Origin of the sequence: Paenarthrobacter sp. NPDC089675, assembly GCF_044749185.1 — a bacterium.
Lineage (GTDB): Bacteria > Actinomycetota > Actinomycetes > Actinomycetales > Micrococcaceae > Arthrobacter.
On sequence record NZ_JBIVHM010000001.1, the window covers coordinates 630,619 to 686,565 of the forward strand.

56 protein-coding genes, 5 tRNA genes and 1 other RNA gene (2 of these 62 cut by a window edge) are annotated in these 55,947 nt (G+C 62.7%); 36 read left to right on the plus strand and 26 right to left on the minus strand.

The window, feature by feature from the left end:
- The 3 genes from dprA to ACIPY2_RS02975 form a co-directional block, all read left to right on the plus strand.
- Window positions 1–742 carry the 3' portion of a DNA-processing protein DprA gene (gene dprA / locus ACIPY2_RS02965; RefSeq protein ID WP_400265102.1) on the plus strand. It extends 443 nt beyond the left edge of the window, so 742 of the gene's 1,185 nt are visible here — the last part of the coding sequence; the start codon falls outside the window, past its left edge; it ends in the stop codon at window positions 740–742.
- Between the two features lie 60 nt (window positions 743–802).
- Entirely contained in the window at window positions 803–1,729 is a 927-nt protein-coding gene (locus ACIPY2_RS02970) for a tyrosine recombinase XerC (protein WP_400264875.1), read from the plus strand.
- Window positions 1,730–1,979: 250 nt separating this feature from the next.
- Complete coding sequence (locus ACIPY2_RS02975) at window positions 1,980–2,483, plus strand: DUF3145 domain-containing protein (RefSeq protein WP_400264876.1); 504 nt, start codon at window positions 1,980–1,982, stop codon at window positions 2,481–2,483.
- 87 nt (window positions 2,484–2,570) lie between these two features.
- Here the strand turns inward: ACIPY2_RS02975 and ACIPY2_RS02980 are convergent, their stop codons facing one another.
- The 6 genes from ACIPY2_RS02980 to aceE all read right to left on the minus strand — a co-directional run bounded on the left by ACIPY2_RS02980 (window position 2,571) and on the right by aceE (window position 10,566).
- Window positions 2,571–3,806, minus strand: coding sequence for a beta-ketoacyl-[acyl-carrier-protein] synthase family protein (locus tag ACIPY2_RS02980; protein ID WP_400264877.1), 1,236 nt, complete (start codon window positions 3,804–3,806; stop codon window positions 2,571–2,573).
- Between the two features lie 130 nt (window positions 3,807–3,936).
- Complete coding sequence (locus ACIPY2_RS02985) at window positions 3,937–4,182, minus strand: acyl carrier protein (protein WP_347107703.1); 246 nt, start codon at window positions 4,180–4,182, stop codon at window positions 3,937–3,939.
- Between the two features lie 115 nt (window positions 4,183–4,297).
- Window positions 4,298–5,359: a beta-ketoacyl-ACP synthase III gene (locus ACIPY2_RS02990; RefSeq protein WP_400264878.1), complete on the minus strand. Its 1,062-nt coding sequence runs from the start codon at window positions 5,357–5,359 to the stop codon at window positions 4,298–4,300.
- On the minus strand, window positions 5,356–6,285 hold the full coding sequence (locus ACIPY2_RS02995; protein WP_400264879.1) for an ACP S-malonyltransferase: 930 nt from the start codon (window positions 6,283–6,285) through the stop codon (window positions 5,356–5,358). Before ACIPY2_RS02995 ends, ACIPY2_RS02990 begins: the two co-directional genes overlap by 4 nt.
- A gap of 88 nt (window positions 6,286–6,373) precedes the next feature.
- The gene (locus ACIPY2_RS03000; protein ID WP_400264880.1) at window positions 6,374–7,618 is read right to left on the minus strand and encodes a PucR family transcriptional regulator; all 1,245 of its coding nucleotides are present in this window, start codon (window positions 7,616–7,618) and stop codon (window positions 6,374–6,376) included.
- A 170-nt stretch (window positions 7,619–7,788) separates the two neighbouring features.
- On the minus strand, window positions 7,789–10,566 hold the full coding sequence (aceE, locus tag ACIPY2_RS03005; RefSeq protein ID WP_400265103.1) for a pyruvate dehydrogenase (acetyl-transferring), homodimeric type: 2,778 nt from the start codon (window positions 10,564–10,566) through the stop codon (window positions 7,789–7,791).
- 382 nt (window positions 10,567–10,948) lie between these two features.
- Here aceE and ACIPY2_RS03010 point away from each other — a divergent pair, with 382 nt between their 5' ends.
- From ACIPY2_RS03010 to ACIPY2_RS03040, 7 genes are all read left to right on the plus strand, one after another.
- Window positions 10,949–11,368, plus strand: a complete 420-nt coding sequence (locus ACIPY2_RS03010) for a DUF3052 domain-containing protein (protein WP_364157971.1) — start codon at window positions 10,949–10,951, stop codon at window positions 11,366–11,368.
- Window positions 11,365–11,877 (plus strand): peroxiredoxin, encoded by a 513-nt coding sequence (locus ACIPY2_RS03015; protein ID WP_400264881.1) that lies wholly within the window; start codon window positions 11,365–11,367, stop codon window positions 11,875–11,877. Before ACIPY2_RS03010 ends, ACIPY2_RS03015 begins: the two co-directional genes overlap by 4 nt.
- Entirely contained in the window at window positions 11,874–12,830 is a 957-nt protein-coding gene (locus ACIPY2_RS03020; RefSeq protein WP_400264882.1) for an NAD-dependent protein deacetylase, read from the plus strand. Before ACIPY2_RS03015 ends, ACIPY2_RS03020 begins: the two co-directional genes overlap by 4 nt.
- 78 nt (window positions 12,831–12,908) lie before the next feature.
- Window positions 12,909–12,984, plus strand: a tRNA-Val gene (locus tag ACIPY2_RS03025).
- Between the two features lie 126 nt (window positions 12,985–13,110).
- A complete protein-coding gene (locus ACIPY2_RS03030) occupies window positions 13,111–13,401 on the plus strand; it encodes a hypothetical protein (protein WP_400264883.1) in 291 nt (96 codons plus the stop codon).
- A gap of 228 nt (window positions 13,402–13,629) precedes the next feature.
- Complete coding sequence (locus tag ACIPY2_RS03035) at window positions 13,630–14,424, plus strand: IclR family transcriptional regulator (RefSeq protein ID WP_400264884.1); 795 nt, start codon at window positions 13,630–13,632, stop codon at window positions 14,422–14,424.
- A 131-nt stretch (window positions 14,425–14,555) separates the two neighbouring features.
- Window positions 14,556–15,914: an MFS transporter gene (locus ACIPY2_RS03040; RefSeq protein WP_400264885.1), complete on the plus strand. Its 1,359-nt coding sequence runs from the start codon at window positions 14,556–14,558 to the stop codon at window positions 15,912–15,914.
- A gap of 162 nt (window positions 15,915–16,076) precedes the next feature.
- Here the strand turns inward: ACIPY2_RS03040 and ACIPY2_RS03045 are convergent, their stop codons facing one another.
- Window positions 16,077–17,144: a D-2-hydroxyacid dehydrogenase gene (locus ACIPY2_RS03045; protein WP_400264886.1), complete on the minus strand. Its 1,068-nt coding sequence runs from the start codon at window positions 17,142–17,144 to the stop codon at window positions 16,077–16,079.
- Window positions 17,145–17,229: 85 nt separating this feature from the next.
- Between ACIPY2_RS03045 and ACIPY2_RS03050 the strand changes: the two genes are divergently transcribed.
- Genes ACIPY2_RS03050 through ACIPY2_RS03060 form a run of 3 tightly spaced genes read left to right on the plus strand, consistent with a single transcriptional unit; the run spans window position 17,230 to window position 20,014 of the window.
- A complete protein-coding gene (locus tag ACIPY2_RS03050; protein ID WP_400264887.1) occupies window positions 17,230–18,159 on the plus strand; it encodes an NAD(P)-dependent oxidoreductase in 930 nt (309 codons plus the stop codon).
- Between the two features lie 35 nt (window positions 18,160–18,194).
- The gene (locus tag ACIPY2_RS03055; protein WP_400264888.1) at window positions 18,195–18,965 is read left to right on the plus strand and encodes an SDR family oxidoreductase; all 771 of its coding nucleotides are present in this window, start codon (window positions 18,195–18,197) and stop codon (window positions 18,963–18,965) included.
- Complete coding sequence (locus ACIPY2_RS03060; RefSeq protein WP_400264889.1) at window positions 18,965–20,014, plus strand: L-idonate 5-dehydrogenase; 1,050 nt, start codon at window positions 18,965–18,967, stop codon at window positions 20,012–20,014. Before ACIPY2_RS03055 ends, ACIPY2_RS03060 begins: the two co-directional genes overlap by 1 nt.
- Here ACIPY2_RS03060 and ACIPY2_RS03065 read toward each other — a convergent pair.
- Window positions 20,011–20,739: a FadR/GntR family transcriptional regulator gene (locus ACIPY2_RS03065; protein ID WP_400264890.1), complete on the minus strand. Its 729-nt coding sequence runs from the start codon at window positions 20,737–20,739 to the stop codon at window positions 20,011–20,013. The genes ACIPY2_RS03060 and ACIPY2_RS03065 overlap by 4 nt on opposite strands.
- Before the next feature lie 177 nt (window positions 20,740–20,916).
- On the opposite strand from ACIPY2_RS03065, the gene gndA reads away from it, so the two are divergent.
- Window positions 20,917–22,353, plus strand: a complete 1,437-nt coding sequence (gene gndA / locus ACIPY2_RS03070; RefSeq protein WP_400264891.1) for an NADP-dependent phosphogluconate dehydrogenase — start codon at window positions 20,917–20,919, stop codon at window positions 22,351–22,353.
- 95 nt (window positions 22,354–22,448) lie between these two features.
- Window positions 22,449–23,282: an oxidoreductase gene (locus tag ACIPY2_RS03075; RefSeq protein WP_400264892.1), complete on the plus strand. Its 834-nt coding sequence runs from the start codon at window positions 22,449–22,451 to the stop codon at window positions 23,280–23,282.
- Here the strand turns inward: ACIPY2_RS03075 and epsC are convergent.
- The 3 genes from epsC to msrA form a co-directional block, all read right to left on the minus strand.
- A complete protein-coding gene (epsC, locus tag ACIPY2_RS03080) occupies window positions 23,279–23,863 on the minus strand; it encodes a serine O-acetyltransferase EpsC (RefSeq protein ID WP_400264893.1) in 585 nt (194 codons plus the stop codon). The two genes, ACIPY2_RS03075 and epsC, sit on opposite strands and share 4 nt — an antisense overlap.
- 39 nt (window positions 23,864–23,902) lie before the next feature.
- On the minus strand, window positions 23,903–24,838 hold the full coding sequence (gene cysK, locus ACIPY2_RS03085) for a cysteine synthase A (protein WP_400264894.1): 936 nt from the start codon (window positions 24,836–24,838) through the stop codon (window positions 23,903–23,905).
- 67 nt (window positions 24,839–24,905) lie between these two features.
- Complete coding sequence (msrA, locus tag ACIPY2_RS03090) at window positions 24,906–25,430, minus strand: peptide-methionine (S)-S-oxide reductase MsrA (protein WP_400264895.1); 525 nt, start codon at window positions 25,428–25,430, stop codon at window positions 24,906–24,908.
- A 131-nt stretch (window positions 25,431–25,561) separates the two neighbouring features.
- On the opposite strand from msrA, the gene ACIPY2_RS03095 reads away from it, so the two are divergent.
- Together ACIPY2_RS03095 and ACIPY2_RS03100 are read left to right on the plus strand one after the other, a co-directional pair.
- Complete coding sequence (locus ACIPY2_RS03095) at window positions 25,562–26,473, plus strand: Nif3-like dinuclear metal center hexameric protein (protein ID WP_400264896.1); 912 nt, start codon at window positions 25,562–25,564, stop codon at window positions 26,471–26,473.
- Window positions 26,474–26,548: 75 nt separating this feature from the next.
- On the plus strand, window positions 26,549–27,286 hold the full coding sequence (locus tag ACIPY2_RS03100; protein WP_400264897.1) for a zinc ribbon domain-containing protein: 738 nt from the start codon (window positions 26,549–26,551) through the stop codon (window positions 27,284–27,286).
- A gap of 6 nt (window positions 27,287–27,292) precedes the next feature.
- Here ACIPY2_RS03100 and ACIPY2_RS03105 read toward each other — a convergent pair whose 3' ends face one another.
- Window positions 27,293–28,057 carry a YaaA family protein gene (locus tag ACIPY2_RS03105; protein ID WP_400264898.1) on the minus strand — a complete coding sequence of 255 codons (765 nt, stop codon included), beginning with the start codon at window positions 28,055–28,057 and terminating at the stop codon, window positions 27,293–27,295.
- A gap of 57 nt (window positions 28,058–28,114) precedes the next feature.
- Here ACIPY2_RS03105 and rnpB point away from each other — a divergent pair.
- Window positions 28,115–28,503: RNase P RNA component class A (gene rnpB / locus ACIPY2_RS03110), an RNA gene on the plus strand.
- Between the two features lie 66 nt (window positions 28,504–28,569).
- Here the strand turns inward: rnpB and ACIPY2_RS03115 are convergent.
- Entirely contained in the window at window positions 28,570–29,658 is a 1,089-nt protein-coding gene (locus ACIPY2_RS03115; RefSeq protein ID WP_400264899.1) for a polysaccharide deacetylase family protein, read from the minus strand.
- 262 nt (window positions 29,659–29,920) lie between these two features.
- Here ACIPY2_RS03115 and ACIPY2_RS03120 point away from each other — a divergent pair, with 262 nt between their 5' ends.
- The 3 genes from ACIPY2_RS03120 to ACIPY2_RS03130 all read left to right on the plus strand — a co-directional run bounded on the left by ACIPY2_RS03120 (window position 29,921) and on the right by ACIPY2_RS03130 (window position 32,605).
- Window positions 29,921–31,408, plus strand: coding sequence for a glyceraldehyde-3-phosphate dehydrogenase (locus ACIPY2_RS03120; protein WP_400264900.1), 1,488 nt, complete (start codon window positions 29,921–29,923; stop codon window positions 31,406–31,408).
- A 69-nt stretch (window positions 31,409–31,477) separates the two neighbouring features.
- The gene (locus ACIPY2_RS03125) at window positions 31,478–31,687 is read left to right on the plus strand and encodes a hypothetical protein (RefSeq protein WP_400264901.1); all 210 of its coding nucleotides are present in this window, start codon (window positions 31,478–31,480) and stop codon (window positions 31,685–31,687) included.
- 117 nt (window positions 31,688–31,804) lie between these two features.
- Window positions 31,805–32,605 (plus strand): HNH endonuclease family protein, encoded by an 801-nt coding sequence (locus ACIPY2_RS03130; RefSeq protein ID WP_400264902.1) that lies wholly within the window; start codon window positions 31,805–31,807, stop codon window positions 32,603–32,605.
- On the opposite strand, the gene ACIPY2_RS03135 is transcribed toward ACIPY2_RS03130, so the two are convergent.
- The 4 genes from ACIPY2_RS03135 to orn form a co-directional block, all read right to left on the minus strand.
- Window positions 32,590–33,420, minus strand: a complete 831-nt coding sequence (locus tag ACIPY2_RS03135; RefSeq protein WP_400264903.1) for an acyltransferase domain-containing protein — start codon at window positions 33,418–33,420, stop codon at window positions 32,590–32,592. The genes ACIPY2_RS03130 and ACIPY2_RS03135 overlap by 16 nt on opposite strands.
- A 2-nt stretch (window positions 33,421–33,422) precedes the next feature.
- Window positions 33,423–33,995: a peptide deformylase gene (def, locus tag ACIPY2_RS03140; RefSeq protein WP_400264904.1), complete on the minus strand. Its 573-nt coding sequence runs from the start codon at window positions 33,993–33,995 to the stop codon at window positions 33,423–33,425.
- A gap of 133 nt (window positions 33,996–34,128) precedes the next feature.
- Window positions 34,129–34,204: transfer RNA gene (locus tag ACIPY2_RS03145), tRNA-His, on the minus strand.
- Window positions 34,205–34,334: 130 nt separating this feature from the next.
- Complete coding sequence (gene orn, locus ACIPY2_RS03150) at window positions 34,335–34,970, minus strand: oligoribonuclease (RefSeq protein WP_400264905.1); 636 nt, start codon at window positions 34,968–34,970, stop codon at window positions 34,335–34,337.
- 149 nt (window positions 34,971–35,119) lie between these two features.
- Between orn and mptB the strand changes: the two genes are divergently transcribed.
- Window positions 35,120–36,670, plus strand: coding sequence for a polyprenol phosphomannose-dependent alpha 1,6 mannosyltransferase MptB (mptB, locus tag ACIPY2_RS03155; RefSeq protein WP_400264906.1), 1,551 nt, complete (start codon window positions 35,120–35,122; stop codon window positions 36,668–36,670).
- Here the strand turns inward: mptB and ACIPY2_RS03160 are convergent.
- A complete protein-coding gene (locus ACIPY2_RS03160) occupies window positions 36,653–37,372 on the minus strand; it encodes a DNA alkylation repair protein (RefSeq protein WP_400264907.1) in 720 nt (239 codons plus the stop codon). The genes mptB and ACIPY2_RS03160 overlap by 18 nt on opposite strands.
- Window positions 37,373–37,507: 135 nt before the next feature.
- Window positions 37,508–38,119, minus strand: coding sequence for a single-stranded DNA-binding protein (locus ACIPY2_RS03165; protein ID WP_400264908.1), 612 nt, complete (start codon window positions 38,117–38,119; stop codon window positions 37,508–37,510).
- Between the two features lie 215 nt (window positions 38,120–38,334).
- Here ACIPY2_RS03165 and ACIPY2_RS03170 point away from each other — a divergent pair.
- Window positions 38,335–38,407 (plus strand) — tRNA-Arg (locus tag ACIPY2_RS03170).
- 44 nt (window positions 38,408–38,451) lie between these two features.
- Here the strand turns inward: ACIPY2_RS03170 and ACIPY2_RS03175 are convergent.
- Complete coding sequence (locus tag ACIPY2_RS03175; protein ID WP_400264909.1) at window positions 38,452–38,901, minus strand: SRPBCC domain-containing protein; 450 nt, start codon at window positions 38,899–38,901, stop codon at window positions 38,452–38,454.
- Window positions 38,902–38,946: 45 nt separating this feature from the next.
- Between ACIPY2_RS03175 and ACIPY2_RS03180 the strand changes: the two genes are divergently transcribed.
- On the plus strand, window positions 38,947–39,495 hold the full coding sequence (locus tag ACIPY2_RS03180) for a DUF6993 domain-containing protein (protein WP_400264910.1): 549 nt from the start codon (window positions 38,947–38,949) through the stop codon (window positions 39,493–39,495).
- A 57-nt stretch (window positions 39,496–39,552) separates the two neighbouring features.
- The gene (ettA, locus tag ACIPY2_RS03185) at window positions 39,553–41,235 is read left to right on the plus strand and encodes an energy-dependent translational throttle protein EttA (RefSeq protein WP_400264911.1); all 1,683 of its coding nucleotides are present in this window, start codon (window positions 39,553–39,555) and stop codon (window positions 41,233–41,235) included.
- A gap of 99 nt (window positions 41,236–41,334) precedes the next feature.
- On the opposite strand, the gene ACIPY2_RS03190 is transcribed toward ettA, so the two are convergent.
- Window positions 41,335–42,240, minus strand: a complete 906-nt coding sequence (locus ACIPY2_RS03190; RefSeq protein ID WP_400264912.1) for an acyl-CoA thioesterase — start codon at window positions 42,238–42,240, stop codon at window positions 41,335–41,337.
- Between the two features lie 63 nt (window positions 42,241–42,303).
- Between ACIPY2_RS03190 and ACIPY2_RS03195 the strand changes: the two genes are divergently transcribed.
- On the plus strand, window positions 42,304–42,975 hold the full coding sequence (locus ACIPY2_RS03195; protein WP_400264913.1) for a hypothetical protein: 672 nt from the start codon (window positions 42,304–42,306) through the stop codon (window positions 42,973–42,975).
- A 2-nt stretch (window positions 42,976–42,977) separates the two neighbouring features.
- Here ACIPY2_RS03195 and ACIPY2_RS03200 read toward each other — a convergent pair whose 3' ends face one another.
- A complete protein-coding gene (locus ACIPY2_RS03200) occupies window positions 42,978–43,445 on the minus strand; it encodes a globin (RefSeq protein ID WP_400265104.1) in 468 nt (155 codons plus the stop codon).
- A 1-nt stretch (window position 43,446) separates the two neighbouring features.
- Complete coding sequence (locus ACIPY2_RS03205) at window positions 43,447–44,145, minus strand: mechanosensitive ion channel family protein (protein WP_400264914.1); 699 nt, start codon at window positions 44,143–44,145, stop codon at window positions 43,447–43,449.
- Between the two features lie 87 nt (window positions 44,146–44,232).
- Here ACIPY2_RS03205 and ACIPY2_RS03210 point away from each other — a divergent pair, with 87 nt between their 5' ends.
- The gene (locus tag ACIPY2_RS03210; RefSeq protein ID WP_400264915.1) at window positions 44,233–45,228 is read left to right on the plus strand and encodes an NAD-dependent epimerase/dehydratase family protein; all 996 of its coding nucleotides are present in this window, start codon (window positions 44,233–44,235) and stop codon (window positions 45,226–45,228) included.
- Here the strand turns inward: ACIPY2_RS03210 and ACIPY2_RS03215 are convergent.
- Complete coding sequence (locus ACIPY2_RS03215; protein WP_400264916.1) at window positions 45,225–45,704, minus strand: OsmC family protein; 480 nt, start codon at window positions 45,702–45,704, stop codon at window positions 45,225–45,227. The two genes, ACIPY2_RS03210 and ACIPY2_RS03215, sit on opposite strands and share 4 nt — an antisense overlap.
- 51 nt (window positions 45,705–45,755) lie before the next feature.
- A complete protein-coding gene (gene pepN, locus ACIPY2_RS03220; protein WP_400264917.1) occupies window positions 45,756–48,314 on the minus strand; it encodes an aminopeptidase N in 2,559 nt (852 codons plus the stop codon).
- Between the two features lie 134 nt (window positions 48,315–48,448).
- Between pepN and ACIPY2_RS03225 the strand changes: the two genes are divergently transcribed.
- The 3 genes from ACIPY2_RS03225 to ACIPY2_RS03235 all read left to right on the plus strand — a co-directional run bounded on the left by ACIPY2_RS03225 (window position 48,449) and on the right by ACIPY2_RS03235 (window position 50,901).
- On the plus strand, window positions 48,449–49,459 hold the full coding sequence (locus ACIPY2_RS03225) for a hypothetical protein (protein ID WP_400264918.1): 1,011 nt from the start codon (window positions 48,449–48,451) through the stop codon (window positions 49,457–49,459).
- Between the two features lie 72 nt (window positions 49,460–49,531).
- Window positions 49,532–50,014 carry a ribose-5-phosphate isomerase gene (locus ACIPY2_RS03230; RefSeq protein ID WP_400264919.1) on the plus strand — a complete coding sequence of 161 codons (483 nt, stop codon included), beginning with the start codon at window positions 49,532–49,534 and terminating at the stop codon, window positions 50,012–50,014.
- Window positions 50,014–50,901, plus strand: coding sequence for an Fpg/Nei family DNA glycosylase (locus tag ACIPY2_RS03235; protein WP_400264920.1), 888 nt, complete (start codon window positions 50,014–50,016; stop codon window positions 50,899–50,901). Before ACIPY2_RS03230 ends, ACIPY2_RS03235 begins: the two co-directional genes overlap by 1 nt.
- Window positions 50,902–50,960: 59 nt before the next feature.
- Here the strand turns inward: ACIPY2_RS03235 and ACIPY2_RS03240 are convergent.
- Window positions 50,961–51,034 (minus strand) — tRNA-Gly (locus ACIPY2_RS03240).
- A 126-nt stretch (window positions 51,035–51,160) separates the two neighbouring features.
- Here ACIPY2_RS03240 and ACIPY2_RS03245 point away from each other — a divergent pair.
- From ACIPY2_RS03245 to ACIPY2_RS03270, 6 genes are all read left to right on the plus strand, one after another.
- Window positions 51,161–51,235: transfer RNA gene (locus ACIPY2_RS03245), tRNA-Pro, on the plus strand.
- Window positions 51,236–51,304: 69 nt separating this feature from the next.
- Complete coding sequence (tig, locus tag ACIPY2_RS03250) at window positions 51,305–52,681, plus strand: trigger factor (protein ID WP_400264921.1); 1,377 nt, start codon at window positions 51,305–51,307, stop codon at window positions 52,679–52,681.
- A gap of 219 nt (window positions 52,682–52,900) precedes the next feature.
- Window positions 52,901–53,512, plus strand: coding sequence for an ATP-dependent Clp protease proteolytic subunit (locus ACIPY2_RS03255; protein WP_400265105.1), 612 nt, complete (start codon window positions 52,901–52,903; stop codon window positions 53,510–53,512).
- A gap of 37 nt (window positions 53,513–53,549) precedes the next feature.
- On the plus strand, window positions 53,550–54,209 hold the full coding sequence (locus tag ACIPY2_RS03260; protein WP_400264922.1) for an ATP-dependent Clp protease proteolytic subunit: 660 nt from the start codon (window positions 53,550–53,552) through the stop codon (window positions 54,207–54,209).
- 182 nt (window positions 54,210–54,391) lie between these two features.
- Entirely contained in the window at window positions 54,392–55,681 is a 1,290-nt protein-coding gene (clpX, locus tag ACIPY2_RS03265; protein WP_400264923.1) for an ATP-dependent Clp protease ATP-binding subunit ClpX, read from the plus strand.
- An 81-nt stretch (window positions 55,682–55,762) separates the two neighbouring features.
- Window positions 55,763–55,947, plus strand: partial view of a DsbA family protein gene (locus ACIPY2_RS03270; protein ID WP_400264924.1) — the 5' portion only. Its footprint extends 445 nt past the window's final position; the window shows 185 of its 630 coding nt (coding positions 1–185); the start codon lies at window positions 55,763–55,765; its stop codon lies off the right edge, out of view.

The following is a 55,947-nucleotide window of genomic DNA, read 5'->3' on the forward strand; positions in this document are numbered from 1 at the left end:
TTACGGGTCCGCCGTTACGGGAGACCTTGCTTACGGACTGTCCCAGCGGGGATACACCATAGTCTCCGGCGGAGCGTACGGCATCGATGCGCATGCCCATCGCGGGGCCCTGAACGGGGCAGCAGCGTCGATGCCGACCATTGCCGTCATGGCCGGGGGAGTAGACCGCTTTTACCCCGCAGGAAACGAAGACCTCTTGCGGAGCGTTGCTACGCAAGGAGCAGTGATAGCAGAGGTCCCGCCTGGTTCGGCCCCCACAAGGTATCGATTCCTGCAGAGGAACCGGCTGATAGCGGCTTTGGCGTCGGTCACCGTGGTTGTCGAGGCGAGGTGGCGTTCGGGAGCACTCAACACCGCCCATCATGCTGAATCCCTGGGCAGGGTGGTAGCCGCGGTGCCGGGTTCCGTTCACAGCGCCAACTCGGCCGGTTGCCATCGACTTCTCCGTGACGGAGGTGCCGTTTGCGTAACGGACGTAGGTGAAATCGCCGAGTTGTCCGGACGGAGCGGGGAGGCGTTACCGCAGGACAAAGAAGTACACGATGGCCCGCACGACGGATTGTCGCTGGAAGACCTCATCCTCCTGGATGCGCTGCCGATTCGATCGGGAAGTTCAGTGGAAAAGCTTGCAGTGGTGGCCGGCTTAAGTCCGGACGCCGTGAGGGCGGGTCTCGGCCGACTCGGGCTGCTGGGCCTGGCCGCCTCCGAGGGTGGATCCTGGAAGAGGAAGAAAAACGGCTGATAGCCCCAAAGCGGTATGTCCATGCAGCATTGGTGGCGGTAATGCTGCCAAAGTTGAGGAGTGGACCACCAACCCCTGCCAGCGGAGTTTCAAAGCGCGGCCGATGAATTCAAACGCTACCTTGCTGCCGAGCGGGCAAGGTCGGATCACACGGTCAGGGCATATATGTCCGATCTTGAGAGCGTTCTGGGATACGCAGTCCAGGAAGGCGCAACGCGCTTGGAACAGTTGGACCTGGGCATCCTCAGGCGCTGGCTCGGCGCTCAGAGTGAGAACGGAATGGCGCGATCTACACTGGCGCGCCGTGCGGCCACTGCCCGGTCATTCACCAAGTGGGCACTGAGGGAAGAACTGATCCACAGTGACCCCGCACTCCGGCTACAGGCGCCCAAACGCGGGAAGTCCCTTCCAGGGGTCCTGCAGCAGCAACAGGTCACACGGCTGGTGGATGGGCTGGGCGCCGAGGCTGCAGACGGTACCCCCCTGGCTCTCCGTAACCGCGCCATGGTGGAGTTGCTTTATGCCACCGGCGTCCGGGTGGGGGAGTTGGCTGGCTTGGATATTGACGACCTCGATCCGGACAGGCGGACGCTACGCGTGCTGGGCAAGGGCAACAAGGAACGTACCGTACCTTTCGGGGTCCCTGCTGCGCTCGCTGTGGACGATTGGCTGCGCAGGGGCAGGCCTGCCTTGGCAGGCGGGAACAGCGGGCCGGCACTGTTCCTGGGTGCGAAGGGCCGCCGCGTCGATCCACGCCAGGTCCGGGCCGTGGTGGAAAAACTGCTGCACGGACTGGGCGATACTTCCGCGACGGGTCCCCACGCCCTCAGGCACACCGCAGCCACGCACTTACTTGATGGTGGGGCGGACCTGCGCGCCGTACAGGAAATCCTTGGACACAGCAGCTTGGCCACCACGCAGGTTTACACGCACGTGTCTGTGGACAGGCTCCGGAAGAGCTACCGGCAGGCGCATCCGAGGGCCTAGACGACGCCGCATATCCGGCACTGGCGGAAATTGGAGGTGTACGGCAAAATGAAAGCACCACGGGGAACCTTCAATTCAACGCTGAGGTTTCATCTTGTGCAGAACAGGGCAATACACTTTTTTGTAAAGTGGGTAGTCCGCCATAAATGAATAGCCCGCAAGGGTCCAGGAAATTTCATCGCTCAGGGCAGCGGCAAACATCCGGGCAGAGGTCGTTGGGGAAGACGTACCTACAGCTATGGAGGATGGAATGTCTGTTGCAACAACCCGCGGTGTCCTGTTCGTGCACTCAGCGCCCGCGGCGCTGTGCCCGCACGTTGAGTGGGCCATAGGATCGGTCGTGGATAAGCGAACCGATCTTGAGTGGACCCCGCAGCCTGCTGCGCCCGGAATGTTCCGTGCCGAGTTGTCCTGGACCGGCACCCCGGGAACAGGGGCTCAGTTGGCGTCTGCCCTGAGGGGCTGGGCGCATCTGCGTTACGAAGTCACCGAGGAACCCAGCCAAGGGGTTGACGGTGCTCGTTGGTCCCACACCCCGGAGCTGGGAATTTTCCATGCCGTCACTGATGTGCACGGAAACGTGATGGTGACCGAAGACCGGATCCGCTACGCCTACGAGTCCGGTGCAGGAGACCCCTCGGCTGTTTACCACGAGCTTTCGTTGGCCCTTGGCGAAGCCTGGGACGAAGAACTCGAACCGTTCAGGCACGCCGCAGAAGGTGCTCCCGTGCGTTGGCTCCACCAAGTCGGCTGACTCGAATCCGCAAAAGCCCCGCTAAGCCCCATAGCAAACGAAGGGCCCCACCCTATGGTGGGGCCCTTCGTTCACTTGATGATCTGTCTATGCGTTCCGGACGGCAATGACGGCGTTGTGTCCACCAAAGCCGAAGGAGTTACTCAGGGCCACGATGTCTCCGGCCGGGAGGTCACGCGCGGAGGTTACGACGTCGAGCGGGATCTCGGGATCTTGGTTCTCGAGGTTGATCGTCACCGGCGCCTTGCGCTCATACACAGCCATAACCGTGAGGACGGCTTCCACGGCACCGGAGGCTCCGAGCAAGTGTCCCATCTGCGATTTCGTGGCGGACACGGCAACGTTATCCACGTGGGCACCCAAGGCGGCACGCAACGCGGTGTACTCAGGCTTGTCTCCCACCGGAGTGGAGGTTGCGTGCGCGTTCACGTGCACAACGTCTTCGGCCTGGATGCGGCCATCGAACATGGCTGACTTCAGCGCCCGCGTGGCACCGAGGCCTTCGGGGTCTGGTGCAGTGATGTGGTAGGCGTCCGCGGTGACCGAGGTGCCTGCCAATTCAGCGTAGATACGGGCACCGCGGGCGATTGCGTGTTCCTCGGCTTCAAGGACCAGCGCGCCGGCGCCCTCGCCCATCACAAAGCCGTCACGGTCCACATCGTAGGGGCGGGATGCACGCTCGGGTTCGTCGTTGCGGCGGGAAAGGGCCTGCATCGAGGAGAAGGCTGCCAGCGGCATGGGATGGATCGCGGCCTCAGCACCACCGCACATGACCACGTCAGCCTTGCCTGACCGGATGAGGTCCAGACCCAGGTGGAGGGCTTCGGTGCCCGAGGCACAGGCGGAAACCGGGGTGTGTGCACCTGCGCGGGCGCCGAGGTCGAGGCTGACCGCAGCCGCCACGCCGTTCGGCATAAGCATGGGCACCGTCATGGGCAGAACCCGGCGCGGGCCTTTGTCCCGGAGGGTGTCCCAAGCGTCCAGGAGGGTCCAGACGCCACCAATGCCGGTTGCGAAGGCAACGGCCAAGCGGTCGTGGTCGATGTCCTCGATTCCGGCATCCGCCCATGCTTCGCGCGCTGCGATGACACCGAACTGGGTGGACGGATCCATGCGCTTGGCTTCGACACGGCTCAGAACTTCCAGCGCGGGCGTCGAGCACCGGGCAGCAAAGTGGACGGGGAGGTCATAGCGGGCAACCCACTCGTCATTGAGCGTGTGGGCACCGGAGACCCCTTTCAGCGCGTTCTGCCACATTGTGGGAACGTCGCCGCCGATGGGAGTGGTGGCCCCCAGACCGGTTATGACTACTTTGCGTGCCATGCGATCACTCTCTGTCGGATGTGCCGTCCGGACTGCGGTTCAAGGCAGGGGCGGCAAAAAATCTTGGGCGGTAGTGCGGCTGTGCCGGGCCAGGATGGAGCACCCTGACCCGGCACAGGTGGTGCGAGGCTTAGGCCTGTGCGTTTGCGATGAAGTTCACGGCGTCACCGACGGTCTTGAGGTTCTTGACCTCTTCGTCGGGGATGCGAACGCCGAACTTCTCTTCGGCGTTGACCACGATGGTCATCATGGAGATGGAGTCGATGTCCAGGTCCTCGGTGAAGGACTTGTCCAGCTCCACTGCTTCGGTGGCCAGGCCGGTCTCTTCGTTGACGATTTCAGCCAGGCCGGCCAGGATTTCTTCGTTGCTAGCCATTGTCGGCTCCTTTTCTTGTTGTACCGGCTGCTGCCGGAAAGGGGGCAAACCGCGGTTACGGTTTGGGCTTGTAAGTCGTATTCAATTGGCTGGAGGGCGCCCGGCCGGTTCCGTTCTACGGAAGAACAACAACCTGGGCGCCGAAGACCAAACCGGCACCGAAGCCGATTTGGAGCGCCAGGCCGCCGCTCAGCCCAGGGTTCTCCTGGAGAAGGCGGTGGGTGGCGAGGGGGATCGATGCGGCGGACGTGTTGCCGGCCTGGGCGATGTCGCGCCCGATCACCACAGTTTCGGGAAGCTTCAGCTTCTTGACCATCTCGTCGATGATGCGCATGTTCGCCTGGTGCGGTACGAATGCGGCGAGGTCACTGGCTTCGATCCCGGCAGCATCCAGGGCCTGCTGGGCAACCTTTGCCATTTCCCAAACGGCCCAGCGGAAGACTGTCTGGCCGTCCTGGCGAAGGGTGGGCCAGACATCCTGTGTGGCCGAAAGGATCGCGGGATCGTCGATCTCATCGGAATGCCGCGCTGATTCCCCGAGCTTCTTGACGTCTTCGAGTGAGTGGGTCATGCCGATTGCGTCCCACTTGCTTCCATCGGATCCCCAGACCGACGGCCCAATGCCGGGGGTGTCGGAGGGGCCAACAACGACGGCGCCTGCGCCGTCACCGAGGAGGAAGGAGATGGTGCGTTCGTGGTTGTCGATTACGTCGGACAACTTCTCTGCGCCGACCACCAGGACGTACTGCGCAGCGCCGGAGCGGACCAGGGCATCAGCCTGTGCCACGCCATAGCAGTACCCCGCACAGGCTGCCGAGATGTCGAAGGCGGGTGCCGGCGTCGCGCCCAAACGGTCCGTCAGCGCGGCGGCGGCCGACGGCGTCGCGTACGGGTGGGTCACGGTGGAAACGATAACCGCGCCAAGCTGGGATGGTTCGATGCCGGCCTGTGCGATTGCTTCGCGGGCGGCGCCCTCGGCCATGTCAATCACGCTCACATCGGCGGCGGCCCGGTGGCGGGTGATGATGCCCGTGCGTTGGCGGATCCACTCGTCAGACGAATCGATCCACTGGCAGACGTCGTCGTTGGTCACGATGACATCCGGGCGGTAGGCGCCAATTCCCAGGATGCGTGAGTTCTCCTGGACCGGTGCCTGCTTCAAAACGGGCGTGCTCATGCCTCTCCCTCCAACTCGGCGAACAATGCCAGGGCGGCGGCGAGGTCCTCGGGCGTCTTGACCGCTACGGTCTTGACGCCCGGCATGCCGCGCTTTGCCAGACCCGCGAGGGTGCCTGCCGGTGCCAGTTCAATGAGGCCTTTGACGCCCCGCTCAACAAGGTTTTCCATGCAAAGGTCCCAGCGGACGGGCCGCGAAACCTGGGCAATGAGGCTTTCGACGGCGGCCCCGCCTGCGTTGACTTCCCGGCCGTCGTAGTTGGACAGCAACGGAACCGTGGGGTCCTTCGGCGACAGCGAGGGCTTCAGTGCTTCAAGGGCATCCACTGCCGGCGCCATGTGCGAGGTGTGGAATGCACCGGCTACCTTCAACGGAATGACCCGGGCCTTGGCCGGCGGGTTTTCGGCAAGGGCCTTGAGCTGGTCAAAGGTCCCGGCGGCAACCGTCTGGCCGGCACCGTTGACGTTCGCAGGAGTGGCCCCGGAGGCTTCAATGGCGGCGAGGACCTCAGCGGGGTCGCCGCCCACCACGGCGCTCATGCCCGTGGGTGTGACGGCTGCCGCGGCTGCCATGCTGTTGGCGCGCTCCCGCACGAAGGTCATGGCTTCCTCTTGGGTGAGGACACCGGCGAGGGCCGAGGCAGTGATTTCGCCAACGGAGTGTCCGGCGAGTACCACGGGGAGCGTGTTTAGTTCCACATCGAACAAAGAGCCGGCGGCCACGAGGCCGGCCGCCACGATCAGGGGCTGCGCAACGGCGGTGTCCTTGATGGTTTCTTCATCGGACGTGGTGCCGTGGGCCTTGAGGTCGATGCCTGCGATCTCACTCAGTGCGGCCAGTTGGCCTTCGACGGAGGGGAGTTCCAGCCAAGGGGCCAGGAATCCTGGGGTCTGGGAGCCCTGTCCAGGGCAGACGATTGCAAGCACGTATCCAGCTTTCCAAATTGCCACGTGATCCACTGGTGTTTCGGTACACCAAGCTCACTGGGTCAGTTTGTAGGAAGTCTACAACGGGTCAGTTCTGTGAACGCGATGCGTGACGCTCGGGCGCGGCCTTTGGTTGGGCCGAAAGCCGGCCCACCACGAGTGCCGTTTGGAGCACGAAGGCTTCCCGCGGAAGCAGGGGATCCCACCCTGTCACGTCGCAAACACGCTTCAAACGGTAGCGCACGGTGTTTGCATGCACGAACAATTCCCGCGCTGTGGCTTCGAGGGAATGCCCTAGTTCCAGATAGGTTCCGAGGGTTTCCACAAGGCCGTTCGAGGCTGCCAGCAGTGGCCTGTAGATGTTCTTGATCAGGGACCTGCGCGCGGCATCATCGCCTGAGACAACGCGCTCGGGCAGCAGGTCGTCGGCGGCAACAGGGCGTGGTGCCGAGGGCCAGGCTTTGGCGGCCGTGAGGCCTGCAAAAGCGGCTTGGGCCGAACTGCTGGCCTCCAGCAGGGAACCGGCCTCAGGGCCGTAAACAACAGCTCCGGGAGCGAACAATTCGCTCAGCTTCACGTAGGCTGTGTCGCGGTCCTGCACGCCGCCAAGGATAAGGATGAGGCGATCCCCTTGGATGCCCACGAGCGCATCTTCGGCAAACCTTCCCGCGGTCCGCCGCAGTTCGCTGACGTAGCTCGCGCTGGGTTCTGAAGGCGAGTTGCCAACCATGACGGTGAAACGCTCCTGGGCCTTCCACCCCAGTGCAGCGATCCTCGAGCGCAGTGCGTCCGTGTTTTCGCCCCTAAGGATCGCATCGACGATCAGTGCTTCGAGGCGGGTATCCCAGGAACCCCGCGATTCCGCGGCCCGGGCGTAGACGTCTGCCGCGGCAAAAGCGACCTCGCGGGAGTAGCGGAGCACGGCTTCGCGAAGGGACGGCTGATCGGATTCGGGAGCGATGACGGGTACTTGGTCCTCGACCACTTCCACCACGATCCGGATCAGTTGCAGGGCCTTTTGCAGGCTGATGGAGCGGGTCAGCTCTGTGGGTGCATTTCCGAAGACGTCCGTCAGGATCCAGGACGGGGAGCTGGGCCGCTCATACCATGTCACAAATGCCGCAATGCCGTTTTGGGCTACCAGCCCAAGTGCCGAACGTTCGTCAGAGCTGAGCCGGCTGTACCAAGGCAAGGACTTCTCGAGCTGCCGCATGGTGCTGGTGGACAACTGGCCCACATTGGCGCGGAGTTGGCGCAATGTTTCGGCCTTTTCCGGCGACACTGCCGGTGCCGCTGCCTTGCGTTTGGTGCTTGTCTTCGTGGGCTCTGCCATGGAATGAGCATACGGTGCATTTGTGCGAAGGCTACAACTCCTCGTAGCAGCCGTCACGCCGGCAGAGGCATCGGGCGTGTGCCGTGTTAAAGCCCGACGGCGGTCCTCACCATTGGTGAGGACCGCCGTTTGGTCAGGGTCGATCCGGATCCAGGAAACCCTGGTGGAGGCTAGGCGTCTCCGCCTGCGCCGCCCGTGGTGCCCGCGTTTACGTCCAGAAGCCGGTACTTATCGATCGCCTTTTCCAGGGCGCCTTCTTCAACTTCGCCCTTGGAAGCGAGGAGTTGCAGGGTTTTGGCGACGATGGAGTGGGTGTCGTTTTTGAAGTAGCGGCGGGCGGCTTGGCGGGTGTCGGAGAAGCCGAAGCCGTCTGCTCCGAGGGAGGCGAAGTCGTTGGGGATGTATTGGCGGATTTGGTCGGGGATGGCTTTCATGTAGTCGGAGACGGCGATGACGGGTCCGTGGTGGCCGGTGAGTTGTTCGGTGATGAAGGGGGTGGGTGCGGGTTGGCCGGGGTTGAGGAAGGCGTGTTCTTCGGCGGCGAGTCCGTCGCGTCGGAGTTCGTTCCAGGAGGTCACGGACCAGACGGTGGCGGCGACGTTCCAGTCTTCGGCCAGGATGCGGGCGGCTTCGAGTGCCCAGGGCACGGAGACGCCGGAGGCGAGGATCTGGGCGGTGGGCCGGTCGGGGTTGCCGGTGGGGGCGTCGGCGAGTTTGTAGATGCCTTTGAGGAGCCCGTTGGTGTCGAGGTTGTCGGGTTCGGCGGGTTGGGTGATGGGTTCGTTGTAGACGGTGAGGTAGTACATCACGTTCTTATCCGTGCTGTTTTCGCCGTACATGGTTTCGAGGCCGTGGCGGATGATGTGGCCGATTTCGTAGCCGTAGGCGGGGTCGTAGGTGCGTACGGCGGGGTTGGTGGCGGCGAGCAGGGGTGAGTGTCCGTCGGCGTGTTGGAGTCCTTCGCCGGTGAGGGTGGTTCGTCCTGCGGTGGCGCCGATGATGAAGCCGCGGGTCATTTGGTCCGCGGCGGCCCAGAAGGAGTCGCCGGTGCGTTGGAAGCCGAACATGGAGTAGAACACGTAGATCGGGACGAGGGGTTCGCCGTGGGTGGCGTAGGAGGTCCCGGCGGCGGTGAACGCTGCGACGGCGCCGGCTTCGTTGATGCCGGGGTGGATCAGTTGCCCGGCGGGGGATTCTTTGTAGGCCAGGACGAGGTCGCGGTCCACGGAGAGGTAGTTCTGGCCCTTGGGGTTGTAGATTTTGGCGGTCGGGAAGAACGCGTCCATGCCGAAGGTGCGTGATTCGTCCGGGACGACCGGGACGAGGCGGTGGCCGAAGTTCTTGTCCCGCATCAGGTCCTTCAACAAACGGACGAAGGCCATGGTGGTCGCGGCTTGTTGTTTGCCCGATCCGCGTTTGGCGATGTCGTAGGACTTGGCCTCGGGCAGGGTCACGGGGGTGTGGCCGGGGCGGCGTTCGGGCAGGAACCCGCCCAAGGCTTGGCGGCGTTCCATGAGGTACTGGATTTCGGGGGCGTCGGGGCCGGGGTGGTAGTACGGGGGCCGGTAGAGGTCCGCGTCGAGTTGTTCATCGGTGATGGGGATGCGCAGGTGGTCACGGAAGGCTTTGAGGTCTTCCATGGTCAGTTTCTTCATCTGGTGGGTCGCGTTGCGGCCCTCGAAGTGCGGTCCGAGGCCGTAGCCCTTGACGGTTTTGGCGAGGATGACGGTGGGTTTGCCCTTGAATTCCACGGCCGCTTTGTACGCGGCGTAGACCTTGCGGTAGTCGTGGCCGCCGCGTTTGAGGTTCCAGATCTGCTCGTCGGTGAGGTCCGCGACCATGTCCTTGGTTTGCGGGGTGCGGCCGAAGAAGTGTTCCCGGACGAACCCGCCGGATTCGGCCTTGTAGGTCTGGTAGTCCCCGTCGGCGGTTTCGTTCATGAGTTTCACGAGCGCGCCGTCGTGGTCGTTCTCGAGCAGGGTGTCCCATTCCCGGCCCCAGACGACCTTGATCACGTTCCAGCCCGCGCCGCGGAAGAACGCCTCCAACTCCTGCATGATCTTGCCGTTGCCGCGCACCGGGCCGTCCAGGCGCTGGAGGTTGCAGTTGATCACGAAGTTCAGGTTGTCCAGGTTCTCGTTCGCTGCCAGCTGCAGCAGGCCACGGGACTCGGGCTCGTCCATTTCCCCGTCACCGAGGAACGCCCAGACCTGCTGGTCACTGGTGTCCTTGATCCCGCGGTTGTGCAGGTACCGGTTGGACTGGGCCTGGTAGATCGCGTTCATCGGGCCGATACCCATCGACACGGTCGGGAACTCCCAGAACCCCGGCATCAGGCGCGGATGCGGATACGAGGACAGGGCATGGCCTTCCTTGGACTTCTCCTGCCGGAACCCGTCCAGGTCCTCTTCCGTGAGCCGGCCTTCCATGAACGCCCTGGCGTACATCCCAGGGGACGCATGGCCCTGGAAAAACACCTGGTCCCCGCCCGAGGGGTGGTCCTTGCCGCGGAAGAAATGATTGAACCCGACCTCATACAGGGTCGCCGCACCGGCGTAGGTCGAGATATGCCCGCCCACACCAATATCGGCCCGCTGCGCCCGGTGGACCATCACAGCCGCGTTCCACCGCATATACGCCCGGTAACGCCGCTCGAACTCCTCATTACCCGGGAACTCAGCCTCCTGGTCCACCGGAATCGTGTTCACGTAATCAGTCGTAGTCACCATCGGAACGCCCACGCTCCGCGCACCGGCACGCTGAAGCAACGAACGCATAATGAACTGCGCCCGCTCCGTGCCCTGCTCCGCGATCAACGCATCCAAGGACTCAATCCACTCAGCGGTCTCTTCCGGATCACGATCAGGCAACTGGGCAGTCAACCCACTAAGGATGTGTGAGGTCTCTTCTCCTGCAGCCACGTCCAACCTTCCTTTAGGCGCATCCATCGGCGCCTCAGGTCCGGCAGGGTAACTGCCCGTCATGAACGCGTCGTGTGCGACATCTCGGTACCAATAGCCCGGTCGGATGCGCCGGGCAGGTCTTGTGAGCGCATGGCTGCCCAGTAGAATTCCTCGGGGCGATCGCCCTGCAGCCAAAGCACTCAATGGCCACTCTAGCTTTCACTGCGCCGCGATGCGTAGCCGCGGGCCATGGAGGGCGTTCTATGTCACATCCTGCCCGCGTCCGTGACGGAAGCCATGCGATTGTCACAGCTTCGAAACACCCCGGGTGGTGCGGAAACTGGCCTGTCGCAGGGAGAATGGCTTGAAGCACACGCCTAAAGGGTGTTGGCTGTTAGTAATGGAAGTCACTTCAAAAGGAGGAAACGTGAGCGAGGCCGACGCCGCCACATCGGTAAATGTGGCGGAAAGATTGGGTTTCAAAGACGGGGATCTGATTCAGGAACGCGGCTACGACGACGACGTCGACTTCGACTTGCGTGACGACATCGAGGATGTCACGGGATCGGAATTGTTGGACGAAGACGATCATGACGTCGTGGACGCGGTCATCTTCTGGTGGCGCGACGGCGACGGCGACCTGGTGGACGCCCTGATGGATTCGCTCACCACCTTGAAGGAAGGCGGCGTGGTCTGGGTCCTGACGCCCAAGTCCGGCCGCGATAACTACGTTTCCCCAGCCGACATCCAGGACGCGGCACCAACATCGGGCCTGCACCTCACCACTTCGGCAGGCGTATCCAAGGACTGGAGTGCCACGCGCTTGGTAGCGAAGAAGAACAAGTGACTGAAGTCCGGGAATCGCTTGCTGTTGCAGCGCCGGCGCCGGGACAGCCGGCACCCGATTTTGAATTGCCCAACCAGTACGGCGAGCCTGTAAGGCTTTCGGACTTCCGGGGCCGCAACGTGGTGGTTGTCTTTTACCCTTTCGCCTTCTCCGGTATCTGCACGGGGGAGCTCTGCGAACTTCGGGACAACATCGGTGACTTCGAAGACTCCAATGCCACGGTTCTGGCCATTTCAGTGGACAGCAAATTCTCCCTGCGGGCCTATGCCGCTAGGGAAGGCTACGAATTCGACCTTCTCGCCGACTTTTGGCCCCACGGTGGGGTCGCCAGGCAATACGGGGTTTTCGATGATCAAAGCGGGATGGCACTGCGGGGAACGTTCATTATTGATGCCGGGGGCGTCGTCCGATACGTAGTGGTTAATCCGCGTGGACAGGCCCGGGACCTTTCGGAATACCGTGCAGCGCTTAGGTCCATCGCGGGAAAATCGGGTGGAGAACAGGGGTGACCAGCCGAAGGCCGGGCATCGGCATGACGGGATTCGCCAGCATGGAGCCTGTATCCGCGGGAGATCCGGGGCCCACGGAACTTGCGGCCTTGGAGCAGGCGCGGGTCATCCTCGCGTCGAAGAAGCTGGCTGTACTTACCGGTGCCGGACTCAGTACCGATTCAGGCATTCCCGACTACAGGGGCCCGGGCTCCGCCCCTCGGAAGCCCATGACGTACCAGGAGTTCATTGCCAGTGCCGACAACCGTCGTCGTTATTGGGCGCGCAACCACATCGGCTGGTCGCACCTCCGGCACGCGGACCCGAATGCCGGTCACGTTGCCGTAGCACGCATGGAACGGCGAGGGCTCCTGAGCGGATTGATCACCCAGAATGTCGACAGGCTCCATGAAGACGCGGGCAGTACCAATGTGGTGGATCTGCATGGGCGTTTCGATCAGGTCATCTGCCTCGCGAACGGCCATACCTTTTCCAGGCAGCTCCTGGCGGCAATTCTTGAAGAGCTGAATCCGGGTTTCGTCGAGGCCGCCCTCGAAGCGGGGGTGGTCGAGATGGCCCCTGATGCGGACGCCACTGTGGAGGATCCCGAATTAATCAGGTCCTTCGTGGTGGCCGTTTGCCCGGCCTGTGGAGGAACCCTGAAACCCGATTTCGTATATTTTGGCGAGAACGTCCCCAAGGACCGCGTGGAGCGGGCATATTCCATGGTGGACCAGGCAGACGCCCTGCTCGTCGCGGGTTCCTCACTGACGGTGATGAGCGGGCTCAGGTTCGTCCGGCACGCAGCCAAGACCGGCAAGCCGGTGGTCATCATCAATAAGGGTGCTACCCGCGGAGATGAGTTTGCTGCCTTGAAATTGGACTTGGGAGTAAGCGGGGCTCTGGACTTTTTGGCTCGCGAGTTGCCGGATTTGTCGTTGGAGCCGGCCCCAATTGGCAATTCTCCGGGATGATCATGTAGAGTCATTGTTCGTTGGTTGCGGTGCTGAACAACGGCAAGCGAATTGCCGAAGCACTGAAAACGACTGAATGGGTCTTTAGCTCAGCTGGTAGAGCGCCACGTTTACACCGTGGATGTCATCGGTTCGATCCCGGTAGGACCCACCAACAAGCCCCGTTGTTCCACCCTTCAGGTGAGCAGCGGGGCTTTTTTGTGTCGGATTTTCCACAGCACGCCTCGGACCGGTCGCGGGCAACTGAAAATGTCACTGGCTCCATTTACCGTCACATTCCATGGAACACGTATTCATCCGCACCAGCCCGGAGGGTACCCCGATTGCCGTGGCAAGGGGTCCCAGGGAGTGGCGTATCGCAGTAGAACCCGTCCGCTGGTACGAGAGGGTTTCCTGGTGGGAAAATGCCCGGCGCATGCCCAGGGGAGAGGGGCGCGTGGACATTGAGGTCTGGCAGGTGCAGGTCCGTTTGGGCGGAAACTCCCGGTCCTCGCTGGCTACGTGGCAACTGGTGCGGGATGGCGCAGGGGGAGGGTGGCGCCTCCGGGGCGAGGAGCTTGCGGCAGCATAGTTGCCGGGAAATGGATGAGCTCTCCACCGCGACTATTGGGGGATGCCGCGGTGGAGAGCTCGAAAATGAATATACAGCGAACCTTTGGGTTTGGAAAGCGGGACGTCCGCAGGCCGCCTTGTGTGTCATCCGGCAGGTTCAGCGGTGGGGAGTGACGCCTCGAACAGTGCCACTATGATGGGAACTGTTCAGTAGATTGGACAGCCGGTTATTCGACGAAGGAGAATCATGGCCGATTCCCGTACCGCCCGCCCCGAGGGGCTGGGTGCTTCATCGCCGGCTCCGGCCGTTACCCGCGCGGCGGCGGTCCTTGATGCGCTGGCGGGTTCTCCTTCCGGGAGGCTGACCTTAAGTGACCTGTCGCGGGAGCTGGGTATTCCAAAGTCCTCCACGTCCAACCTGTTGCTGGCCTTGGAAGATGCCAGGTTGATTAACCGCCAGGGGGCCGACTTCGCCCTGGGCAGGAAGCTCGTTGAACTCGGCGCCGCCTACCTAAGCCGCCTGGACGAGGTCCAGGAGTTCTACAAGTACTGCGAGCAGGCGCCAACCTTGTCCGGCGAGACGGTCCGCATCGCCATGTTGGATGGTGACCACGTCATCTACCTGGCCCGTTATGAGGGCCACCCGGCGGTGCGGCTGACGTCGAATATCGGTGACAAGATGCCAGTCTCCCTGTGCGGGGTGGGCAAGGCCTTGATCGCGCAGCTGCATGACCACGATATCGAGGCGATGTTCCCTGACGGCATGGAGCTGCCCGTCATGACGGCCAACTCTTTGAAGACCGCAGAGGAGCTCAAGGCGGAGATCGTCGCCATCCGGAAGCAGGGATTCGCCTTCGAGGATGAGGAGTCCACGGTGGGGGTGGTCTGCCTGGCGGTACCTGTCCCCACTCACGGTGCGCACGGGCCCAGCCTTGGCCTGTCCGTTACGGCCCTCAAGGCGACTTATTCGGAGGAGCAGGGTGCGCTCATGGTCAAGGAACTCAAGGAGCTCGCCCGGTCCCTCGGCAATCCCATGGGCTAAGCCCGGCTTAAATCTGATTACAGTCTTGTCCACCTGTTCAAGTGGTTGTACGCTGTTCAACATAGTGATTTAGGCGACTGATGCCATCACTCTCTCGCCGGGCCAACGGGGGCCCGGCGTGATTTTGAGGAGTGCTAGTGATTACTCGAACCAACGCCAAGCTCTCAGCCGAAGCTGATGACGCCGTCGTAGAACCGGACCAGCTTCGACGAGCCACCCTGGCAAGTTCCGTTGGCTCCGCACTGGAGTACTACGACTTCTATATCTACGGACTGGCCTCTGCCTTGATCTTTGGCCCACTGTTCTTCAAGCCGCTGGGTGAGAGCGGGGCGCTGATCGCTTCGTTCGCCACCTATGGCGTGGGGTTTGCAGCCCGGCCGTTCGGCGGAATCTTTTTCGGATTCATCGGCGACCGTTTTGGGCGGAAGATGGTGCTCCTTCTGACAATCGGCATGATGGGCCTGGCGAGTTTCGCCATCGGACTCCTTCCCACGTTCGAGCAGGCCGGCATGCTGGGTGCCGTACTGCTCGTTGTCCTGCGCATCATTCAAGGCCTGGGCGCCGGCGCCGAGCAGGCAGGGGCCACAACGTTGATTTCGGAGGTCGCCCCGCGTCGTCGTCGTGGGTTCTTCGCCTCACTTCCCTTTGTGGGCATCCAGCTGGGCACGCTCCTCGGTGCGGGTACTTTCGCTGTCCTGCAGCTCTCCAATGACGGCGCTTTCGAGGCGTGGCTGTGGCGGGTTCCGTTCCTTGCAAGCGTGGTCCTGATTGTGGTTGCAGTTTTCATTCGGTTGAGGCTGAAGGAAACCCCCGTATTCCAGGAACTGGAGAAGCACAAGAACGTCGTCAAGAACCCGGTGGGCCAATTGTGGAAGCACTCCAAGAAGAACGTCCTGGTGGGCATTGGTTTGCGCATGGGCGAGAATGGCAACTCCTCCATCTACTCCGCACTGCTGATTTCCTTCCTTGCGATGAAGGATGGCATCTTTCCCGGTGACAAGTTCATCGGACCGGTTGGTTTGCTCATTGCCGCCGGATTCGCAGCCGTCATGGTGGTGACGTTCGGTGCGCTGTCCGACCGGTTCGGCCGCGTCCGCATTTACCGCTACGGCGCACTCTTCCAGGCGGTCTTCGCCATCCCGGCGTTCTACCTCGTGACGCTCGGCAACGTAGCCCTTGTGTGGGCCGTGATGGTTGTGGGCATTGCCCTGGGTGTCCAGTCCATGCTCGGCCCGCAGTGCCCCTTGCTTCCGGAACTGTTCGGTTCCCAGTACCGTTTCACGGGAGTAGCCATGAGCCGCGAAATCTCGGCCGTCCTGGCGGGCGGGCTTGTCCCGCTGCTGGGTGCCATCTTCCTCGCCGCAACCGGCAACTCATGGGTGGTCCTGGCGGTCTATTCCCTGATCCTGGCCCTGATTTCCTTTGTTGCAACGTTCTTCACGCCGGAAACCGCCGGCCGTGACCTCGCTGCCCTCGAAGACGCAAAGTAGCCCGAATCCCCAAAGGCGGCTCCGCGCTGCGGAGCCGCCTTTTCTATGACCTGGTGCAAACGGCAGCATGGCCCACGGAACGTCGGCTCCCGGTCCAAAGGAAAAAGGCGACCGCCCCCGGGTCGGGGGCAGTCGCCGTTTCCTCAAGGAGCCGCCAGGGGCTTAGTAGAAGTGGACCGGATCCACCAGGTGGGGAAGCTCTTCACCGTTGATGAACTTGCGCAGGTTGCTGCAGAACCGTTCGGCAATCAGGCGGTTCTCGGCGGTGCTGAGCGCCGAGGTGTGCGGCGAGACAAGGACCCTGGGGTGGTTCCAGAGCGGGCTGTCCTGGGGGAGCGGCTCGACTGCGAAGACATCCAGGCATGCGTAGGAGACCTGGCCGTTGCCAAGCGCCTCCAGGAGTGCGTCCTCGTCCACTACCGTTCCGCGTCCAACGTTGACGAACACGGCGCCTGGCTTCATGGCCGAGAAGATTTCGGTGCTGAAGAGCTTCTCGGTGTACGGCGTGCCGGGGAGCGTGTTGACCACGGCATCTGCCCCGGCGACGAGGCTGGCCAGGCCGTCATTGTTGGTGACTTCCTCGATTCCCTCGATGGCTTCGACGTTGCGCTTGGTTCCGCTCACCTTCATGCCCAGAGAGCGCGCCAGGCGGGCGGTTTCCATGCCGATCTCACCGAGCCCTGCAATCACCACGGAGGACCCGCTGGCCAGCTTGGTCGGCGTCCTCAGCGTTGGCCAAACTTTCGCAGCCTGGTCCTGAGCAAGTTCCGCACTTCGCTTGAACCCATTGAGAATGCCAAAAACCGAGAATTCGGCAAGGGGAAGGGCGTGGACGCCGGCTGAGGTCGTCACCTGGAACTTGCGGAGGGTTTCGGTGTCGAGCCCGGAAGCCTTGACAGCGCCTCCGGCGCCGGCGGCCATCGCATGGATCCACTGGAGGCGCGGGTTGCTCCGTGCGAGTCGGGCAAGTCCGGCGGGGCTTTCGTTCGGAAAGCCGTAGAAGACCTGGGCTTGGTTCAGCATGGACCAGTAGCGCTCTTCCTGCTCAGGGGTGCGCTCGAAGTCCGGATCTCCGGAGTGGTCCGCGGGGAAGCGTTCCGGCGGCAAGAGTTCCGGATCATAAAGAACTGTCACGGAGGGATCCACGGCGCGGATTTGCTCTACGTACTCGGCTTCGAGCGGCACAGCTATCGCGATGGTAAGTTCATCAGTCGTCATAGTGTTCATCATACTGAATGGAGGCTAGGATATTGAACAGAATTCCATCATGCGGGCATCGTCGACGCGTGACCACGAGGAAGTGAGGAGCCAGTCCATGGCAATAAATGAAAGCGGCCACAAGAAGCGGGCGGGCTTCGTTGGGCTCGGACTCATGGGTGCGCCCATGGCCGCGAACATCGCCGCTGCCGGCTGGGAAGTCAGTGCTTGGAACCGCTCAACCTCGGCCTTCGATCTGGTCCCGGCCGTATCCAGGGTTGCCACAGTCGCCGAACTGCGGGACGAACCGTCGATCATCTTCATGCTCCCGGACCTGCCGTTCATCGAAGCGGCCGCTATTGACCTGCTTGAATCGTGGCGGGCCCAACCGCCTCGGCCAGGAACCGCCGTCGTCATCATGAGCAGTGTCTCCCCGGCCCATGTCAAACAATTCGCCGAAACAGTTCGCGAGGCCAGCGCGGGCAACGCCGTGGTCATCGACGCTCCGGTCAGTGGCGGAACGGTGGGTGCCCGGAACGGAACGCTGGCCATCATGGTAGGGGCGTCACCTGAGGATTTCGAGAGACTGCAGCCCCTCCTGGCAACCATGGGGACCACGGTCCGGCGCATGGGGCCGCTTGGCTCGGGGTCACTCGCCAAAGCATGTAACCAGTTGATCGTGGGAACCACGACGGCGGCACTCGCTGAAGCAGCTGAACTCGCCGAGCGCTCGGGCATGGAAGTGGAGGCCCTCTTCGACGTCCTTTCAGGCGGCCTGGCCGGAAGCCGCGTCCTCGACGTCGTAGGACCACGCCTCGCCCACAAGGACTACACCCCTACAGGGCCTGCAAAGTTCATGCACAAAGACCTGGGCTTTGTAGTGGACAGCGCGAAGTCCGCCGGCAGTGCGGTGCCCATGGCCGCTGCGGCAATCGAACTGTACGCCGAACTTAAACGCCAGGGGCTGGGCGACCACGACCTGGCGGTAGTCAGGCAAACCATAGCCAACCTCGGTCCGGTCACCGCCGGATCGCAGGGCACCAACTGAAACCGGCACCGACAAGAAGGAAAGCAAAACAAACCATGAGTGGACTATTCGACCTGACGGGCCGCACCGCCCTGGTCACGGGTTCGAGCCGCGGGATCGGCAATGCCCTGGCCCGTGGCCTGGCCGACGCCGGTGCAACCGTCGTGCTCAACGGCATCAGCCCCGAACGGCTTGAATCCGCACACCAAGCCATGGCGTCGGAGTATCCGGAAGGCCGTGTGCACAGCCGGGCGTTCGACGTGACCGACGCGGCCTCTGCCGCCGAAGGCGTCAACTGGATCGAGGCAAACGTCGGACCGTTGGACATCCTGGTGAACAACGCCGGAATCCAGCACCGGGTGCCGATGCTGGATCTTGATGTGAAGGACTGGGATCGGGTCATCACCACGGATCTGACCAGCGCATTCCTGGTGGGCCGGGAGGCCGCCCGTCACATGATTCCGAGGGGAGCAGGCAAGATCATCAACATCTGCTCCGTCCAAACTGACCTTGCACGCCCCACCATCGCTCCTTATGTGGCGGCCAAAGGCGGCCTGCGAAACCTCACGCGCGCCATGACCGCTGAATGGGCGGCCTCGGGTCTCCAGATCAACGGCATCGCACCCGGTTACATCCACACGGAAATGACCCAAAACCTCGTGGATGACCAGGAGTTCAACTCCTGGATCCTGGGCAGGACGCCGGCAAACCGCTGGGGAACGGTCGCGGACCTTGCCGGGCCGACCGTGTGGCTTGCCTCCCAGGCGTCCAACTTCGTCAACGGCCAGACGATCTTCGTCGACGGTGGAATGACGGTGGTGGTCTAATGGGCGTCACCCTTCCCGCGTCCGGGCCTGCAGTCGTTGCCCATGGCAAAGGCGACCTCCGGATTGAAGACATTCCGTTGACCACGCCCGCCGCCGATGAGTCGACCGTGGAAATTGCCTACGGCGGTATCTGCGGATCCGACCTGCACTACTGGCTGCACGGTGCCGCCGGAGAATCCATCCTCAAAGCGCCCATGGTCCTCGGCCACGAAATCGTCGGCGTGGTTGTCCGGCAAGCAGCGGACGGCACTGGTCCGATCGCAGGAACTCCCGTGGCAGTCCACCCGGCAACGCCGGCTCCCGGCGAGGTCCGCTACCCGGAAGACAGGCCCAACCTGTCACCGGGCTGCACGTATCTGGGCAGCGCCGCACGCTATCCGCACACCGATGGCGCTTTCAGCCGCTACGCGAATCTTCCTTCCAGGATGTTGCGCGTCCTGCCCGAAAGCCTCTCCTTGAAGACTGCGGCCCTGGTTGAACCTGCCAGCGTTGCGTGGCACGCCGTCGCCCGCGCCGGCGAGGTGGCAGGCAAGAGCGCCCTGGTGATCGGCAGCGGCCCGATCGGTGCCTTGACTGTCGCCGTCCTGAAGCGGGCCGGCGCTTCCCGGATTACCGCCGTCGACATGCATGACAAGCCGTTGGAAATCGCCCGCGCCGTAGGTGCCGACGCCGTCTTGAAGGGTGACGACGCCGAAGCGATCGCCGCCGTTGACGCCGACGTCGTCATCGAGTCATCCGGCAGCCATTTCGGCCTGGCCTCGGCAATCAAGGGTGCAACCCGGGGCGGGAAAGTTGTCATGGTGGGGCTCCTGCCTTCAGGTCCCCAGCCGGTGTTCATCTCCCTCGCCATCACACGCGAGTTGGAGCTTCTGGGTTCCTTCCGCTTCAACGACGAGATCGACCAAGTGATCGCGGCACTGGCCGACGGATCATTGTTTGTGGATCCCGTGGTGACCCACGAGTTCCCCCTTCGCCAGGGACTGGAAGCCTTTGAAGTGGCAAGGAATTCGGCGGAATCCGGAAAGGTCCTGCTCAACTTCCAGGACTAGCTCCGCGAAACCGGGACAAACACGCGGGGCTGGCCGTCCCAGCTGGGGGCCAGCTCCGCGATGGTCTGCCGCATGATCTGTCCGGAGGCTTCACGCGCCCGCTGGCCGTCGCCGTCGTTAATGGCATGGGCAACGTCGATATGCCATTGCAGGGCCTGCTTTTGCGGGTGTTCGGGCATCAACCCGTGGATGGTCCGGCCTGTCAGTGTTTCCGTGACCTGGCCGATCAGGTTGGCGAACATTTCGTTGCCGGAGCCGGACAACACCAAGGCGTGGAAGCGGATATCCAGGTCAAGGAAACGCGCCATGTCGCCGGCATCGCCGGCGTCCTTCATGGCCAGCGAAATGTCCACCAGTTCCTGGCGCAGGCTGCCCGGGGCGTTGCCGGCGGCGAGTTCCGCAGCAACGGGTTCGACGGCGGAACGCAGTTCGGCGAGCGACCTCAACTGGGCGCCGCGGCCCTCTCCGGCGAGCCGCCACCGGATCACCAGGGGGTCAAAAGGGTTCCAACGATGGGCGGGAAGGACCCGAATGCCGACGCGCTTGATCGTTTCCACGAGGCCGAGGGATTGCAGTACACGGACAGCTTCGCGCACTACGGACCGCGAAACCTTCAACTCGTCTTCCAGGTGCTCGGCCAGCATGACGTGGCCTGTGGGCAGGGCGCCGCCGACGATCCGTGTTCCCAAATGCTCTACGGCGCGGTGGTGGAGGCTGGTTGACATAGACGTAAGCATAATGGCGCAGAACCTAGACTGTTTATGACGCGGCAGTGTTCCACAACATGGGCCTTGCTTCCGGCCCACGGCTTAAATACGTATGGTTTATTACAGACCCTGCTTATCAAAATCGCTTCCTGCATGCCTGCAGGACTGTATGCACACGATCGAATTGGAGTTTTGATGTCAGCACACATCGGTGTCACCGGCCTAGCGGTGATGGGCGCCAACCTGGCCCGCAACCTCGCCCGCAACGGCTTCACCGTGGCACTCCACAACCGCTCCGTGGCAAAGACGGACGCACTTTTGGAGAAGCACGGCTCGGAAGGCGACTTCATTCGCACGGAAACCCTCCAGGAGTTGGTCGACTCCTTGGAGAAGCCGCGCCGCGTGCTGATCATGGTCAAGGCCGGCGCCCCCGTGGACAACGTCATCGAGCAGCTTGAGCCGCTCCTCGAAGCAGGCGACATCATCATCGACGCCGGCAACTCACACTATGAGGACACCCGCCGCCGCGAAGCCGCCCTGGCCAAGAAGGACCTGCACTTCGTAGGCGTCGGTGTCTCCGGCGGCGAAGAGGGCGCGCTGAACGGCCCGTCCATCATGCCCGGTGGTTCGCGTGAGTCCTATGACGCCCTGGGCCCGCTGCTGGAGAAGATCTCCGCAAAGGTAGACGGCGAGCCCTGCTGCGCATGGATCGGCACCGACGGCGCCGGCCACTTCGTCAAGATGGTCCACAACGGCATCGAGTACGCCGACATGCAGGTCATCGGCGAGGCTTTCGACCTCCTTCGCTCCGGTGCGGGCATTGAGCCGGCCGAGCAGTCCAAAATCTTCGCTGAATGGAACAAGGGGGACCTCTCCTCCTTCCTGATCGAAATCTCGGCAGAGGTCCTGGGCCACGTAGACGCCAAGACCGGCAAGCCGTTCGTTGACGTCGTGGTGGACGCGGCAGGCCAGAAGGGCACCGGCCGCTGGACGGTCATTTCCGCCCTTGAACTCGGCTCCCCGGTCTCCGGTATCGCTGAGTCCGTCTTCGCCCGTGCACTGTCCTCCCAGACCGAGCAGCGCAAGCTGGGCCAGGAACTGCTCGCCGGTGAGGAAGCCGCCGTCGAAATTCCCGAGACGTTCGTTGAGGATGTCCGCCAGGCGCTGTACGCCTCCAAGCTGGTTTCCTACGCCCAAGGCCTGGACATGCTGACCTCGGCCGCCAAGGAGTACGGCTGGGACCTCAAGCTGGACGAGATTGCTTCCCTGTGGCGCGCAGGCTGCATCATCCGTGCCGAGCTGCTCAAGGACATCACCAAGGCCTACGCTGCTGACGAGAAGCCCGCCAACCTGCTGTTCGCCCCGGCCTTCACCAAGGCCATCGCCGAGGCCCTTCCGGCCTGGCGCCGCGTCGTAGCCACCGCCGTCCAGCTGGGAATCCCGGTTCCGGTGTTCTCGTCGTCTCTTGCCTACTACGACGGCCTGCGCCGCAAGCGCGTTGCAGCTGCCCTGATCCAGGGCCAGCGCGACCTCTTCGGTGCCCATACCTACGGCCGTGTCGACGCAGAGGGTACCTTCCACACCCTCTGGGGCGAAGACAAGTCCGAGATCTCGGCAGTGGACACCCACTAGCCGCATTATCTCGAAGGCCGGCTTCCTCCTCATATGCTGGGGGAAGCCGGCCTTTGCCGTTCCAACAACGGCTGCCCACGACGAGGAGCACAGCGATGAGCGAACGTATTGCCTTGGTGACGGGAGCCTCCGCGGGCATCGGCTTTGAATCGGCTCTGGCTCTCCGAAGCGCGGGATTCATTGTCTACGCGGGCGCCCGCCGTGTGGACCGGATGGAACCCCTCACGGCCAAGGGAATCCACATCCTGTCCTTGGACGTGACGGACGATCAATCAATGGTGGCTGCAGTAACTGCGGTGGAGACTGCCCGGGGCAGGGTGGATGTGCTGGTCAACAACGCGGGCTACGGATCGTACGGCTCGCTGGAGGAAGTTCCGTTGGCAGAGGGACGGCGCCAGTTCGACGTCAATGTTTTGGGGCTTGCCCGAATGACCCAGTTGGTCATCCCGCGGATGCGCGAGGCCGGCAAGGGCCGCATCATCAACGTCTCATCGATCGGCGGCAAGATCTTCGAGCCATTGGGTGCCTGGTACCACGCAACAAAGTTCGCCGTTGAGGGGATGAGCGATTCGTTGCGCCTTGAACTCAAACCCCACGGTATCGACGTCGTTGTGATCGAACCGTCCGGCACCGACACCGAGTGGGGAACCATTGCGGGAGAGGGCCTGATGATGGCCTCCGGCCACGGTCCCTACAAGGAGCAAGCCCATGTCATGGCCGCAGCGCTGGCGTCCACCTCGGGACAGATCCTCTCCACCCCGCCGCGCGTGGTCGCGAAGGCGATCACGCGGGCAGCAACAGCGAAACGCCCCAGGACCCGCTACCCGGTGGGCAGGGGTGCCTGGAGCGTCTTGGCTTTAAGGCGGGTGCTTCCGGACCGCGCCTTCGACGCGGTCCTCTGGAATTCCTACCAGAGGTTTATCCGCTAGATCCGGTATTCGATGTAGTACTCGGCGGGATCGACAGCCGGTTTTGTCTCGGACTTGGCATCACGATGCCGCCACGTGGCCGGGATGCCGGTGATGATCGATTCCGGGGGAGCATTCTTGACCACCACGGCGTTGGCCCCGATGGCGCTGTCCGCTCCGATGGTGATGGGACCCAGGACCTTGGCGCCGGCTCCGATGGTCACACGGTCCCCGATGGTGGGGTGCCTTTTGACCTTCGCCAGTGAGCGGCCACCAAGGGTGACTCCGTGGTAGATCATCACGTCGTCGCCGATCTCGGATGTCTCGCCGATCACCACACCCATGCCGTGGTCGATGAAGAACCTGCGTCCAATCGTGGCGCCGGGGTGGATCTCGATTCCCGTCATGAATCGGGCCAATTGCGAGATCAGGCGCGCAGGAAAGCGCAAGGCAGGGTTCTGCCACAGCTTGTGGGTCAGCCGGTGTGCCCAGATGGCGTGCAAGCCGGAGTACGCGAAAAAGTTCTCGAAAGAGCCTCGAGCCGCCGGGTCGTGGGACCTGGCGGCGTCGAGGTCTTCCTTAAGCCTTGCGAAGAAACTCACAAAGACCTTTCTACAGGAATGAATATTCGCGGGCGTGGATCAGCCGCGGATATCGTCAAACAGGACCGTGGAGATGTAACGTTCGCCAAAGTCGCAGACCACGGCAACAATCAGCTTGCCTGCGTTCTCGGGGCGCTTGGCGAGCTCCAGGGCGCCCCAGACGATGGCGCCGGAGGAGATGCCGCCTAGGATGCCTTCACGGGCGCCGAGCTCGCGGGCTACGCGGACGGAGTCCTCCAGGGTGGCGTCCAGTACTTCGTCGTAGACATTGGTGTCCAGGATTTCCGGAACAAAGTTGGCGCCCAGGCCCTGGATCTTGTGCGGGCCCGGCGCGCCGCCGTTGAGGATAGGGGAGTCCTTGGGCTCCACTGCCACGATCTGGACGCCCGGCTTGCGCTCCTTGAGGACCTGCCCGACGCCGGTGATGGTTCCGCCCGTGCCGACGCCGGAGACGAAGATGTCCACTTCGCCGTCGGTGTCTGCCCAAACTTCCTCAGCGGTGGTGTCGCGGTGGACCTGCGGATTGGCCTCGTTGGCGAACTGGCGGGCCCAAATAGCGTTCTCCGTGTTGGCAACGATTTCCTGTGCCTTCTCGACCGCGCCCCGCATGCCCTCCGAACCCGGGGTCAGCACGATTTCGGCGCCGTAAGCGCGCAGCATCACGCGGCGTTCGGTCGACATGGTCTCCGGCATCGTCAGGATCACCTTGTAACCGCGGGCGGCGCCCACCAAAGCAAGCGCGATGCCCGTGTTGCCGGAGGTGCCCTCAACGATCGTTCCGCCGGGCTTCAGGGCCCCTGACTTTTCCGCGGCGTCGATGATGGCAACACCAATACGGTCCTTGACGCTGTTGGCAGGGTTGTAGAACTCGAGCTTGACTGCAACGGTGGCGTCAAGTCCTTCAGTAAGGCGGTTCAACCGGACAAGCGGGGTGCGTCCGACCAGCTGGGTGACGTCGTCGTAGATCCTTGCCATGAAAATGTATGCCTATCTCTCAAGAGGGAATGCTGAGGTCAGCCTAACCAGCGGCGCCGACACCCTGCTAAGCAATTAGCCATGCAGAGTAATATTTCCTGGCCTTGGCCAGCTTCGGATTGATAATCACCTGGCAATAACCCTGGTTTGGGAACCGTGCGTAGTAGTTCTGGTGAATTTCCTCTGCTTCATAAAAGTCACCAAGTCGGCTCACCTCCGTAACAATCGGATCTTTCCACAGGGACTGGGCGCGGCCGATGGCTTCCTCGAACAGGATCTTTTCCTCTGTTGTCGTGTAGAACATCGAGGACCGGTACTGGGTGCCGACGTCGTACCCCTGCCGGTTCAAGGTCGTGGGGTCGTGCAGGGCAAAGAACATGTCGAGGATGACTTCCTCCGGCACGACTGCCTCGTCGAAAGTCACGGCAACAACCTCGGCATGGCCCGTGGTGCCGGAACAGACTTCGTAGTAGTCGGGATTGCGGAGATGGCCGCCGGTGTAGCCGGACACCACAGAGCTGACGCCACGGGTCTTCTGGTAAACGGCATCCAGGCACCAGAAGCAGCCGCCGCCAAGTACGAAAGTTTTCATGATCTCTTCAATGGATCGGGAGCACTGATGATTCCCGCAATACCTTACGGGACGGTGACGGCGGCTGACAGTACCGGCGCCGCGCGGGCGTGGACCCTGACCGATCCGCCCGGGTAGGTAAGAATAAGAGTATGGAAGCAGCAGACACAGCCCTTTCCACTGCAGGCTCCGGCGATGACGCCGGAACGCTTGAAGCCCCCGGAGAGCCCACCCTGGCCCAAGTACTCCTGGCCGTGGAGGAGCTCTGGCCCGAGTCGCTCGCTGAAGACTGGGACGAGGTCGGACTCGTGGTGGGGCGGCCGGACGTGCCCGTCACCAAAGTCCTCTTCGCCGTGGATCCCACCCTCGACGTCATCGACGAAGCCATTGAGTGGGGCGCCGAGCTACTGATCACCCACCACCCGTTGCTGCTCAGAGGCGTGAACTCAGTGGCCGCAACCAACGCGAAGGGCCTGGCCGTCCATCGTTTGATTGAGGCGGGGACCGGACTCCTGACGGTTCATACCAACGGCGACTCCGCAGTGGGCGGAGTATCCGATGTCCTGGCTGACGCGTTCGGCCTTGAAAACGTGGCTCCGCTGACACTTGCTGCCAACGGTTTGCCGGAGGAAGGGATCGGCCGGGTCGGCGACCTTCCTGAACTCATGACCTTGGGCGATTTTGCAGCCCGGGTGTTCGGTGTTCTACCCGCTGTGGCGGGTGGCGTGAGGGTGGCCGGCGACAAAGACGGCCTGGTTCGGCGTGTGGCCGTGTGCGGCGGTGCCGGGGACAGTCTTTTCGACGCCGTCCGTTCCAACCACGCCGACGTCTACGTCACCGCGGACATGCGGCACCACCCCGCGTCCGAAGCTCGTGAAGCGGCAGTGAACGACCGGCCCTACCTTATTGACGTCTCCCATTTCGCCAGCGAATGGTTGTGGCTGCCGGTGGCAGCCGAGGCGCTGGGGAACGTCCTGGCAGACCAGGGCTACGACGTTGAACTGCGGGTCAGCAGCACCAACAGCGATCCGTGGGACTTCATCCTTACTCCCGGCGGGGACTAGGATCTGGAGGACAGCGGCCGCACGGCCCAACCGGCACTGACCAACACGGGCCGGCAATAACAAACGGAGGTAAGCGTGGCGAAAGCAGCACCGGCAGAACAACTCAAGTTGCTTGAACTGCAGGGACTCGACGCCAAGCTGAAATCGCTTGCCGGACGCCGGAAGGTGCTTGAAACGGATCCGCGCATCACCGATCTCCAGGATGCGCTGAGCGTTGCCAATGGAGAACTCGGGGCTGCCAAACTCGCAGTCCACGACGCTGAGGCCGAATTGCGTCGTTCGGAGACCGACGTCGAACAGGTAGTGAGCCGCATTGAACGCGACGAGGCACGGCTGAACAGCGGGACGGGCCTGTCCAAGGACCTCGTGGCCCTGCAGAACGACATTGCTTCCCTGAACAAGCGCCGCTCCGACCTGGAAGACGTGGAGCTGGAAATCCTCGAACGCCTGGACACCCTCAGGGAACGGCAGGCTGCCCAGCAGGCCATCGTTGATGACATCCAAGGCTCCTTCGGGAGTATTCGCGCCGAGCTCGATCAGCAGATCGCCGAAATTTCCGCAGAAGAAACAGTGGTCAGGGGTGAACGCGCTGCCTTTGCAGGGGCCCTCGACCAGAGTCTGCTGGCCATCTACGAAAAGACCATTGCGAAGCGCGGGGTGGGCGCTGCCCGCCTCTTCCACGGCAAGTCGGAAGGGTCCGGGATGACCCTCAGCCCCGGTGACCTCGCCGAAGTCAAGGCAGCGGCGGAGGATGACATTGTTTTCTGCCCGGACTCCGGCTGCATCCTGGTCCGCTCCGCCGAATGGAACTAACCGGGGCTAGCCGGCGAGGATGATGTTGAGGGCATGCGGCTTGCGGGCCGTTCCCTCAACAAGCTCCGCCGTCCACACCTCGGCTGCGGCCTTCAACAGCTGCGCAGGGGTGGACGGCGCTTTGCCCCGCCTTGTCAGCAGGTGCCGGGCCAGTTCGCCGCGTGTGTGCTTGGCGAAATGGCTCACGACAGTCCGTTTGCCGTTGGCCTCGTTGAAGACGTTGACGGTCACCGTCTGTGCCGCCGGTGGCGTCCAGGCTGCCGCATAGGTGCTGGAACGGCAGTCCACCACGAGCTCACCTTCCGTTCGCCCGGCCAGGGCCGCGGCAAGCTGCGGCTTCCAGTAAGACGCGAGGCGTCCGACGTCGGGCAGTGCGGTTCCCATGGACAGGCGGTAGGCCGGAACATGGTCGCCGAAGCCGATGGCGCCCCATAGGGCGGAAACCACCAGGATCGAGTCGGTTGCTTTCCGGCGCTGCGTGGGAGTCATGCTGTTATAGCCCAGGGCGTCGTAGAGGACTCCGGAATAGACCTGGTGCGCAGGCGCCGCCGGTTCGGCGTGCAGCCGGGTGTTGCGTTCGACGTCGTCCCGCAGCGAGGCGCCGACGCCCAGCAATGCGAGGGCGTCTTGGTGCGCGCTCACCAGCCCGAGGGCGTCCAGCACTTTGGCGCGGTAAGAGTTCAGCTCCGGGAAGCTCAATGACTCCCAGTCAATGGCGGGGCCCTTTGTTGCGGGGGTCTTGCCTTCGGAAGGCGGCAGGAGAATCAGCACCAGAAGATATTACCGGTGTCAGGCCTGGGGCCCGGCGCCGGTAGACTGTAGGGCGGATGGGTTGACCAGGCGGCCGCGCGTCACGGAAGTGGCTCGAGGAACGTCCGGGCTCCGTAGAGCAGGGTGGTGGGTAACGCCCACTCGGGGTAACCCGCAGGCCAGTGCCACAGAGAACAGACCGCCTGCGTTTCCGGTATTTCGCCGGTTCCGGCAGGTAAGGGTGAAACGGTGGTGTAAGAGACCACCAGCTCCCCGGGTGACCGGGGAGGCTAGGTAAACCCCACCCGGAGCAAGGCCAGACAGGACACGTTGGAGGGCTGCTCGCCCGAGTGTCCGGGTAGGCTGCTGGAGGGCGTCGGCAACGGCGTTCGTAGATGGATGGCCGCTACTCCCTTATCGGCAACGATGGGGGATGACAGAACCCGGCGTATCGGTCAACCCATCCACCCAAAAGGGCCGTTTCTCCCGGACTTCAGGCCTTCGAGGTGCCCGGCGTCCATGAGGTGGGTGCTTTAGACGGCCAGGAGCGCCACATCATGGGCAGGCGCGTCGATGGCCACGTCCAGCCGTCTCACATCGACCGCGATGGTGGCCGGATGCCGCAGCGCAAGTAATCCGGACGTCGGGATGACGTGCTTCCGGACGGATTCCCCGATCCTTGAGGTCACTATCGACCCCGGGGTGCCCGTAATGGTCGCCGTTAGCTCCCGCGTGGAACCAGGGATGTTCCGCCGGTATTGCGGGTAGGCAACGGTCTCCTCAAATGGATTGCCCGAGTCCTTGGTCAGGATATTGTCGCGATGGTTGCTCGAAGCGTCTGCAGCCGCGAGTCCGGAAACGGTGAGGACCAGCAACTTGCCCGCATCGCGCTGTTCCGTCAGGTAGTCCAGGGTCGCCTCGAACGTTTCCAGGGACTGCCGGTCCCTTGCGCCGATGTTGTTGGCGTGCCACATCATGACCACACCCATCTTCCAGTCGCGGGCCCGGTCGATCACTGCCGCCGCCTTTTCGGGATCCGTATAGTGGTCCAGGCTGTAGTGGTTCTGCCCATCCCTCAGGACGCCGTCCAGCGGTCTGTAGTAGCTGTCAGGAAGATAGCCCGAAGCAATGGCATGGTGATCCCGGATGGAGCGGCCCGCAAACGTTTCTGTCCAGCACTCTGCCGTTCTGGACGGCATGTGACCGTCGTACCTGATCGCAGCACCCCCGGGCGGAGCAAAGCAATCCACCGGAACGCGCGGGAGGTTGCGGCGCAGGTCCTGGAGCGCCCCGACGATTTCCAGGTGGAGGGCGGTCTCGCCGGACACGTCCCCATGGCTCGCTCCGTGGTTCCACACTTCGCCACCGTGCCGGAGGCAGTAGTCCTGGATGTTTCTCCAGGTGTCCATTTCGTTGGGCACAATGCCAACACGACGGGTGGTGGTGACCCGCGTGAAGGGAAGGGACCGCTGGGCCAGGAGAGGCAGGATCCTGCCGCGGAAGTCCCTCGCTGCGTCGTCGAACCGGAGTGCGACGGCGCCACGGCCGCCGGTACCGATGTGGCCGCCTTTTCGCGCAAGGAGCGCTTGGCGGAGGACGTCGCTGCGCGCGGGAGGGTTCACAGGCAGGAGTCTACGGTACGGCCGTGTGAGTGATTTCACGCCTTCGGGCGGCAAAGACCCGGCATTCCCGCCCTAGAATAGTTACTGAACGTAGATGTTCTGCCGCCGGGTCTGCGTTCGCAGCCGGCGGATTTTCTTTGCTCTCGTTCAAGGCGCCACGGGTGGACCGAAACCCGCAGCGCATGTGCCGCAGGACTACTCCGGGCGGCCGACGCCATCTGCATACGAGGGCGTATGTGGTTGACCCAAGGAAGGTAGTTCTGTGAGCCAGACGTCAGATTCTTGTCTTGATAAGTGGATGGGCCGGGAGGCGCTTGCCGAGGCCATGATTCCGGTGATCGGCCGGTTGTACCGCGAAAACAATGTGGTCACCAGCATCCACGGGCGCAGCCTGATCAACAAGTCCACCATGAACATCCTCAAGGCACACCGTTTTGCCCGGCGGATGAGCAACACCGAGCTCCTGTTGGAAGAAACCGCGCCTTTGCTGAACGCCCTTGCCGAGCTTGAGCTCGGCGCAGCAGCGATCGACATTGCCCGCCTGACCGAAAAGTTCCGGGCTGAAGGCAACGGCGCCTCGCTGGATGAGTTCCTGCGCGCCGAGCTGGACGGGATCGTAGGTAAGCGCGGCGCGGACGACCGCACCAGCACCGACGTCGTGCTTTACGGCTTTGGCCGCATCGGCCGCCTGCTGGCCCGCATCCTGATCGAGAAGGCAGGTGGCGGCCACGGCCTTCGGCTCCGTGCAATTGTGGTCCGCAAGGGTGCCGAGAACGACCTCGTCAAGCGCGCCAGCCTGCTGCGCCGCGACTCCGTCCACGGCTCCTTCGAAGGCACCATCCGAGTGGATGAGGAAGCCAACACCATCACGGCCAACGGTGTTCAGATCCAGGTCATCTACTCGGACAACCCCGCCACGGTGGACTACACGGCCTTTGGCATCAAGGACGCCTTGGTAGTGGACAACACGGGCCGCTGGCGCGACGCCGATGGCCTTGCCCAGCACCTGCAGAGCAAGGGTGTTGCCCGCGTTCTCCTGACCGCTCCCGGCAAGGGCAACCTCAAGAACATCGTGCACGGCATCAACCAAGGCGACATCACCGATGACGACAAGATCGTCACCGCCGCTTCCTGCACCACCAACGCCATCACCCCCGTGTTGAAGGCGATTAACGACAAGTTCGGCATCGTCCACGGCCACGTTGAAACTGTGCACTCGTTCACGAACGACCAGAACCTGATCGACAACTTCCACAAGGGCGACCGCCGCGGCCGCTCCGCCGCCCTGAACATGGTCATCACCGAGACCGGTGCCGCAAAGGCAGTCGCCAAGGCGCTGCCGGAGCTGCAGGGCAAGCTCACCGGCAACGCGATCCGCGTCCCGACGCCGGATGTTTCCATGGCGATCCTCAACCTCAACCTCGCCAACGGCACCACCCGCGAAGAGGTTAACGACTACCTGCGTGAGCTCTCGCTGCACTCCCCGCTCCGCAAGCAGATCGATTACATCGACTCTCCGGACGTTGTTTCCACGGACTTCGTCGGCTCCCGTCGCGCCGGCATCGTGGACGGGCTGGCAACCATCTCCAACGACAAGAACCTGGTTCTCTACGTGTGGTACGACAACGAGTTCGGTTACTCCTGCCAGGTGGTCCGCGTCATGGAAGAGATGGCCGGCGTCAACCCGCCGTCCTTCCCTGCGCGGGACGTCGTGGCCCCCATTGCCGTGCTTGAGGGCGCCAACGCGTAGGCCAAAGCGTTACCCGGGTTTCCCGGCTGGTTACTGGAATCAGCCGGGAAACCTGCCCACAATGGGTTCATGGAAAATGAATCGACATTGGAGCACGAAACCACGCTGGAGCACGCACTCGACGTGGCAAAAGCGAATCACAAGCAAGCCCAGAAGCTCCTTGACCAAGCAGTTGCAGCCAACGCGGCGGGTGACGTCAGCGACGAGCGCGTGGAGCAGTTACGCGGGCTCCTTGCCCTCGCGGCCGAGGACCTCCAACGCGTCATGCGTGAACAGTAGAGGGCTGATTCCTCTGTCACTCGTGTGACCTTTCCTCCACACTGTGGATTCCGGCTTCGTTGTCGGTGGATTGTCCTACGCTCATAGGGCATTGGATGAGCCACCGGACGGAGCCTCTTGAGTACCACTTGGTCTGCCTACAGGCGGGCACGACGCAGATCCCGCCAAGCATGGACGATCCTGGTGCTGGCAGCCGTCACCATAGCCGGGGGATTGACGTGGTTTTTCACCACGGGACAATTCGAAATTTCCGGCCCGGGGACATCAGGACCCAGCGAGGCACCTGTCTTCGACGCTGCGTGGATGAAACCCCTTCCGGGTGCTTTCCCAGTGCGTCCACAGAAAGCTGCCGACGCCCTTGAACTGCTCGAGGTGAAGGGCCGCTCGTCCAACAACGACTATGATCGGACGGCCTTCGGTCAGGCGTGGGCGGATGTGGACCACAATGGTTGTGACACCCGTAACGACATCCTGAGGCGGGACCTGGCGGCCGTGGAATTCACCACAGGCTCGGGTTGCAGGGTCGCTGCAGGTCATTTTCAAGAGCCCTATACAGGCGCCGACGTGGCCTTCCGCCGTGGCCAGGACACAAGTGCCGCAGTCCAGATCGACCACGTCGTGGCCTTGGCCGATGCGTGGCAAAAGGGCGCCAAGGAACTTCCGGCCCAACAACGCCAAATGCTCGCCAACGATCCCCTCAACCTGATCGCGGCCGATGGCCCCCAAAACGTCAAGAAGGGCGCCGGAGATGCCGCAACATGGTTGCCGCCCAACAAGAATTTCCGGTGTCACTACGTAGCGCGGCAGGTCTCCGTGAAAACCGCCTACAAACTATGGGTCACCCAAGCCGAGAAGGACGCGATGAAGCGGGTCCTTGCCACCTGTCCGGACCAGAAGACCATCTATAACGCCAGGTGACCATGCCCGAGTTGCCAGGTGCCGCCCTTGTCGATCCGCTCCAGGACCACGCGCTGAAGCGACGTTTCACGGGGCAACGCTGCCAGGTTGTTCAATCCGCGGTGCCGGAAGGTGAAATAGACGGCATCGGTGGGTGCATCAGTGCAGTAGTCCACTGTGAAACGCCGGGCGAATGAAGCGATATTGCTCTCCGGCAGTTCCGCCAAAAGGTACGGGTCCAGCATCCACGAATCGCACGCAGCTTCGGAGACGGCTTTGTCCGCGAAATGGGCAGCAAAGAATCGCCGTGCCTCATCGAAGCTTGCATCGACTGCAACAGGGGAGAGGCTGCCATCTTCCGGAATGTGGACGCCAAGCACCCAAGCACCCTGCTCCACTGCGTGCTGTTGCGACTGGGCCCTGCGGATCAGGTGGAATTGCAACCGACCCAGCCGGAACAGGTTTCCGGCCATGTGCAGGGTCATCCAGGCCCAGGTGTCCAGTCCGAAACGGCCGTGGACCCTTCTGTTGATGCGGAGCTGCAGCCCAAAGTCGGACAAGGCAGCCCTGGACACCTCCGGACTTATGCCGAGGTCAAGGTGATAGGCATGAACCTGCGGGGCGAAGCGGAGCAGCGCGACAATCCAGTCAGGCTCCGTGAGGCCGGCAGATTCGAGGCTTTCCGGCGGATAGGTGCCGAGCCGGCCGCTTAGCGCGTCCAGTGCCTCGATCACGCCCGGACTGGTACTCGCGGCGAGCAGTTCCGCGCATTCGCTGGCGTCCTCGCCGGTGATGTCCAGCAGTTGGAAAAGCTGCTCATGACGGCCTTGCGTCATGGCTAGTGGCCGAACGGATCAGGGTCCACGCCGGGCATCCAGGTCAGACCCGGAACTCCCCAACCGTTCTTCTTGGCCTGCTTCATGGCTTTCTTCGAGTAACGGTCCACAAGGCGGTTGATGTAGAGCTTGCCGTCCAAATGGTCGTATTCGTGCTGCATCACCCGCGCGAACCAACCCGTCGCCTCGAATTCGACCGGATTCCCGTCCCCGTCAAACCCTTGGACGCGGGCCCACTCAGCACGCTGCAGTGGATAGTGTTCCCCGGGGAAAGACAAACAGCCCTCAACGTGCTCTTCCGGATCGGGGAGTGCCCCGGATACCTTGGACAGCGTCAGAACCGGATTGACCAGGACGCCCCGCTCGGGTGCGCCGTCTTCGTTGGCGTAGTGGTAGACAAAGATCCGCTTGCCGACGCCGACCTGGGGGGCCGCAAGTCCGACACCATTGGCGGCATCGTTTGTTTCGAACATGTCCTCGATCAAGGTCCGGAGTTCGTCGTCGAAAACTTCCACTTCACTGGCCCGTCGGTGCAGGACAGGTTCGCCCCAGATGGTGATCGGCAGGACCGTCATGTCAGTTCTTCCTTGTCAGTGGCTGTTGTCACTGGCGGCCCCCAAGGTGGCCGTCCACGGTGTTAATAAAACAAAGGCCGCACCGGATAACCGATGCGGCCTTTGCTGAAACCGGCCCTTCAGCCAATCTCGGTGGGGTGAGCGACGGGGGTTGAACCCGCGACCTCCTGGACCACAACCAGGCGCTCTGCCAACTGAGCTACGCCCACCATGCGCCTCTGCGTCTGACCGTTTGACCGGCAATCCGTGAAGGCAACGACAAATAGCTTACCTGCTGTTTCAGGGTTCAAAGTCCACTTTTGCCGGTTTCGACGAAAAAACCTTCAAAAATGGCGCAGATCACACTCCCTGGGGTGAGCCCAACGACTCCGCAGAAGCTGTGGTCTCCTTTGAAATCCTCTGCGCCGTAGCTGTATCGGGCCCTGGAGAGGGAACGAACACAGCTTCCCGGTAGTACCGGAGTTCGTCGATGGAGTCTTTGATATCGCCCAGGGCCCGGTGTCCGCCGTGTTTCGCCGGGGACTGGAAGTAGGCGCGGGGGAACCAGCGTCGGGACAGTTCCTTGATGGTGCTGACATCGATCACGCGGTAGTGCAGGTGCTCGATGACGTTGGGCATGTCCCGGGCGAGAAACATACGGTCGGTTCCTACGGAGTTCCCGCCGAGGGGCGCCTTGCGCGGGTCGGGTACCCATTTCTCGATGTACTCGAGGACAAGGGCCTCCGCCTCGGCCATCGTCTTGCCTTGGGGAAGTTCGTCAAGGAGCTTGGAACGGGTATGCATGTCGCGGACGAAGTCGTTCATCTGCTCCAATGCGGCGTCGTCGGGCTTGATGACTACATCCACGCCCTCGCCCAAGATGTTGAGCTCGGAATCAGTCACAAGCGCAGCAACCTCGATGAGGGCGTCGTTGACGAGGTCGAGGCCGGTCATTTCGCAGTCGATCCAAACGATGCGTTCATTAGTAATAGGCACGCGCCCAGCCTATCCGTTCAGCCGCTCCGAAGTGCTCCGATGGTACGCTTTTTGAGCATGGCAGTGTCCTTTTTCCCGCCATGAACCGCCCTCGAAATTCGAAATTCCGTCCCGAGAACATGCCGGGCAAAAGATTGGATGAAGACCACATGACGGTGCCTCTACCCGCCGCCGAGAAGGCAGGGAAAGCAGCGTCCGTGGATGCTGCCGCCGAGGTGGACAACGCACGTTCGCCCCTTATTGCCGGCTTCATCGGGTCGATGTTCCTGGTGATCGGTTCCCTGGGTGTGGGCTGGCTGGCCCCTGTCTCCGAACTGCGCCGGCTTCCGCTGTTTATCTGGATGCGGACCGAAGGGGTCGGGGTGGGGCTCTCGATCGTCCTCATTGCCGTCGGCGGAATGCTGTTGGTCAGGGCCTGGCTGCGGTTGGGCCAGCGCGTGCGGGTGTGGGGGCTTGAAGCGCGGAGGGCGACCCTCCAGGCCGTAGTGGCCTGGGGATTGCCGATGATGTTCACTGTTCCCCTCTTTAGCCGGGACGTCTATGCCTACATTGGCCAAGGCAGGCTGATGGTGGAGGGAATGAATCCCTACGAAAACGGCATATCCGCCCTGCCCAACTATTTCCAGTTGGGTGCGGACAAGATGTGGACCGAGGCGCCGGTTCCCTACGGCCAGCTCTTCCTGTGGATCGAACAATTCGTGGTGTGGGTAACCAACGTCCACCCGGAAGCGTGCATCATGCTGTTCCGGCTTGTTGCGGTGGTGGGCGTAATTCTCTGCATCATCTATGTTCCGAAACTCGCAAAGCTCCATGGGGTGAATCCTCACCGGGCGCTGTGGCTGACGGCCGCGAACCCGCTGTTCCTCACCAACTTCATTGCGAGTGTCCACAACGATTCACTCATGATCGGCCTTGCCCTTGCCGGTTTGTACTATTGCGCGACCCGCAAGGTGGTCCTGGGTATCGTCCTCGTCACCCTCTCGATTTCGGTAAAACCCATCACCGTGGTGTTCCTGCCCTTCATCGGCTTGCTGTGGGCGGGCAAGGGGGCGTCCTGGCCCCGCAACTTCCTTTTCTGGTTCCTGACCGCCGCGCTGACGTTCGGGCTCCTCTACGCCATGAGCCTTGTGAACGGGTTTGGATTCGGCTGGATCAAGGGTCTCTCAGCGCCGGGCAGCGTGTGGATCTGGTATGCACCCGTTGGGTTGATCGGTTTGGTGGTTGCCTCCATTTTCAACGTCTTCGGGTTGGACGGCTGGGGCATGGCCAAGTGGGTTTACGACGCCGGCAAGGTACTTATGCTCGCGGCCGTCGCCTGGCTCGTGTTCCGGGGCGAACATGACCGCCTCATCCGTCGGCTCACCCTTGCCTTTGCGGCCATCGTGATGCTGGCGCCGATGATCCAGTCGTGGTACGTGGTGTGGCTGATCCCGCTGTTCGCCGTGACGGGCATCCGCAACGACTGGCAGGTGAAAGCCGTTTATTTCGTTGTGTCCTTCTTCATGGTCTATGCCATTTCCGACCAGTTGGATGTCTTCCCGTACCTCCAAAGCGAAGACTTGGGCCTTGCCTTGACCCTCGCGCGGAATGCCGCAGCCATTATCGCCCTGCTGTTTGCCGTTTACTTGATTTTCGTTGACCCGAAGACCAAGAGCCTCTTCCGCAAGCGTGATGAACCGGGCCTACGCCCCATCATCTGATCCCTTACCGCCGGGACTCAGTGCGGGTAGGAGGCGAAGCGCCTCCCGCGTGGACAGCGGGCTCAAACCGGCGGCGTTCTCTGCGGCGAAGGCGGCTACCCAGACGGCATCCGTTTTGCTGTACTCGCGCAATGCCCAACCGATGGCTTTACGGATAAAGAACTCTTTGTCGGCAAGGTTCGCTTTGATCACTGCTGCGAGCAGGGCAGTGTCCGTCCGGGCCTTCGCTCCGAGCTGGGCTGTGATGGAAGACCGTCGAATCCACATGTCCGGGTCGGTGGACCATTGAAGAAGCACCGGTGTCATGATTTCCGGGAGAGCCAACAGCAAAGCGCCGATCCTGTGTGCCACACCGTCCACCAGGTCCCACCACGCCCCAGTCCGGATGATCTCCTCGTAGACCGGAAGCATCCCGGGATCAGCCTTGACCATCGGCGCAGCGGTGAGGTCTATGGCCGCATATCGTTCTTCACGGACGGCAGCGTTCCGCCACAGATCCAGGGCATCCCTGCGCAATTGATCGGCCGACCCAGGTGGGAATTGCCTGCAGGCTGCCTTAGCGATTCGCCGCACCTCGGGGACCCGGACTCCGAGGGAGGGCATCGACGACTTCATATAGGCTTGGGCCCCGCGCCCACGCTCGGCATCCGCTGCGGAATGCAATGCAGACCGGACCGCCTCCACGAGTTGGCTGCTGTTCATAAGGCAACTCTAGATCCGTGATCTCCCTTCGTTCCGCTCCATCCGGGGTCCAAGGCCATTCGGGGGTGAGGCCGTTCGGGGTGTGAAGCCCGCCACCGCGAGGGGCATGCCCCGCCTTGGACCCCGTTTGCGGCATCAGGCCGTAGCATCCACCAATTCGCCTGTCTGTGTATTGACGAGAACACCGCCGGGTTGTTCGCCCAACTCTTCAGCATCCGCAGCGCCGTCTTCCGGAGGTGCTTGCCGGTCGTCGGGTGACTCCCAATCCGTGCCATGAGTCTGGCTCCCTGGCCGTCCCGCAACGGGCGGCAATTCTTCACCTGGCACCTCGGTCTCCGGCTCACCGCTGCCATTGGCCGCCGATCCAGCAGCATCTGCCTGCCCGGAGCTTCCATTCATCCTGGTGAAGTTGGCCGAGCCCCACATCAGGTCGTGGCCCACGGACTCGGCGTCCACCTCGGCGACGTGGTAGATCTTACCTTCGTGTTCCCATTGCCTGAGCCGCAGGCGACCCACCACGATCACCCGCTGGCCCTTCTTGATGCTGCACCCGACGTGGCCTGCAAGGTAACGGAATGATTGGATCGTGTACCAGTTGGTATTTCCGTCCACCCAGACATTGTTGGCACGGTCATACCGCCGCTCGGTCGTGCCAAGGCGGAAAGACGCCGTGGAAGTGCCGCGGATTGTGGTGGAACTCTTGACCTCCGAGGCCACGAAGCCGCGGAGAGTGATGATGTCATTCATGGTGGTCCTTCTGGAAGTAGGAAGCTGCCTGTCCGGCTCCTTCAGCTTCGTCCTCCTGCCGCCGGCCGAGCACTCCCCAATGCCGCTATGTGCATAACGTCGTCTTGCCGCCCCTGTTGAGGGAGAGAGGGCCCGGCGCGGGCTGGCAACCCATGCGGTGAATGCACTGTAAACTCTTTGTGGCGCCAGCGGCCACGGCTTGCGTGGTGCGGTATGCCCCAGTAGCTCAGGGGATAGAGCAGCGGCCTTCTAATCCGCCGGTCGGGGGTTCGATTCCCTCCTGGGGCGCAAAACATCCCCCGGAACCCAGTCAGGTTCCGGGGGATCGCTCATTACGCAGAAGATGAATTGCCGGACTCCAGGAACTCCTTGAGGTTCTTCAGTACCAATTGCCACGTAGCGGTTGACTGTTCCACTTCCTCCGAGCTCTTGTTGTTGCCCTGCACGATCGTGACTCTTGTGCCGCCGTCGTCGTCCGCCAGCCTGTATTCCACCGTGTGGTGGTTTTCCGGCACATCCGGCAAGCCCGTCGTGGGACTGTAATGGGTGGTCTTCACCAGGATCATGGGTTCGAACTCCAGGATGGTGCCGCTGTCCCTATAGGCGTGGCCGTTGTATTCGCCTGAGTAGGTGATGGAATCTCCGACCTTCCATGTGGTCTCCACATTGGTGCCAAGGAAGTACTGCTTGATGACGGCGGGATCGGTCAGGGCGTTCCACACTGCGGCACGCGGTGCGGCTACCCTGATGGACGCTTGGGCGTCGGCAAACTTTGCATTCACTGCAGCAGCTCCTGGGCTTTCGGAGGAACCCGTCGAGGGCACGTAATGCCACGCTACGCCGGGGGCATTGCAGATGGAATGGCAGAATGGCTGTGTGATGAGCGGGGGAGCACAGTGATGCGGCAAAAGGGTACGTCCACGCGGCGGGGCAGGCTGCTGCTGTCCTCGCTGTTCATTGCGGCGGCAGTGACATCGTGCGCCCCGGCGCATCCGGCCACCATTCCGGTCGCGTCGCCCGCGGTCGCACCGGCGTCGCCTGCCGTCGCACCCGCGTCGCCTGCCCCCGGGAGAAGCGATCCTGCCGTTGACGCAGCCGCGCAAACCGTGGAAACAACCCTGCGGAACCTCGTTGCCGCAAACTCCAAACCGGATCGGAACGTGGTGAGGTCGGCTCTGGCAGGGGCGGGAATTCCGGAAGCCAACATCGAGGTCTCGGTGAGCCGCACACCCACCGGATTGGACGTCGACGCCATCGAAGCCGCGGCACACGCCGGCAACAGTTGCGTGATGGGACAGATCCGCGACGGCGGTGTGGTGGTCACGGTACTGCCCGTACTGGCGTCCGGAAAATGTTTCGTGGGGGATGCCCGCTAGGGATGGCTGGTCTGACCGAATGTGAGTTCTGCCCGCCTAGCCACTAGATTTAAGGGCATGGCGGAATTCATTTACACGATGACCAAGGCCCGAAAGGCCGTTGGCGACAAACTTATTCTGGACGATGTCAGCATGTCGTTCTTCCCCGGCGCCAAGATCGGCGTCGTGGGCCCGAACGGTGCCGGCAAGTCCACCATCCTGAAGATCATGGCTGGCCTGGACACTCCTTCGAACGGTGAGGCCCGCTTGAGCCCGGGTTACACCGTGGGCATCCTGCTGCAGGAACCGCCGCTGAACGAGGAAAAGACGGTCCTCGGCAACGTTCAGGAGGGCGTCGGCGAGATCTACGGAAAGATCCAGCGCTTCAACGAGATCTCCGAAGAGATGGCCAACCCGGACGCGGATTACGACACCCTCCTCGAGGAGATGGGCAAGCTCCAGGAAGCCATCGACGCTGCCGATGCCTGGGACATCGACTCCCAGTTGGAACAGGCCATGGACGCCCTCCGCTGCCCGCCGGCGGACTCGGACGTGACCGTGCTTTCCGGTGGTGAGCGACGCCGCGTGGCCCTCTGCAAGCTGCTCCTCCAGAAGCCTGACCTCCTGCTGCTTGACGAGCCCACCAACCACCTGGACGCCGAAAGCGTCCTCTGGTTGGAACAGCACCTTTCGAAGTACCCCGGCGCTGTCCTGGCCGTTACCCACGACCGCTACTTCCTTGACCACGTTGCCGAGTGGATCGCCGAGGTCGACCGCGGCCACCTCTACCCCTACGAGGGCAACTACTCCACGTACCTGGAGAAGAAGAAGGCACGCCTTGAGGTGCAGGGCAAGAAGGATGCAAAGCTTGCCAAGCGCCTCACCGAGGAACTTGAGTGGGTCCGGTCCAACGCCAAGGGCCGCCAGACCAAGTCCAAGGCGCGTCTGGCGCGCTACGAAGAGATGGCAGCGGAAGCCGAGCGCACCCGCAAGCTCGACTTCGAGGAAATCCAGATTCCGCCGGGACCCCGCCTGGGTAACCTGGTGATCGAAGCCAAGGACCTCAAGAAGGGCTTCGATGACCGCGTCCTGATCGAGGACCTTTCCTTCTCCTTGCCCCGCAACGGAATCGTCGGCGTCATTGGCCCCAACGGTGTGGGCAAGTCCACCCTGTTCAAGACCATTGTTGGCATGGAACCGCTCGACGGCGGCGACCTCAAGATCGGTGACTCGGTCAAGATCTCCTACGTCGACCAGTCACGTGGTGGGATCGACCCCAACAAGACCCTGTGGGAGGTTGTCTCTGACGGCCTGGACCACATCCAGGTCGGCCAGGTTGAAATGCCTTCCCGTGCCTATGTTTCGGCGTTCGGGTTCAAGGGACCGGACCAGCAGAAGAAGGCCGGTGTCCTCTCGGGTGGTGAGCGTAACCGCCTCAACCTGGCACTGACCCTCAAGCAGGGTGGCAACCTGCTGCTCCTGGACGAACCGACCAACGACCTCGACGTCGAGACCCTGAGCAGCCTCGAAAACGCACTTCTGGACTTCCCCGGCTGTGCTGTTGTGGTCTCCCACGACCGGTGGTTCCTGGACAGGGTTGCCACGCACATCCTCGCTTACGAAGGTGACGAGGAAAACCCCTCCAAGTGGTACTGGTTCGAGGGCAACTTCGAAGCCTACGAGGAAAACAAGGTCGAACGGCTCGGCCCCGACGCCGCCAAGCCGCACCGCGTCACCCACCGCCGCCTGACGCGCGACTAGGCTCCGCGACTCAGCCGGCCCTGCACCAAACAATGATGGCCGCCCCGAACGGGGCGGCCATTGTTGTCCGTCATGCCGGTTTCAGTGCACTCGGTCCGCTCAGGGAACCCGCACCATGCCTTCCTGGGCAACAGTTGCGACATGCTGGCCGTCACGGTTGAAGATACGCCCGGTGGACAATCCCCGGGCTCCTTGGGCGCTGGGGGATTCCTGGACGTAGAGCATCCACTCATCGACCCGGACGGGCCGGTGCCACCACATGGCGTGGTCCAGGCTGGCCACACTCATGCCCGGCGTCATCCATGCCAGTCCGTGCTTGCGCAGGATGGGTTCCAGAAGGGTGTAGTCACTGGCAAAAGCCAAGGCTGCCCGGTGCAGGTTCGGGTCATCCGGAAGGGGGCCTATGGTCTTCATCCAAACGGCGTTCGTTGCCACATGCTCCGTGGGCGGTAACACGTAAAGCGCCGGGTCGATGTGGCGGACGTCGAAGGGCCGCTCCGAGGACATATGCCTGGCCATGGGGTGATCGTACCGGGATAACAGTTCGGCCGTGCTGGGCAGGGATTCCGGATCCGGGATCCCTTCCGGCATCACGGCCTGGTGGTCAAGGCCATCGTCTTCCACCTGGAACGAAGCGATCATTGAGAGGATCGGCACACCATCCTGGTAGGCGTGAACACGACGCGCGGAAAAGGACCTGCCATCACGGAGCCGCTCCACGCCAAAGGTGATCGGTTTGTTCGCGTCGCCCGGCCTGAGGAAGTAACCGTGCATGGAATGCGCCACTCGGTCTTCGTCGACAGTGCGCATTCCGGCCATCATTGACTGCGCCAAAACCTGTCCGCCGAAAACACGGTGGCGGGGCTGCTTCTGCGAGGGGCCAAGAAAAATGTCCTCATTGGTACGGGCGCCATCGAAGTCACCCAGGTCCAGCAGCCCGATCAGCACTTCCATGGGGTCCTCCGCGGGGGCCTCCGCCGCGGGGCCGGCGTTCGTCTCAGTCATGGTTCGACTCTAGACGGCACCCCAACCCCTCTCAAACGCGGACATGCCGGTAGAGTCGATGCTGTGACAGACGTCTTGACCCAGTCCTTCCGCTTCGCCGACCCCCGCGATCTCACCGATCTGCGGACCTACGTCACGCGTGCCAAGAGCATCGAAGACGGCGCCATCCGTTTGCAGGCTGCGGGCCGGGTCCTGGCAGCTTACGTATGCGTACTGAGGCCTCGGATCCTGGGCGAATCCACTCCCACCATCCTGGGTCTGCGCACCATGGCCCTGGGCGAGGATGCGCGGGCGGACGCTACGGTGACGCTCGCGTCCGTGCTGGATCGACTCGCCCGCTCCGGTGCTGATGACGTGGACCTGCCCATCCCGCCGTCGACCGTTTCCGAATCCTGGGCCGGTGTCGGTGCGCCGAGGGGCGGCTGGGAGGCCCAGGGGGCCATCACCGATGTGGTACTGAAGGCCGCCGCCGAGGCCGGAATCGCCGAAGTTGCCCGCGTGATCCCGGCCTCGGCGGGCGCCGCGGTGGTCAACTCGGCGCGTGCGGCCGTATGGAGCCGTGGTTTGCCTGGACGTGAGGAAATTCCTGCAGGGGCAGCTTTCGCAGCCTTCGCCCTCGGTTTCCTTGCCGACGGCGAGCAGCAATTGTTCCGCAACGGTCGCTGGTTCCGGCTTAGCGGACCCCGAGGCCACGTTCTGGTAAGGACAGGGGCCGGACTGGACTTCCGGAACTAGGGTCACATGGCGGAAGGGCTGTTCACCATGGTGAGCGCCGCGCGTTCCATGTAGTCCCACAGCGTCCCTTCGTGCAGGGGCGACAAGCCCAGTGAGTCGACCGCCTCGCGCATGTGGAAGAGCCAGCGGTTCTTCGCTTCCGGCGTCACGCGGAAAGGCATGTGGCGCATGCGCAGGCGGGGGTGCCCGCGTTCCTCGCTGTAGGTTGTGGGGCCGCCCCAGTACTGCTCCAGGAACATCAGGAAGCGCCGTTTGGCCGGTTCCAGGTCTTCTTCCGGGTACATCGGGCGCAGCAGGGGATCGCCGGCGACGCCGTCGTAGAAAACGTCGATCAATTTCACGAACGTCTCATGCCCGCCCACAGCCGCGTAGAAGCTGTCCGTGTAGGCCGGTTGGCTGAAAGGATCGTTCTGCATCAGCTGGCGGCGCTGGCCGGCCTGCGGTGCGGCAGGGTCCTGTCCGGCGGTCATGTCATTCACTGGCCTTCTCCTCGGGCTTCGGTGCGGAGCCGGTGGCAGCTCCGGCAGTCACTTTGGTGCTCTGGTCGTCGTCGTTCGGTTCCGGTGCATCCAGTGGCACGTAGTCGCCCTGGGAGCGGTTGCCCACGCGGAGGATCTCGCCGTTGCGGAGATACCAGATTGCGCCGTCTTCAGCGCGGACACGGGTGATCCGGAGGCCCACCGATTCAACGGTTCCAATGACCTCGCTGGTGACGATGACGTCGCCGATGCCGTACTGGTCTTCGATGGTGATGAAGATGCCGGCCAGGAAGTCCCGGATCAGTTGCTGGGCCCCGAAACCGATTGCGACACCCAGGATGCCGACGCTGGTCAGCAAAGGTGCGACGTCCACATTCATATATTTCAGGACGTAGATGATCACGATGACCACCACAATGACGCTCACCAGACTGGTCAACAACGAACCTATGGTTTGGGCCCGTTGGGAGCGCCGTTCATGGTCCAAGGCACGGATGGCAGGCTGAACCCACTTGAAATGCGGCTTCTTGAAGAACGAACTGCCGGAGGCAACCCTTCGGGTGATGCGCAGGATGATGAAGCGCGCAACGGTCCATACAAGCAGGCCCACGCCCACAGTGATGAGGATCGAGACATAGTCGATCTTTTCCGGCTCGATGCTGAGGGTTTCCATGGGAGGGATGAAGGTCAAGGTGTGCTGGCTCCTTGTCGTCGGCCCGTGTTCGCCTGGCGCGGAACACTCTGTCCACTCTTAACCCTAGCGCCGTAGCGTGGCCGCATGCGCATCCTCGTTTTGGGCGGTACGGCCTTCCTGTCCGCGGCGATAGCCCGGCAGTCGGTGGCCGCAGGGCACGATGTCACCTGCCTGGCACGCGGCACTTCCGTAGCAGCGCCCGACGGCGTCACATGGGTCCGGGCCGACCGCGCGGCAGGCGCCGCGGCCCTTGGGCAGCTCGATGGGCACTGGGACGAGGTGGTGGACGTTTCCCGCGATCCCGTGCAGGCGAAGGCTGCGTTGGAGGTCCTGGGTTCGAGGTCTTCGCATTGGACCTTCGTGTCGAGTTGCTCGGTGTACGCCGACCATTCCGTTCCCGGTGCGGCCGAAGACGCCGCAGTCCTCGAGCCGCTGCCGGAGGGCCGGAGCGGGACGCCTGAAACGTACGGCGAATCGAAGTCCGCGATTGAGCGGATGACACTCGAAATGGTGGGGGAGAAGGCGCACATTGTCCGTGCCGGCTTGATCGGTGGCCCCGGTGATGCATCCGACCGTTACGGGTACTGGCCCGCCAGGTTCGCGGCAAACACGGAACCTGTCCTGGTGCCGGACACGCCCGGCGCCGCAACGCAAGTGATCGACGTCAGGGATCTGGCGGGATGGATCCTCCAGGCCGCGGAACAGAACCTGACGGGGACATTCAATGCCCTGGGAAACGTGGTTCCCTTTGCGGACTACCTGGCGGGTTCGCAACACGTTGCGGGGGCAACAGGCAAACCACTGACCGTACCGGAGCTGTGGCTCGTCGAACAGGGCGTGGGCTACTGGGCCGGTCCGGACTCGCTCCCGCTGTGGCTTCCCCCTGGTCATGAGGGATTCCAGTCCCGGAGCAAAAAGGCAGCCCTCGCTCATGGAATGATCCTCAGGCCCTGGATGGAGACGCTAAGCGACACTCTCGAAGATGAGCGGGCAAGGGGCCTGGCCAGGGAGCGGAAAGCCGGGCTCGGCCGCGATACCGAACGCAGGCTCGTGGCACTTTGGCGGGCAGCGGGTGCCTAGGCCGCTTTCGCCGTCGTCGTTGGCTCGTGCAGTACGGGGAAATTGACGCTCCGGGCAATGAAGCACACCTGGTTTGCTTCATGGTGGAGCTGCCCCATGAGCTCCTCGTGTGCGGGTTCTTCGATGGTGACGTGGGGTTTCAGCGTCACGGATTCGAATTGTCCGCTTCCGTCGCGGTTGAGCTTCATGAGGCCTTCGGCGTTGTCCTCGTACGCGGTGACAACGACGCCATGTTTGACGGCTACGTGGAGGAAGGACAACATATGGCACTGGGACAGCGCGCTGAGCAGCAACTGTTCAGGGTTGTAGCGGGTCCGGTCACCATGGAAGGTCGGGTCTGATGATCCGTGGAGTGTGGGCAGCCCGGGAATCTCAATATCGTGGTCCCGTGAATAGCCCCGGTAGGTGGACGTTCCCTCGCCGAGGTTTCCGGTCCATCTGACGGTCAGAGCGTAGTGGTGTTCGTTGAGGCCCATGCGGACAGTCTAGCCATGGGCGTTCGACTGTCCGCACGGGACAACTGGTGATCAGGCGTCGGCAGCCCGTGCGCGCAGGGCACGCGCAACGGCGTCGCGGTTTTCCAGCATCATGCGCCGCAATGCGGCGCTGTCCTCGGGCAGGGCGGCAAGGAAGGCATCAGTCCGGTCAACAGTTGCCTGCGTGGTGAGCTGCGCCGGGTAGAGGCCAACAACGATCTGCTGTGCCAAGGCATGGGTCCGCTCTTCGACGATACGGGGGACCGCTTCGAAGTAGCGTTCCGCAAAAGGTTCCAGCAGGGCTGTGTCCGGTAGGCGCATGAAGCCGGCTACTGCCGATGCCTGGAGTGCATTGGACAGTTCACCCTTCACCACGATTGCTTCCCAAGCGGCTTCCTTTGCCTCTGCCGTGGGGATGGCTGCCTTGGCCTGGGCAGCGGCGTTTTGGCCGTTTGAGGTGTTGTCGCGTTCGAGTTCCTCGTCGATTCGTTCCTGGCCCTGCCTTCCGCCAACCACCAGGGCGGTCAGCAGTTCCCACCGCATGTCCTGGTCGATCGTCAGCCCTTCCAACGTGCTTGCTCCGTCGAGAAGGGACTGTATGCGGTCCAGTTGCGCTTCGCTGCGGGAGATCTGGGCGTAGGACTTGATGAACTGCAATTGGGCGTCCGAGCCCGGCTCTACCGTGGAAGCCAGTTCCCAGAGCTTGTCTGCCGCTGCGATCGCAGTCTCCTGCTTGTGCTCCGCAGCGACATAGTAAGTCAGGGTCGTGGCGAGTTGCCGCAACTGGACCAGGATGACGGAGGAATCCGATTCGTGGGCGATGTTTGCCAGGATCAGGTCCGCATAACCACGGGCCGGCGTTTCGCCGTCCCGGGCGGCGTCCCAGGCCGAGCCCCAAACCAGCGTCCGCGGAAGGCTCGCGGCGAAGTCCTTCAAGTGCGCCTTGGCCGTGGCGAGGGACTGCGGGTCAAGCCGGACCTTGGCGTAGGCGAGATCGTCATCGTTGAGCAGGATGAGATCGGGCCTCGGGTACCCCGCCAAGGCGGGCACCTGAGTCCTGGGGCCATCGACATCGAGTTCCTCACGGTGGACGCGTTCCAGCTTGCCGTCTTTGAGGTCGTAGAAACCAACGGCCAGGCGGTGCGGACGCAGTGTCGGCTGCTCTTCGACGGCTGTCTGGATAATGGCGAAGTCCTTGATGGCTCCGTCGGCATCCACCGCGAGTTCCGGGGCCAAGGTGTTCACGCCCGCCGTCTCGAGCCACAACTTGCCCCACTGGTCCAGATCGCGTCCGCTGGCCGCTTCGAGTTCCACCATGAGGTCGGACAGTTCCGTGTTGGACCAGGCATGTTTTGAAAAGTAGGACCGCACCCCGGCCATGAATTCTTCGGGTCCCACCCAAGCCACCAGCTGGCGCAGCACGGAGGCGCCCTTGGCGTAGGTGATTCCGTCGAAGTTCACCTCGACGTCCTGCAGGCTGTTGATCTCCGCGAAAATCGGGTGCGTGGTGGGCAGCTGGTCCTGGCGGTATGCCCAGGACTTTTCCACGGAAGCGAAGGTGGTCCAGGCGCTGTCGAAGGCGGTGTTTTCCACGGCTGCGAGGTGGGACATGTATTCAGCGAACGACTCATTGAGCCAAAGGTCGTTCCACCACCGCATGGTCACGAGGTCGCCGAACCACATGTGCGCCAATTCGTGAAGCACGGTGATGGCCCGGCGCTCAACCTGCGCGCCGGTGACTTTGCCGCGGAACACGTAGCCCTCCAGGATGGTCACGGCTCCGGCGTTCTCCATGGCTCCGGCATTGAATTCCGGCACGAACAGTTGATCGTACTTTTCGAATGGGTAGGGGCAGCCGAACTGCGCTTCGAAGAACTCAAAGCCCTGCCGGGTCAATTCGAAAATGTTGTCCGCGTCCAGGTATTGCATGAGGGATTTCCTGGCGAAGACCCCCAGGGGGATGACCCTCCCGTCGGCGCTCGAAACCTCGGAGCGGACCGACTGGTACGGGCCCGCGATCAGGGCGGTGACGTAGGAGGACAGCCGGGGAGTCGCTGCGAACCTCCACACGGAACGTGCAGAGCCATCCGGGCCCGCCTCAACCGGTTCAGGGGTGGGGGTGGGCGAATTGGACACTACGTCCCAGTGTGAGGGGGCCGTGACGGTGAAGGTGAAGCTGGCCTTGAGGTCCGGCTGTTCGAAGACCGCGAACATGCGGCGGGAGTCCGGCACCTCGAACTGCGTATAGAGGTAGACCTCTCCGTCCACGGGATCGACGAACCTGTGAAGCCCCTCGCCGGTGTTCATGTACGGGGCATCGGCCACCACCGTCAGTTCGTTGTCGGCGGCGAGACCGGGAAGTTGGATCCGCACGCCATCGGAAAGCTCGTCGGGGTCCAGTTCCGTGCCGTTCAGCGTAATGCTGTGGACGGTTTCGGTGATGGCATCGATGAAGGTCGAGGCACCAGGCTGGGCGGAGAACCGGACCACGGTGGTGGAACCAAAAACGGTTGGCCCCTTGGTCAAATCCAAGGTGACATCGTACGACTCGACGGTGAGGATTTCCGCACGCTGCGCTGCTTCTGAGCGCGTCAGGTTAAGGCCTGGCAAGTGTGCCTCCAAGAAGATTGGGATGGCCGGCCGGGTCGGTGCCCGGTCGCTGGTGTGAAGCCATTCTTTCACTCTGTGTCCGGTTGGCAAGGACGTACTCCTGCAGTGTCGCTGCTTCGGAGTAGCTTTGGATCATGGGATCGTTCCGCGACACTCTCGACACCCGGGCTCTTCGGTTTGCGCTCGCCTTTCCGCTGCTGCTGGCGGCGGGGTTCGCCGTGTGCGCCCAGATGTTGCGCAACACCCTTCCGGACCCCGTAGCGGTCATGTGGAATGCCGACGGCGGAACCTCCTTTGCGCCCTTCGGCGCCTACGTGGCAGGCAGCGCCGTGCTGATAACGCTGCTTGGCTGGATCGCATTCCTCCAGGCCGTGCCGATCTCCAGGCCCGTCATCATGCGCCGGGTCATGATGGGGCTGGGACTGATGTTGAGCCTTTTTATCACCACCGTCGCTGCTGCCGGGCTGGTGGGGCAGTCAGGGATCGGCGAGGCACGGCTGTCACACGTGGATCCGATCGTGCTGGCCATGGGCAGCGGAGCCGCGTTGTCGCTGGGAGTCGTGATGATGTTTGCGTTCAAGCCGGATCCGCGCTGGACGCCCGAGGATGACCAGGCCCTCGAGGCCGAGCGGCGGCTTGCAGCCGATCCGGACCTCGCCCGGGACACCCTCCGGATGTGGGTGCATGCCCGGAGCTCCGTCTTCATCATGATCATCGTTTCGGCGCTCTTTCCGGCGGCCCTCATCGCCGTGGTGGTTCCGTGGCTGGGTGCCTTGGTGGCGGCAGCGGCACTGGTTGCCGCCGGTTTCCTTTTTGCCCGTGTCCGCGCGGACAGGGGCGGTCTCCAGGTGTTCGCCGGGGGACTGGTCCCGGTGCTGAGCGTTCCCGCCGTCGATATCGCCGCAGCGTCTCCCGCCAACGTCAAGGCAGCAGACTACGGCGGCTGGGGATGGCGGCACCATGAGGACGCTACGGCGATGCTGGTCAGCAGCGGCCCCGCCGTCGTCGTCCGTCGACTCAACGGGCGCCGCGTGGCACTAAGCGCCGGATCAGCCGCGGCCGCCGACACCTTGGCCGGTATCCTCAACCGCGCGGCCGAGCGGGCCCGCCAGGACGGGCAGTCCCAACAATCGGGACCACGGTAATCTGGTAGCGCATCCCACACGCCACGGCCCGGCCAGCTCTATGCCGCCGCGCCAACGAAGAACGGACTATCAGTGACAACTCCCCGCGTCCATATCGCAACGGACCACGCCGGCATGGAGCTCAGCGCCCACTTGGTCAGCCACCTCACCGCCAAGGGATACGAAGTTGTGGACCACGGCCCCAAGGAATACGACGCACTGGATGACTACCCCTCGTTCTGCATCAACGCAGGCGTGGCCGTCGTCGCGGACCAGAAGGCCGGTGTCCATGCCCTGGGGATCGTGCTGGGGGGTTCCGGCAACGGCGAGCAAATCGCTGCCAACAAGGTCAAGGGCGTGCGTGCTGCCCTGGCGTGGAACCTCTCCACGGCAAAGCTGGCACGGGAACACAACGACGCCAACGTCATTGCCGTGGGCGGCCGCCAGCACAGCGTCGAAGAAGCCACCGAACTCATCGAGGCCTTCCTGCAGGAACCGTTCAGCAACGACGAACGCCATGTGCGCCGCATCGGCAAGATCGCGGTCTACGAAACCACCGGCGAGATCGTCGAGTAGTGCCTGAAGGCCATTCCATCCACAGGCTGGCCCGCCAGTTCCAGGACGTGTTCGCCGGGCGCCGCCTGAAGGTCAGCAGTCCACAGGGGCGGTTCAGCGAGGGCGCTGCGCGCTTGGACGGTCACCTTCTGATGGAGGCGGTGGCGCACGGCAAGCAATTACTGCTGAAGTTCGACCACGACCTCTTCCTGCATGTGCATTTGGGGCTGTACGGTGCCTGGAGCTTCGGCGGAGACAAGACCTTTGCCGGAGCTTCAAGCATCGGGGCGCCCCGCAGGATCGGGGAAAGGGAATCCGGTTCTTCAGAAGCAGAACCGGAGTACAACGGGCCACCGGAGCCTGTGGGCGCGGTCCGGGTCAGGCTTGTGTCCGACCATGGCTGGGCAGATCTCCGCGGTGCCACGACCTGCGCCGCCATTACGTTGGATGAAGCAGCTGCCGTCCTCGGGAGGCTGGGCCCCGATCCCTTGCGGAACCGGCCCGGCGACCGTGAAGAGTTCATCCGCCGGCTGCGGAAGCGGAAAACCGCCGTCGCGCTCCTCATGATGGATCAAACGGTGCTGGCCGGAGTGGGAAACATCTACCGGGCGGAAGTCCTCTTCCGGCAGGCTGTGGACCCCTGGACGCCCGGAAGCGCCTTGGACGCCGAAACGGCAGGCCGCTTGTGGGACGATGCCGTGGCAACGATGTCGGACGGTGTCCGGGACGGCAAAATCGTTACCACCCCGCCTGCCCTTTGGACTTCCGGGGCGGGAAAGGCGTCCGACGCCGAGGCCCACTTTGTCTATAAGCGGCAGGGTTTGCCCTGCCGTGCCTGCGGAACGGAGGTGGGCATGGCCGAGATCGGGGCGCGAAAGCTCTATTGGTGTCCGGGCTGCCAAGTGTGAACTGAACGCCGGAAGTACGAAAAAAGGGCCCCGATCCGTGTGGATCGGGGCCCTTCCCATGGAGGGGACGACGGGAATCGAACCCGCGTAATCAGTTTGGAAGACTGAGGCTTTACCATTAAGCTACGTCCCCGAAAGGATCTCCTGTTCAGGACATCTTCCCGGTGGCTGTTCAAGCCGGGTACAACTAAACCTAATTCCGGCGGCGGTGTCAAATGTGCATTCCTGGCCCGCTTGCCCGTAGACTGTCCTGTGCGTTCGGGGTGTAGCTCAGCTTGGCTAGAGCGCCTGCTTTGGGAGCAGGAAGTCGCAGGTTCAAATCCTGTCACCCCGACTCTGTGTTTTGTGCCCGCTTCCGGGTGCGACAGAACCCCATACCCATCAATCCAGGAGTACTTAGACTGTGAAGAGCGCTGTCGAGAACCTCACCGCCACGCGGGTCAAGCTCAACGTTGAGGTTCCCTTTGAGGAACTGAAGCCGAGCATCGATGCCGCGTACAAGACCGTGGCTTCGCAGATCCAGGTCCCCGGATTCCGCAAGGGCAAGGTTCCCTCCAAGCTCATCGACCAGCGTGTCGGCCGTGGGTACGTTCTGGAGACCGCGATCAACGACGGCCTCAACGGCTGGTACCAGGCAGCTGTCCAGGAGACGGGCGTCCGCCCCCTGAGCCGTCCCGAGGTTGAAATCACCGAGGTTCCGGACCCCTCCGCAACCGACGGCGAGCTGAAGTTCCAGGTTGAGGTAGACGTACGTCCCGAGATTGAGCTTCCCGACTACGCCGGCATCAAGGTTGAGGTCGCGGCCGCCGAATCTTCGGACGAAGACGTGGACAAGGCCCTTGACGAACTCCGCGGCCGCTTCGGCACGCTGAAGTCCGTTGAGCGTCCTGCGAAGAACGATGACTTCCTGACCATCGACATCACCGCAACCATTGACGGAGAAGAGATCGACTCCGCAACCGGCCTGTCCTACCAGGTTGGCGCGGGCACCATGCTCGAGGGCCTGGACGAAGCCGTCACCGGCCTGTCCGCAGACGAAGAAGCGATCTTCGACACCACGCTCGTTGGCGGCGACCACGCCGGCGAGGCTGCCCAGGTGAAGGTTGTTGTCAAGGCAGTCAAGGAGCGCGAGCTTCCTGAGGCCAACGACGACTTCGCCCAGCTGGCATCCGAGTTCGACACCCTTGCCGAACTCCGCGAGGACCTCGCCAAGCAGGCTGCCGACTCCAAGGTTGTTGGCCAAGGCGTAGAAGCCCGTGACAAGGTCCTGGACAAGCTCGTGGAACTCGTAGAGGTTCCCGTGCCTGCCTCGGTTGTGGAAGAGCAGATCGAAGCGCACTTCAGCCCGGAGAACTCCCACGGCGAAGGCGACCACGACACCGAAGAGCACCGCGCCGAGGTCAAAGCCAACACCGAGCGTGCTTTCCAGAACGAGATCATCCTTGACGCCATTGCCGACAAGGAAGAAGTCAATGTCAGCCAGAACGAGCTGATCGACTACATCGTCACCACGGCAAGCCAGTACGGCATGGACCCGAACCAGTTCGCGCAGATCATTGACCAGAGCGGACAGGTCCCCATGATGGTTTCCGAGGTTCGCCGTCGCAAGGCCCTCGCAGTGGTCCTTGGCCAGGCCGAGGTTGTGGACTCCGAGGGCAACAAGGTTGACCTCACCGACTTCGTCCGTCCCGCGGGCGAAGAGGTCGAAGAAGCTCCGGCCGCCGCAGCGGAAGAAGCCGACGCTGTCGCCAGCGACGACCCCGCAGCAGTGAAGTTCTAGTTCCAGGCTTAGGCCGGCCCCGGATCCATGGATCCGGGGCCGGTTTGCTTTAAGGGCGTCCGGGGCACTGCGTACAAACGTGCGCCGTCAGCGAACAGTGCGATTCCGGCGAACAAATCGCCCGTGAATACGGTTAGTGTCCATGTAGTGAAGATCAGTGATGTCACTGGCACCAGCGAGAGGTAAGTACTTATGTCACAGCAATCAGAGGCTCCCCGGATGGCAACTGTCGATCCCGCGGCCCAGGACAACTACATCTACAACCGCCTGCTGAAAGAGCGCATCATCTGGCTGGGCTCGGAGGTCCGCGATGAGAACGCCAATGCCATCTGCTCGCAGCTTCTCCTCCTGTCCGCCGAAGACCCGGAGAAGGATATCTACCTTTACATCAACTCGCCCGGTGGTTCGGTGACCGCAGGCATGGCCATCTACGACACCATGCAGTTCATCCCCAATGACGTCGTAACGGTCGCTACGGGCCTTGCCGCATCAATGGGCCAGTTCCTCCTTTCCTCGGGCACCAAGGGCAAGCGCTATGCAACCCCCAACGCCCGTATCCTCATGCACCAGCCTTCCGGTGGCATCGGCGGCACGGCTTCGGACATCAAGATCCAGGCCGAGCTGATCCTCCACATGAAGAAGGTCATGGCTGAGCTCACCGCCGAGCAGACCGGCCAGACGGTTGAGACCATCCTCAAGGACAACGACCGCGATAAGTGGTTCACTGCCACGGAGGCTCTGGAATACGGCTTCTTCGACAAGATCTCGGCGCACGCCGGCTCTGTGGCCGGTGGCGGCGGAACGGCCAACCAGTCGAGCTCCGACAACTAGCCGGCACTAAGAACCACTGAAACCCAGGAGTAAAACAATGAACTACAACTTCGGATGGTCTGCCGGTAATCTCCCGTCCAGCCGCTACGTCCTGCCCCAGTTCGAAGAGCGCACCCCCTACGGCTTCAAGCGCCAGGACCCGTACACCAAGCTGTTCGAGGACCGCATCATCTTCCTCGGCGTGCAGGTTGACGATGCCTCCGCGGACGACATCATGGCGCAGTTGCTGGTACTGGAATCCACGGATCCGGATCGCGACATCACGCTGTACATCAATTCGCCTGGTGGTTCGTTCACCGCGATGACGGCCATTTACGACACCATGCAGTACATCCGTCCTGAGATCCAGACGGTGTGCCTGGGCCAGGCTGCCAGCGCAGCAGCAGTCCTGTTGGCTGCCGGGACCCCCGGCAAGCGCCTCGCACTCCCGAACGCCCGCGTGCTGATCCACCAGCCTGCCCTTTCGGGCGGCCAGGGCGGCCAGGCGTCAGACCTGGAAATCCAGGCCGCGGAAGTCATGCGCATGCGTACCTGGCTTGAGGAGACCCTGGCATACCACTCGGGCCGCACCGCAGAACAGGTCAACAACGACATCGAGCGCGACAAGATCCTGACTGCCGAAGAAGCCCGGAACTACGGACTGATCGACCAGGTCCTTGACTCCCGGAAGATCAAGCCACAGGCAATCGCCAGGTAGCACACGGAAATCGACGCCGGTGCGGTTCGCGAAATATGGACCGCACCGGCGTTCTGTTTCCACCCAAGCGGCCCATTGTGACCTAGAGTGGAAAGAGTCACGGTGGTGCCAACCGCGGCGAAGCCGCACACTTGAGTACGGCACGGAGCCGCATCACCCGTATGCAACGAAGGGATTCACACATGGCTCGGATTGGCGAGAGCACGGATCTGCTGAAGTGTTCTTTTTGCGGAAAGAGCCAGAAGCAGGTGCGGAAGCTGATTGCCGGACCCGGCGTGTACATCTGCGACGAGTGCATTGAACTGTGCAACGAAATCATTGAGGAGGAGCTGGCCGAGGTTTCGGACCTGGGCAGCTTTGAACTCCCCAAGCCGCGTGAAATCTTCGATTTCCTGCAGGAGTACGTCATTGGCCAGGAACCTGCCAAGCGTTCCTTGGCAGTAGCGGTCTACAACCATTACAAGCGTATCCAGGCAGGCCACGCCCCCAAGCCGGGCAGCCTTGGCGAGAGTGCCCATCACGAGGATGTGGAGATTGCCAAGTCGAACATCCTGTTGATTGGCCCCACCGGCTGCGGAAAGACCTACCTGGCGCAAACACTGGCTCGCCGACTCAACGTTCCGTTCGCCGTTGCCGACGCTACGGCCTTGACTGAGGCCGGCTACGTGGGTGAGGACGTTGAGAACATCCTCCTCAAACTCATCCAGGCCGCCGACTACGACGTCAAGAAGGCCGAACAGGGCATCATCTACATTGATGAGATCGACAAGATCTCACGCAAGAGCGAGAATCCCTCGATCACCCGCGATGTTTCCGGCGAAGGCGTACAGCAGGCGTTGCTGAAGATCCTCGAGGGAACCGTAGCCTCGGTTCCACCCCAGGGCGGGCGCAAGCACCCGCATCAGGAATTCATCCAGATCGATACCACCAATGTCCTCTTTATTGTGGCGGGCGCTTTCGCGGGCCTGGAAGACATCATTGGTTCGCGGTCCGGGCGAAAGGGTATCGGCTTCGGTGCCCAGCTCAATGAGGTGCGGGACAACGTGGACACCTACGGTGAAGTCATGCCGGAGGACCTCCTCAAGTTCGGCCTGATTCCTGAATTCATTGGACGGCTTCCTGTCATCACGACCGTCTCCAACCTTGACCGCCCGGCTTTGATCCAGATTCTTTCCACGCCAAAGAACGCCCTGGTCAAGCAGTACCAGAAGATGTTCCAGCTGGATGGCGTGGAGCTTCAGTTCGATGATGACGCCCTGGACGCCATTGCCGATCAGGCCTTGGAGCGCGGTACCGGGGCGCGTGGCCTGCGGGCCATCATGGAAGAAGTGTTGCTGCCGGTGATGTTTGATCTCCCCAGCCGGGACGACATCGCCACTGTGGTCATCACGGCGGATGTCGTTGCCAAGAAGGCGCAGCCCACCATGATTGCGCACGACGTCGTAGCCAAGCGGCGGAATAAGTCCGCCTGAGCGCCGGTTGCAGGAAACAGCGGTTGAGTCCGCCGTTCCACACCGTTTGCGTGCCCTTTTCCAACGTCCTTAGGAGTTCCCGTGCCTGAACAGACCACGCCCGAACAGACAGTCAACAAAGCCGACTTCTGGTTCGACCCCGCCTGCCCCTTCGCGTGGATCACATCGCGCTGGATCGGGGAAGTGGAGCAGGTGCGCGGCATCGAAACCGAGTGGCACGTGATGAGCTTGTCCGTCCTGAACGAGGGGCGCGAGCTTCCGGAAGA

Bases quoted from the DNA above. Each gene is read 5' to 3' on its own strand.
- ACIPY2_RS03215 (WP_400264916.1), bottom strand. From the start codon at position 45,704: ATGGGCCTCAACGAACACCACTACGCTCTGACCGTCAGATGGACCGGA.
- ACIPY2_RS03225 (WP_400264918.1), top strand. From the start codon at position 48,449: ATGGGATCGTTCCGCGACACTCTCGACACCCGGGCTCTTCGGTTTGCG.
- ACIPY2_RS03055 (WP_400264888.1), top strand. From the start codon at position 18,195: ATGAGTGGACTATTCGACCTGACGGGCCGCACCGCCCTGGTCACGGGT.
- ACIPY2_RS02975 (WP_400264876.1), top strand. From the start codon at position 1,980: ATGTCTGTTGCAACAACCCGCGGTGTCCTGTTCGTGCACTCAGCGCCC.
- ACIPY2_RS03190 (WP_400264912.1), bottom strand. From the start codon at position 42,240: ATGACTGAGACGAACGCCGGCCCCGCGGCGGAGGCCCCCGCGGAGGAC.
- ACIPY2_RS02980 (WP_400264877.1), bottom strand. From the start codon at position 3,806: ATGGCACGCAAAGTAGTCATAACCGGTCTGGGGGCCACCACTCCCATC.
- cysK (WP_400264894.1), bottom strand. From the start codon at position 24,838: ATGGCAAGGATCTACGACGACGTCACCCAGCTGGTCGGACGCACCCCG.
- mptB (WP_400264906.1), top strand. From the start codon at position 35,120: ATGACGGTGCCTCTACCCGCCGCCGAGAAGGCAGGGAAAGCAGCGTCC.
- ACIPY2_RS03180 (WP_400264910.1), top strand. From the start codon at position 38,947: ATGCCACGCTACGCCGGGGGCATTGCAGATGGAATGGCAGAATGGCTG.
- ACIPY2_RS03065 (WP_400264890.1), bottom strand. From the start codon at position 20,739: ATGTCAACCAGCCTCCACCACCGCGCCGTAGAGCATTTGGGAACACGG.
- ACIPY2_RS03210 (WP_400264915.1), top strand. From the start codon at position 44,233: ATGCGCATCCTCGTTTTGGGCGGTACGGCCTTCCTGTCCGCGGCGATA.
- ACIPY2_RS03000 (WP_400264880.1), bottom strand. From the start codon at position 7,618: ATGGCAGAGCCCACGAAGACAAGCACCAAACGCAAGGCAGCGGCACCG.
- ACIPY2_RS02985 (WP_347107703.1), bottom strand. From the start codon at position 4,182: ATGGCTAGCAACGAAGAAATCCTGGCCGGCCTGGCTGAAATCGTCAAC.
- ACIPY2_RS03050 (WP_400264887.1), top strand. From the start codon at position 17,230: ATGGCAATAAATGAAAGCGGCCACAAGAAGCGGGCGGGCTTCGTTGGG.
- ACIPY2_RS03160 (WP_400264907.1), bottom strand. From the start codon at position 37,372: ATGAACAGCAGCCAACTCGTGGAGGCGGTCCGGTCTGCATTGCATTCC.
- ACIPY2_RS03075 (WP_400264892.1), top strand. From the start codon at position 22,449: ATGAGCGAACGTATTGCCTTGGTGACGGGAGCCTCCGCGGGCATCGGC.
- ACIPY2_RS03045 (WP_400264886.1), bottom strand. From the start codon at position 17,144: ATGATGAACACTATGACGACTGATGAACTTACCATCGCGATAGCTGTG.
- ACIPY2_RS03165 (WP_400264908.1), bottom strand. From the start codon at position 38,119: ATGAATGACATCATCACTCTCCGCGGCTTCGTGGCCTCGGAGGTCAAG.
- ACIPY2_RS03035 (WP_400264884.1), top strand. From the start codon at position 13,630: ATGGCCGATTCCCGTACCGCCCGCCCCGAGGGGCTGGGTGCTTCATCG.
- ettA (WP_400264911.1), top strand. From the start codon at position 39,553: ATGGCGGAATTCATTTACACGATGACCAAGGCCCGAAAGGCCGTTGGC.
- ACIPY2_RS03260 (WP_400264922.1), top strand. From the start codon at position 53,550: ATGAACTACAACTTCGGATGGTCTGCCGGTAATCTCCCGTCCAGCCGC.
- def (WP_400264904.1), bottom strand. From the start codon at position 33,995: ATGACGGTCCTGCCGATCACCATCTGGGGCGAACCTGTCCTGCACCGA.
- aceE (WP_400265103.1), bottom strand. From the start codon at position 10,566: ATGGATGCGCCTAAAGGAAGGTTGGACGTGGCTGCAGGAGAAGAGACC.
- ACIPY2_RS02990 (WP_400264878.1), bottom strand. From the start codon at position 5,359: ATGAGCACGCCCGTTTTGAAGCAGGCACCGGTCCAGGAGAACTCACGC.
- ACIPY2_RS03060 (WP_400264889.1), top strand. From the start codon at position 18,965: ATGGGCGTCACCCTTCCCGCGTCCGGGCCTGCAGTCGTTGCCCATGGC.
- clpX (WP_400264923.1), top strand. From the start codon at position 54,392: ATGGCTCGGATTGGCGAGAGCACGGATCTGCTGAAGTGTTCTTTTTGC.
- ACIPY2_RS03030 (WP_400264883.1), top strand. From the start codon at position 13,111: ATGGAACACGTATTCATCCGCACCAGCCCGGAGGGTACCCCGATTGCC.
- ACIPY2_RS03095 (WP_400264896.1), top strand. From the start codon at position 25,562: ATGGAAGCAGCAGACACAGCCCTTTCCACTGCAGGCTCCGGCGATGAC.
- msrA (WP_400264895.1), bottom strand. From the start codon at position 25,430: ATGAAAACTTTCGTACTTGGCGGCGGCTGCTTCTGGTGCCTGGATGCC.
- ACIPY2_RS03200 (WP_400265104.1), bottom strand. From the start codon at position 43,445: ATGACCGCCGGACAGGACCCTGCCGCACCGCAGGCCGGCCAGCGCCGC.
- gndA (WP_400264891.1), top strand. From the start codon at position 20,917: ATGTCAGCACACATCGGTGTCACCGGCCTAGCGGTGATGGGCGCCAAC.
- ACIPY2_RS03255 (WP_400265105.1), top strand. From the start codon at position 52,901: ATGGCAACTGTCGATCCCGCGGCCCAGGACAACTACATCTACAACCGC.
- ACIPY2_RS03135 (WP_400264903.1), bottom strand. From the start codon at position 33,420: ATGACGCAAGGCCGTCATGAGCAGCTTTTCCAACTGCTGGACATCACC.
- ACIPY2_RS03125 (WP_400264901.1), top strand. From the start codon at position 31,478: ATGGAAAATGAATCGACATTGGAGCACGAAACCACGCTGGAGCACGCA.